The sequence below is a fragment of the Cetobacterium sp. NK01 genome, assembly GCF_024506395.1.
Lineage (GTDB): Bacteria > Fusobacteriota > Fusobacteriia > Fusobacteriales > Fusobacteriaceae > Cetobacterium_A > Cetobacterium_A somerae_A.
Genome location: NZ_JANIBO010000001.1, coordinates 576,256 through 633,926, shown reverse-complemented (window position 1 = coordinate 633,926; position 57,671 = coordinate 576,256). Strand labels below are relative to the sequence as shown.

The window sequence follows — 57,671 nt, the reverse complement described above, 5'->3', positions numbered from 1 at the left end:
TATTTTAGAGAAAACGCCACCAGAACTATCGTCTGATATAAAGAGAAAAGGTATTTATTTAGCAGGGGGTGGAGCTCTGTTGAGAGGAATTGATAAAAGAATAGCTGAAAGTTTAAGTTTAGAAGTTACTGTTGCTGAAGATCCTTTAAATGCTGTTGTTAATGGAATTCAACAACTTTTAAAAGAGTTTGATAAATATAAGAGAGTTTTAATTTCACCTGAAAGCGATTATTAAAAGAGGAAATTATGAAAAAAATAACACTATTATTTATATTTGTATTTTCAATATTAAAGGCAGACTATCTCATCACCAATGGTGAGATAGCTCTTTTTTATGATGGGAAAAATAATATTTTAAAAGATCTACATGTTAAGCAATCTAAAAATGACATATTATCAAATTTACAAATATTATTGATAAAAGATTATAAGATATATAGAGCGAGAAATTATTATACAGAAACAAAATTTATAGATGGAACAAATATTTTCTACCTAAAAAGTAATATAAATGGTGAAATTTTAGAAACGTATGTAATTCCTTCAAATAATGATAGGGATACGCTATATATTTACACAAATTTAGAGAAAATAAGATGGAAAAATCCATATAAGTTAGTATATAAGTTTTCACCTTTAATATTAGAAGGTAATATTGAAAATAAAGATGAGTATTATAAGTATGATATGATTAATATTTCAAAAGATAAAGACTCACAAATTCTTGTGGCAACAGAAAATGACTTTGAAAATTTTAAAGTGAAAGTTTTAGAAAATACTCTACTAAAAGGATTAAATGAGCGATTGTATTTAGTAAAAAACATTTCCCAAGAAAAAAAAAATGATTTTTTAAAAATTGTGTTTAATAAAAAAAGTCCAACTTTAAAAAAATATTCATTTTTAGAGATTTTTAGCATGGAAAAAACATTCTGGAAAAACTTTAATAAAAAATATTATTTTTTAAAAGAAAATGTTGTTGATCAAATAAAAAAATTATACCTCTTATCAATTGGAAATTATGCTCAAAGTATATTAAATATGAACATGAGTAGAGTTAAGTACATGGAACAATTGAAAGTAATATATTTAAATGGTATATTAAATAAAGAAGAGTTAATACCTGAATTTAATTTTTATAGGGATGATAGTGTTCAAAATATATATACATATTATTTTTATATACAGTTATGCGAGTTGAAGAATAAAAAAATAAATCAAGATCAAATAATTATAGGTAATCTTTCGAATTTAAAGGTAGAAATGAAAAAATATTATACAAGTATATTAAATAAAGAAGGTAATTGGTTAGAGAACAGTGTAATATTTTATGATTTATTGTCAAAGTTAGAGGAGCTTCAATTAAATAAAATATATATAGATGATATTGAACTATTAAAAAAAGAATTAAGTTTAAGTATAGGGCACTCTATTTTGAATAGTTCAGGAATAATTAAAAACTATGAATATATTGAATATTTAAAAATACTACCGGAAAATGTAAGAAATAAAAATATAGAGTATCTTTTAAGAAATACTAAAAATAGATTTGGATTACTGCAAGAAAAAGGTATTATAAATAAAATTGCTAATTTAAGATTAGCATTATTATTATATGAAAATAATAATATAGTTGAGAGTGATAAAATATTTTATAATATAGATTACTTCATAAATTCAGACAAAAATTATACGGGAACAGAGTTAGAAGAAACTTACTTATATTTAAGAAATATACAATATAGGGGATTAATATGATAAAAAATGATACAATAGGAATAAAAGAACAAATAGAATCTATACTACTATTAGGTGGAGATGAAATAAAGATAAGAGATTTGAGTAAATTTTTTTCAGTATCTATAGAAAAAATTTTAGAAATTTTAGAAATTTTAAAAAGAGAACGTTTTAATACGGGAATAAATCTTGAGATAGATCAAGAAGTTGTTTATTTAATAACAAATCCTAGATGTGGAGAGATAGTAAATACATATTTTAAACAAGATGTAAAACCTAAAAAACTATCTAATGCAGCTTTGGAAACTCTTTCAATAATAGCTTATCGTCAACCTATAACTAAGAGTGAAATCGAGGCTGTTAGAGGAGTTTCAACCGATAGAGTTATTCAAACTTTAGAAGAGAGAAAGTTTGTTCGTATATGCGGAAAAAAAGAGAGTATAGGAAGACCTAACCTATATGAGATAACAGATAAATTTTTAGGTTATTTAGGAATTTCATCAGTAGAAGAATTACCACAATATGAAGATATGAAGGAGAAATTAAATGGAAGCAATGAGAATAAATAAATATCTTGCTCAAAATGGATATGCATCTAGAAGAGAGATAGATAAGCTTGTTGAGAATGGTGATATAAAAGTAAATGGTTTAGATGTGACACCAGGACAAAAAGTTACGGATAAGGATAAGATCTATATAAAGGGACAGCTATTTGAAAAACCAAAATCAGAAAATAAAGTTTATTTTTTGCTAAATAAACCCAAAGGTGTTTTAAGTGCTTCAAAAGATGATAGAGGAAGAAAGACAGTTACAGATTTAATAGATACTAAAGAAAGATTATATCCAATAGGAAGATTAGATGCTGACACAGAAGGAGCTATAATCTTGACAAATGATGGAGATATCTTTAATAAAGTTATACATCCAAAAGGAGAAGTTTATAAGGAATATTTTGCAATTGTAAAAGGTGAAATAAGAGATAAAGATCTTTCAAAATTAGCAAAAGGTATAAACTTAGAAGATGGGCAAACATTACCTGCTAAGACAAAGATATTAAAGAGAGCTCAAGGAAGAAGTGAAGTTATAATAGCTATAAGAGAGGGAAAAAATCGTCAAGTTAGAAGAATGTTTGATGCTGTTAAACATCCAGTAGTTTATTTAAGAAGAGAAGCTATTGGGAAAATAAATTTAGGAAATTTAGAAATAGGGAAGTATAGAAAATTAACTTCTCAAGAGATAAAGTATTTAAAATCATTATAGAATATAGGAGGAAGATATATGTCTTTAACAAAAGAAGAGGTTCTGAATGTAGCTAAATTGGCAAGATTAGAATTTAATGAAGAGGAAATTACAAGATTCCAAGCAGACCTAAATAATATATTAGAGTATATAGATGTTTTAGGTGAAATAAATACTGATGAGGTTGAACCATTAGTACAAATTCATGAAACTGGAGTTAAGTTAAGAGAAGATATAATAAGAGAGTCTTTAACTGTTCAGGAAGCTATGAAAAATGCACCTGCTTCAGAGGATGGAGCACTAATAGTACCTAAGGTAGTTGGAGAATAAATTTTAAAGGAGGATTTTTCTGTGAAAAAGATATACGAGTTAACAGCTTTTGAAATAAAAGAAAAAATATTAAATAGAGAATTAACATCTGAAGAGGTTGTTAAAGCTATTTTTGATAGAATAGAAGAAACTGATGGTGAGATTGGAAGTTTTGTATCTCTTAGAAAAGAAAAAGCGATAGAAGAAGCAAAAGCCGTTGATTATAAAATACAAAATGGAGAAACTGTAGGAGCTTTAGCAGGAATTCCAGTAGCCATAAAAGATAACATGGTATCAATTGGAGAACCATCACAATCAGCTTCTAAGATATTAGAAGGATATGAAGGAATATATGACGCTACAGTTGTAAAAAAATTAAAAGATGCAGATGCAATAATAATAGGAAAAACAAACATGGACGAATTCGCTATGGGTTCAACAACAACAACATCTGCTTATGAAAAAACAACTAAAAACCCTTGGGATTTAGATAGAGTTCCTGGAGGGAGTAGTGGAGGAGGAGCTACATCAGTTGCTTCAAACCAATGTTATATATCTCTAGGGTCAGATACAGGTGGAAGTATTAGACAACCAGCATCATTTTGTGGAGTAGTTGGATTAAAACCAACTTATGGAAGAATTTCTAGATATGGTCTTATGGCATTTGCCTCATCTCTAGATCAGATTGGTCCATTTGCTAAAACGGTTAAAGATGTAGCTTTAGCTTTAAATACATTAGCAGGAGTAGATGATTATGATTCTACAGTTGAAGAAGTAGAAGTTCCAAATTATTTAGATTATTTAACTGGAGATATAAAAGGAATGAAGATTGGTGTGCCGAAAGAATACTTCATAGAGGGACTAAATCCAGGAGTAAAAAAGGTTGTAGATGAAGCTTTAGAAACTTTTAAATCTTTAGGTGCAGAGATAGTAGAAATATCATTACCACATACAAAATATGCAGCTCCGACATACTATGTATTAGCTCCAGCAGAAGCTAGTTCAAATTTAGCTAGATTCGATGGTGTTAGATATGGACATAGAACAAAAAATGCTTCAAATATAGATGAGTTATATACAAAATCTAGAAGTGAAGGATTTGGAGATGAAGTAAAAAGAAGAATTATGATAGGAACATATGTTTTAAGTGCTGGATTCTTTGATGCATATTTTAAGAAGGCTCAAAAAGTTAGAAGATTAATAAAAAATGACTTTGATAAAGCTTTTGAAAAGGTTGATATTATATTCACTCCAGTAACACCAGGACCTGCTTTTAGATTGGATGCTAAAAAGACTCCAGTAGAGTTATACTTAGAGGATATCTTTACGATACCAGCAAACCTAGCAGGAATACCAGGAATTTCAATACCAGCAGGAATGACTGAAGGATTACCAGTTGGAATACAATTATTAGGAAAAGCATTTGGAGAAAAAGATATCTTAAAAGCAGGAGATGCTTTTGAAAAAGCGATAAAGGAGAGAGTGTAATGGCGAGACAGTGGGAATCGGTAATAGGACTTGAAGTACACCTTCAATTAAAAACAGGAACAAAAGTTTGGTGTGGATGTAGTGCAGACTATGATAATTCACCAACAAATACGCATACATGTCCAATATGTTTAGGACATCCAGGAGCGTTACCAAAGTTAAATAAAAAAGTAGTTGAATATGCTGTAAAAGCGGCATTAGCTTTAAATTGTAAAATCAATAATGTAAGTGGATTTGATAGAAAAAATTATTTCTACCCAGATACTCCTAAAAATTATCAAATTACTCAATTTGAAAAACCATATTGTGAAAAAGGATTTTTAGATGTAAAGTTAAATTCAGGTAGAGAGTTCACTGTTGGAATTACTAGAATACAAATAGAAGAGGATGCAGGAAAATCTATACATGCAGGGTCTGAATCATTAATAAACTTCAATAGAGCATCAATGCCTCTTTTAGAAATAATATCTGAACCAGATTTAAGAAGTTCTGAAGAAGCTTATGAGTATTTAAACCTTTTAAAAAGTACAATAAAATATACTGGAATAAGTGATGTATCAATGGAATTAGGATCTCTAAGATGTGATGCAAATATATCTGTTATGGAAAAAGGAAGTAAAGTTTTTGGTACAAGAGTTGAAGTAAAAAACTTAAACTCATTTAAAGCAGTTGCAAGAGCTATTGACTATGAGATAGGAAGACAGATTGAGGCTATCGAAAACGGTGGAACTATTGATCAAGAAACTAGACTTTGGGATGATGATGCTCAAGTAACAAGAATAATGAGAAGCAAAGAGGATGCAATGGACTATAGATACTTTGCTGAACCAGATCTTCCAAAGCTTGTTATAAAAGATGAAGAAATTGAAAGAGTAAAAGAATTAATGCCTGAATCAAAATCGGAAAAATTAAAAAGATTTATTGAAACTTATGCATTGCCAGAATATGATGCAAATATATTAACAGATGAGATTGAGTTAGCTGACTATTTTGAAAGAGTGGTAAAAGTTACTAATAATGCTAAACTTTCATCAAACTGGATAATGACTGAAGTTTTAAGAGAGCTGAAGGAAAGTGGAAAAACGATTGAAGAGTCTAAAATATCTTCAGAAGATTTAGGAAAGATAATAAATCTAATTCAAAAAGATATAATTTCATCGAAAATAGCTAAGGAATTATTTACTATAAAATTAAATGACAGTAGAGATCCTGAAGTTATTGTAAAAGAAGAAGGTATGGTACAAGTTGTTGACTTAGGAGAAATAGAAGGAATAGTAAACCAAGTTTTATCAGATAATCCTAAGATGGTAGAAGACTTTAAAAACTCAGATGAAGGTAGAAAGCCAAGAGTTTTAAAGGGATTAATAGGACAAGTTATGAAATTATCAAAAGGAAAAGCAAATCCGAAGATAGTTACAGAGCTTATGGAATCAAAATTAAAATAGGTGGGTTATAATGAAAAAAAGCAAATTAATCTCTTTGGGGATTATGGTATTTGGACTTACTTTTTTATCGCAGCCACTTCATGCAGTTACTAAAAAATTAAAAGAAAAGTACGAAAACGTAATACCAATGAGTGTTCACGTAAATATAATGAATAACGAGGCTGAACCAGAATATTTAAACTATGTCTTTATAAAAAGTGTAGATGCTCCTATAAGAGAGGATTCGTCGATATACTCAAAAGAAATTGTAAGATTTCCTTTTAATACAAAACTAAAAGTTATAGAAAAAGTTGAGTCTAATGGAAATGAGTGGTATAAAGTTGAGCTAAAAGACAGAAATGGAAATAAAGTTCAAGGATATATTTCTGCAATGCTAGTTACATTAAGAAGATTCAGATTTGAAGAGATGAACAATAAAGTTCACAAGTTGACACAATTTTTACAATCTGAGTCAGCAAAAGGTAAGGAATTAGTATCTATAAATACATATGTTCCAAATCCAAGTAATCAGAATATGAGTAGAATAAAGGATAAATATGGAGTTTCAGCAGATCAAAATGCAAGAGCGAACTATAACGGAGAAACAATATTTATACCAGATAGATCTTTAATGTCAGTTGAATCAACAAAAGGAAATGATGTTTATGTTAATGCGCTTTCAATTGCTGAAAAACCATTAAAAGTTAGTAAAAATGTCATTACAAGATATCCAGCTGTTAATGCAAACTTTAGAAAAGCTATTGTTATTGATTTAGAAAATGAGAATCAGGGAATATTTCAGAAGAATTCTGAAGGGCAATGGGAGTTAATATCTTATACTTTAAATAAAACTGGAATGGAAAGTACTTTAGGATTTGATACGCCAAGAGGATATTTCATTGTGCCAGTTTTAAAATATGAGATGGGTTATAGAGATGAATATAATAATGCTGCTGGAATGGCTAAATATGCAATACGTTTTTCTGGTGGTGGATATATTCACGGGACTCCAATTAACTTTGAAGAAAATATAAATAGAGACTTTTTCTTAAGAGAGAAAGATGGAACATTAGGAACAGTTGAAGGAACTAGAAAATGTATTAGAAATATGGAATCACATATTAAGTTTCTTTTTGATTGGGTAACTAATGGAAAAGTTAATAGAAAATCTAATGAACAAAGACCAGATGAAAATGTAATGGTTATAGTATTTTAAAAGGGTGAGCGAGAGCTCACCCTTTGTTATAAAAATAGCATAACTTTTTATTCTATGATATAATAAATTTGTTAAATTAATTGAGATAGGTGATAAAAAGAATGTATAAATTTCAGTTTTTTATATTTAAAATTTTTCGGCGTATTTTACTTTTATTTTCAGAAAAAACAAGATTTAAATTTGCTGAAAAGTTAGGAATTATAGGATATTATCTTATAAAAAAAAGAAGATTAATAGCATTGGCAAATTTAAAACTAGCTTTTCCAGATAAGACGTATGATGAGAGAAAAAAAATAGCAAAAGAATCATATAAAATAATGTCAAAAGCATTTCTTTCAACCTTATGGTTTGAAGACTACTTAAAAACAAATGTTGATTTAGAAGATTTTAATAGAGTAGTTTCAATAAAAGAGAGAGGAAATGGTATAGTAGTAGCTCTTATTCATATGGGAAATATGGAAGCTAGTTTAAAAGCGGGAGAAACCTATAGAATTGTAACAGTAGCTAAAGCTCAAAGAAATCCGTATATTGATAAATTTATAACAGAAGCTAGAAAACAACTCAATGTAACTTTATTAAAGAAATCTAAACAAACATCAAGAGAGTTATTGGAACAAATAGAAGAAAAAAATGTAATTGCGTTATTTACAGATCATAGAGATAAAGGATCAACAGTTGAATTTTTTGGAGAGGAAACTGTATCTCCAACAGGAGTTATAAATATAGCTCTAAAACATAACTTTCCTTTAGTTATAGGGTATAATGTAATGCATGAAGATAACACATGCACAACTTATTTTACAAGAGAGTTAGATTTAGTAAGAACTGCCTCTTTTAAAGATGACGTAAAAGAAAATACTCAATTACTGATGAGTACTATTGAAAATATAATAAAAAATTATCCAGATCAATGGATGTGGTTTCACGATAGATGGAAACTTTCAAAAAAAATAGATAAAAATGAGATAAAAAAATAGGAGGAGAAAATGTTATTAGGTATAATAGGTGCAATGAATGAAGAGGTAATTCAATTAAAAGAAGTAATGAATCTATTGGAAACAAAAGAAATTGGTGGATATAATTTCTTTAAAGGGACATTACTTAATAAAGAGGTTGTATTAGTTGAGTGCGGAATAGGAAAAGTAAATGCAGCAATTTGTTCAACATTGTTGATACAAGAATTTAAAGTAGATAAAGTTTTATTTACAGGAGTTGCAGGAGGATTAAATCCAGAAATAAATATAGGAGATATCGTTATCTCTACAGATTTGGTTGAACATGATTTTGATTGTACAGCTTTTGGATATGATTATGGAGTAATTCCTAGAATGGAGAATTCAACTTTTAAAGCTGATGAAACATTAGTTAATTTAGCAAAAAGAGTTGCGGCAAATAATTTTGGTTCAGAGAGAGTTTTTGTAGGAACAATTGTTAGTGGAGATACTTTTGTTGCATCAAATGATAAAATAAAATGGTTAAGAGATACATTTAAAGGTGAGTGTACCGAGATGGAGGGAGCAGCAGTAGCTCATGTTTGTTATGTTTTAGGAAAGCCATTTGTTATAATAAGATCTATTTCTGATAAGGCTAATCATGATGCTAATATGAACTTTGATGAATTTGTTAAATTAGCTGCTCAAAATTCAAAATTAATAATAGAAGGAATGTTAAAAGAGATATAAATAATTAAAGGGGGAATTGTGTGAATATTGAAAAATTATTAGATGAGTTATACTCCTATTCACTTCATGGAATAAAACTAGGTTTAAAAAATATTGAAGATATTTGTAAAGCGATGGATAATCCTCAAAAAAATTATAAAACAATTCATGTGGCAGGAACTAATGGAAAAGGATCAACTTCAACAACAATAGAAACAGTATTAATAGAGCATGAGAAAAAAGTTGGAAAGTATACATCACCACATATTTTAAGATTTAATGAAAGAATATCAGTGAACGGAATTGAAATAACAGATGAGGAAATAGCATATTACTATTCCTATGTAAAAAATATAATAGAAGAGTTAAAAATAACACCAACATTTTTTGAAGTTACTACAGCTATGATGTTTAAATATTTTTCAGATAAAAAAGTAGAATATGCAGTTATAGAAGTTGGAATGGGCGGAAGATATGATGCTACAAATATTATAGATTCAGATATTTGTGTAATAACAAATGTTAGTTTAGACCACACAGAATTTTTAGGAAAAACTATATATGATATAGCCTGTGAAAAAGCAGGGATAATAAAGAAGGATTCCAAAGTTATTGTTGGGAGCTCTGATTTAGAGTTTCTAAAAGGGATTGAGGAGAAAACTAAAGATTATATAAATATAATCGAAAAATATAAAAAAGGAAGATATTTTTTAGACTTTAAAAAATATAAAACTATAGTAGAAGTAGATGAAGATATATATAATTTTTCTTTATTTGGTGATTATCAATATAAAAATTTTTTATGTGCTTTGGAAGTCTTAAAAGAGTTAAAAGTTCCAGTTGATATAATAAAAAAAGGTGTAGAAAAAGTAAAATGGCAGTGTAGATTTGAAATTATACATGCCAAAGATAAGATAATTATTTTAGATGGAGCACATAATGAGGATGGAATGAAGACACTTTGTGATACTTTAAAATTAGGTTTTAAAAAAGATGATATTACAGCAATCGTTTCAATTTTAAAAGATAAAGACTATAAAAAGATTTTAGAAATTTTAGAAAAAACGGTTGGAAAAATAATATTCACATCTTTAGTTGAAAATAAAAGAGGACAAAGTGCTGTTGAACTTTTTAATAACTCTAATAAAAAAGATAAAGATTATAAAGAAAATATAAATGAAGCATATAATTTAGCTAACATAGGGAATACAAAAGCTGTATTATTTTGTGGATCATTTTATTTATTAAGTAAATTTAAAGAGGAAGTATTAGTTAATGAAAAGTAATATTTTTTTTAAAATATTCACTATTATAGTAACATTTATAATAGGATATTTTTTATATGAGCATATTAATATATTAAAAAATGAATATTTAAAAAGAGAAAATCAAAAAAATTTATTTTTAGAAAAAATTGATAAAACTTATAAAGAGAGAGATAAAGAGTTTTATAAAAGCAACTAGAGGAGCTTAAAATGGAAAAAATTATAGCAAGAAAATTTCCAAAAGTTAAAGATTTAGCTAATGTATTAGGACTTGTACCACTTTTAGATGTAAATATGGAGAGAGAGATTAAAACTCAAAGTGTTTATAGAGTTGGATATGAATTAAGCGGTTTTTTTACAGAGGGAGAAGAGCTACATAGTAATGTAAACGTTTTAGGAAGAAAAGAAGTTGGATATCTTTCACATATAGAAAAAAATAAAAGAAAAGAAATTCTTGAAAAATATTTAAGCTATCCATTTCCAACATTAATAGTGACTGTAGAAAACTATATAGTAGATGAAATTGTTGAAATAGCTAAAAAGTATAAAAAACCAGTGTTGAAATCAAATAATAAAACTATTGAATTTATAAGAAATGCAAAATTTTATCTACAAAAAGTTCTAGCAGAAGAAATTATAATTGATAATTGTATATTATTGGATATATATGGTGTTGGAATTTTATTAAAAGGTTATGAAGATGCTAGATTAGGTGCAACAGTAGAGCTTTTAGAAAGAGGTCATAAGTTTATAACAGATACAAGACTAAAGGTTCAAAATATAGCAAATAGATTTATATTAGGATCTAATACAGCAGATAAAGAAAGCGGAGATAGTCATTTTTATCTTTTTGGAAAAGATGGAAATGATATAGATGTGACAACTCATTTTGGAATAAAAAGTACAAGAAAAAAGAAAAAAATTACTTTACTAATTGAACTTGAAAAATGGGATGAGAAAAAATTTTATGATCGTTTAGGATTAGATGAGGTTTATGAGGAATTCCTAGGGTTTAAAATACCTAAAGTGACTTTACCAGTTAGAAAAGGAAGAAATTTAGCAATTATAATAGAAACTGCAGCTATAAATTATAGACTGAAAAAAACAGGAGTAAACTCAGCAGAATATTTTTGGAGAGAATCTAAAAAATTAATTGAAGAAAATAGAGAAAATAAAAAGCGAGGACTAATTGTGAACGATAAAACGAGTATGCCAGTTAGATATATAAAAACAAGATTTAATTTAAATGTATTAAATGGAGAAGAATTTTTAGATAATAAATATATTACAACAACAGGTGTTTATAGACCATCATTAGCTTTAACAGGATATTTTGATATGTATGGAGAAGATGGATATAAAGGTTTACAGTTATTTACGGATACAGAGTTTAAATACTTAGAGAGCATTCCTATTGAAAATAGAGAACGAAATTTAGAAAGATATTTAGATGAAGATTTTCCTGCTATAATAATTTCTGGGGTAAAAAATATTCCAGATTATTTTTTAAATAGAATTATTGAGAAAAAAATAATATTATTAGAAACAAAATTAGATAGACCTAGTCATGTAGTTGCGACATTTAGTGCATATTTAGAGAATTATTTTGCACCTTCAACATCAGTCCATGGAGTTTTTGTAGAGTTATATGGTTTTGGTGTTTTATTAACAGGAAAAAGCGGTATAGGAAAAAGTGAAACAGCATTAGAGCTTATTCATAGAGGTCATAGACTAATAGCAGATGATTCTGTTCGTTTTGAAAAAGGTGTAATAGGAGATATCACAGGTCGAGCTTCAAAATTACCTTATTTTATGGAAATACGTGGATTAGGAATAATAGATGTTAAAGCTTTGTACGGTGTAGGAGCAGTAAGAATAAGTAAAAGGTTAGATATGATAATTGAGCTTCAAGAGTTGAAAAGTGAAGATTATCTAACTGCTATGGATTATCAAGAATCCACAGAAGTTTTATTAGGAAATGAGATTCCTAAAATAAAACTATATATATCTTCAGGAAGAAATGCCGCAGCTATGGTTGAAATAGCAGTTATGAACTTAATGGCTAAAAGAATGGGGTATAATTCAGAAGAGGTTTATTTAAGAGAATTAAAAAATAAAAATTACAATAATTAAGAATCGGGGGATTTAAATTGAAAAGAAAAAAAATTAAGATTTTAGGAGAGTATATATATATTTATATTGGAACTTTAATTGCTTCAATAGCAATCAATGCTTTTTTAGTTCCATCTAATTTAGCTCCAGGTGGTGCGACAGGTCTTTCAATCTTAATAAACTATATGACAGGAATACCTGTAGGAACATTGATATTTGTAATAAATATTCCACTATTTATAATAGGAGTAAAAATTTTTGGGCGATCATATGGAGCTAAAACTTTAGCAGGAATATCTTTTTTATCATTAAATGTGGAATTAATAAAGAAAGTAATACCAGAAATTGATAAAATAATAGATTTTACAAACCCAAGTAATATTTTTTTAGGCACACTTTATGGTGGATTATTAATGGGAATAGGAATAGGAACAGTAATAAAAAATGGTGGAACAACAGGCGGTAGTGATATAGTTTCAGGAATAATAAATAAATTTTTTAAGATTCCAATAGGTCAAGCTTTAATAATAATAGACTCTACGGTAGTTTTATTAGCCGCATATATTTTTGGTGCAGAAAAAGCATTATATGCGTTAATAAATCTATATGCAACAGGAATTGTAATAAACAAATTAATAAACGGTTTAGGAAATGCAAAAATGGTATATATTATAACTTCTGAAATCGAAAAAATTAGAAAAATAATTGTAGAAGATTTAGGAAAAACAGGGAATTATTATCAGGCAGAGGCACTATATTCAAAAAATAGAAGAGATGTTGTAACAACCGTTCTTAGAAATAGAGAGATTTATTTATTAAAGGATCTTATAACTGAAGCTGATAAAGAAGCTTTTGTAGTTGTTTCAGATGTTCATGAAGTATTAGGAAGAGGCTATACTTTTGATATTGAAAGCACTAAAAGTAGAAAGGAAAAATAATGAAAGAAATAAAGGAAAAAATAGAGCAAAGCAATAATATAATTATTGTAGGACATGTAAATCCTGATGGAGATACTGTAGGTTCTGGATTAGCACTTTTATTAGGATTAGAAAAACAATATCCAAATAAAAGAATTGATTTTGTCTTACAAGATGATATTCCAAAAAATATAGCTTTTCTAAAGGGTAGTGAAAAAATAAAAAAAATAGAAGATGTAAGAAATTCAAATTATGATTTATCAATATTTGTTGATTCAGCTACAATAGATAGAGTAGGAAAGGTTATAAAATTAATAGGAGATATATTTAAAATAAATATAGATCATCATATAAGTAACCCAAAATATGGAGACATAAATATAGTAAAAGATATATCTTCAACATCTGAAATAATGTATTCTATTTTAAAGGATTTAGATATAAAAATATCTTTAGAAATGGGTGAAGCGATTTATTTAGGACTAGTTAATGATACTGGAAACTTTGCACATAGTAATGTAACAGATAAAACTTTTTTAGTAGCTTCTGAATTAATGAAAATAGGTGTAAATAATAATAAAATTGTAAATGATTTTTTTAAGACAAAATCTTTTGAAAGAATGAAAGTTTTAGGAAAGGCTTTAAGCGAAATGGTTTTTGTAGAAGAGAAAAAGTTGATGTATTTTTATCTTTCATATGAGGTTTTAAAAAGTTTAAATGCAATAAAAGATGATACTGAAGGGATTGTAGAAGAGTTAGTAAATTATAGTGGAAGTGAAGTTTCATTATTTTTAAGAGAAGAAGAAAATGGAAAAATAAAAGGAAGTTTAAGAAGTAAACATAATATTGATGTTAATAAAATTGCAGGAATATTTGGTGGCGGTGGTCATATAAAAGCTGCTGGATTTACAACAGAACTTTCAGCTGAGGAAATTATAAAAATAGTAGTAGAAAATTTATAAATAGTGTATAATTTTATAAAAAAGGAGGGTGTATAAATGGCAGAGTTTGATATAATTTTTTTAAAACCCACTAGATTTGAAGATTGTATAAAATGTGTTGAACATATAAAATCTGAAAAGATAGTTCATATAAATTTATGTGATTTAGATTCAGAAAAATCACAAAGAATTTTGGACTTTATAAGTGGAGCTGTACATATACAGGAAGGACAAATAATTAATCCAGGAGATAAGATATATTGTTCAATTCCTAAAAATAAAACATATGAATTAGATTATAAAGAATTAACAAATAATATAACAAATCCAAGATTTGATGAAGAGGAAGAAATAATTCCAAGATATCATAGAAGATAAAAAAAGGGACACCAAAGGTCCCTTTTTTACTTTAAGATATTTTTAGTTTTTTTATTTAATCAGCCAATAAAAAAGCTTGGCAACTACCTATCCTCCCAGGGGGCTGCCCCCCAAGTACTTTCGGCGTTTACGGGCTTAACTTCCAGGTTCGAAATGTTACTGGGTGTACCTCCGTAGCTATCGTTGCCAAGCTATATAATAATAACATTTTTTTTATAAAATGTCAATAAAAAAAATGGGCTTTAGCCCATTTTTTCTAAGGAATGATATTAAAGATAATATCATCATCTTTGTAATCAACTTCAACAGTTTCTCTCTCTTTTACATTACCTTTTAAGATAATTTTAGCTATTTCAGTTTCAATATATTTTTGAATATATCTTCTTAACGGTCTTGCTCCAAATTGAGGATCATAAGCAGTTTTAGCTAAAAATTCAGCAGCATTGTCAGTTATTTTAAAGTTAATTTTTCTATCTTTCAATTTATTTTCTAAAGCTTTTAAAAGTTGATGAACAATATTTTTAATTTCTTTAAGTCCAAGACCTCTAAAGATAATAGTTTCATCAATTCTATTTAAAAACTCAGGTCTAAAATTAGAAAGAAGCATTTGATTAATATTAAATCTAGTTTCTTCTTTTAAACTAGGATCTTCTAAAATTAAATGACTTCCAATATTAGATGTCATAATGATTAGAGTATTTTTAAAGTCAACAACTTTACCTTGCCCATCAGTTAATCTTCCGTCATCTAAAACTTGAAGAAGAATATTAAATGTATCAGGATGTGCTTTTTCAATTTCATCAAAAAGAATAACAGAGTATGGTTTTCTTCTAACTGCTTCAGTTAACTGTCCTCCTTCTTCATAACCAACATATCCTGGAGGGGCACCAATTAGTCTAGTAACCGAGAACTTATCCATATATTCACTCATATCTATTCTTATTACATTTTCTTCATCATCAAATAAAAAGTATGCTAATGATTTAGCTAAGTAAGTTTTACCAACACCAGTAGGTCCTAAGAATACGAAAGATCCGATTGGTCTGTTAGGGTCTTTAAGTCCAGCACGAGCTCTTAAAATAGTCTCAGATACAGCTTTAACAGCTTCTTCTTGTCCAATAACTCTAGCATTTAAGTTATCTTCTAATTTTAAAAGTTTCTCCTTTTCACTTTCCATAAGTTTAGAAAGTGGAATACCAGTCCATTTAGAAATAACTTCAGAAATTTCTTCGACTCCAACTTCTTGCTTAACAAGTTTATTAACTGGAACTTCTTCAAGACGCTCTTGTTCTTGTACGAGCTCTTTTTCAAGAGTAGCCAACTTTCCATATTTTAGTTCAGCTAATCTATTTAAATCATATTTTCTTTCAGCTTCTAAAATTTCAAGTTTAACTTTTTCAATCTCAGATTTAATCTCTTTAACTTTATTTAAATCTTGTTTTTCATTTTCCCATTGTGCTTTTAAAAGTGATTTTTGCTCTGTTAAACTAGAAAGTTCCTTTTCTAAAATCTCAAGTCTTTCTTTAGAATATGGATCAGTCTCTTTTTTTAGAGCCTCTTTTTCAATTTCTAATTGCATAACTTTTCTTGTTAATTGATCTAATTCTTCTGGCATAGAATCCATTTCAGTTCTAATCATAGCTGCAGCTTCATCTATAAGGTCGATAGCTTTATCAGGAAGCTGTCTATCAGGAATATATCTGTGACTAAGCACAGCAGCCTCAACAATGGCTCCATCTGTTATTCTAATACCGTGATAAACTTCAAACTTTTCTTTAATACCTCTTAAGATAGATATTGTATCTTCAACAGTTGGTTCATTTACCATAACTACTTGGAAACGTCTTTCTAAAGCAGGGTCTTTTTCAATATACTTTCTATACTCATCTAAGGTTGTAGCTCCAATAACTTTAATTTCTCCTCTAGCTAACATAGGTTTTAATAAATTTCCAGCATCCATTGCACCATCAGATTTTCCAGCTCCAACAATTGTATGTATTTCATCTATAAACAGAATAATTTCACCATTAGAATCTTCTACCTCTTTTAAAACAGCTTTTAAACGTTCTTCAAATTCTCCTCTAAATTTAGCACCAGCTATTAGCGATCCCATATCTAAAGAGAAAACTTTTTTATTTTTTAAAGAATCAGGAACATCACCATTTAAAATTCTTTGGGCAAAACCTTCAGCAATAGCAGTCTTACCTACTCCAGGTTCTCCAATTAAAACGGGATTATTTTTAGTTCTTCTAGAAATTATTTGTATAGTTCTCCTAATTTCACTATCCCTACCAATAATAGGATCAATTTTTCCTTGTCTAGCTAGTTCAACAAGATCTCGACCATATTTTTCTAAAACTTCATACTTGACTTCAGGATTAGGAGAATCTACTTTTTTATTTCCTCTAATTTCTAAAATAGTTTTTTCAAATAGAATGCGATCAATACCTAATTTTGCTAAAAAACTAGTATTGTCTAATAAAGAAAGGAAAATATGCTCCACACTAATGTATGAATCTCCCATCAACTGCATAAGTTTCTGAGCTTCTATTAAAACTTCATTTGTTTTAGAGTCTAGTCCAATTGAAGTATTAGTAGCTCCTTGAATTTTTGGAAGTTTATTGCAAAGATCTTCTAAACTGTTTTGTAAAGAATTTGTATTAACTCCCATTTTTGTTAAAACTCTTACAATTAAACCTTCTTTATGAGCAACTAAAGCCAGTGCCAAAATTTCAGGTTTAATGCTCTGTTGCATATAAGTTTGAGCAATAGTTTGAGCATCAGTTAATGCGAGCATTGAGTTTTCTGTAAAATTATTAGGATTCATAAATATCACCTCTTAATAAAAGATAATTAAATTATTTTAAGCTGATTATTTTGTCCTCTTCTCCAATCTCTTTAAGATGTTCATTTCTAACAATTTCAATGACTTCCATCATTTTTTTTTGTATATGATCGTAACCAACATCTTTTATATGAGGAAGAATGCAATCAGAACAATCTTTAATTCCACCAGCTGTATATTTATACTTACCTCCGCACTCATTTCCTAGCATATAAAGTGGACAATAACAAAATAAACAGTTAAAGTTCTCAGTATTCTCCATTTTATGGCATGGAAAAAATTCACAATTTTTATTTTGATTAAATTTATAGTTCATAATACCTCCCAAATAAATAAAAAATCTATATCTAAAATATACTACTCTTGAATAATTAAATCAAGAAAAATAAACAAAAAAACAGTCTAAATAAAAAATTTAGACTGTTTTTAAATATTTAATATATATTATTAATAAACCTCTATAGCATTTTCAACAGGTTCGTTTAAAACTACTTTAATAGCTACAATAGCTACCTCTAACTGCTGAAGATCAGGTTCTTTTGTTGTTATTCTTTGAAGAGCCATGCCTGGAGCAGCAATCAATTTAACTAACCAATTATCTAAATGATTACTAGTGTATCTTTGAAGTTCATATGATATACCTGCAATTAGAGGCATAAAAAGAACTCTTAAAATAACTTTTGTAAAAAGTTTTGTTACAAAGCTAGTTGGGGGAGGTAGTATAAAGTCAAGACCAGTGAAAACAATAATTGCAATAAACATAACAATTAATAAGAAGCTAGTACCACATCTAGGATGAAGTGTTGTAAATTTCTTTGCATTTTCTGGAGTTAGATCAAGGTGTTGCTCATAAGCATAAATTGATTTATGTTCAGCGCCGTGATATTGGAAAACTCTTTGGATCTCTTTTGAAAAAGATATTAAGAAAATATATAAAACAAAGAAAGAAAGTCTCAACCCAGCTTCTAAAAGATTACTATGAATTTTATTGTCTCTAAATAAAAAACTACTAATAACAGAGGGAAGAACAATAAAAAGACCAATTCCCAAAGCTAAAGAAACAATGGTAGTCATAACAGCCTCTTTTTGAGATAGTTGCTCTTCTTCTACTTCAGCTTGATTAGCTGAAAATGTAAGTTCTTTAACTCCTAAAACTAAAGAGTCAAATAAAGTTATAGCACCTCTGATAAAAGGGATAGTAGAAAGCTTACTTCTACTTTTTGATATTTTTGTTTTTTTATAAACTATATCACCATTGGGTTTTCTAACAGCTGTAGCTAAAAGATCAGCATTTCTCATCATAACGCCCTCTATAACTGCTTGTCCACCTACACTTGAAAATTTTTCTTTACTCATTGTCACCATCCATAAATTTTAATTAGATTGTATTTTTGTCATAAGGTTTTCCTGAAGCACTAGGAGCAACCGCTTTACCAACAACTCCAGCAAGAGCTAGAAGAGTTAATAAATAAGGAATCATCTGGATAAACTGTGGTGGAATAAAAGTTACGTACTGTTGGATAACTGTTTGAGCTGCATCAGCAAAACCAAATAACAAACTAGCAAATAAAACACCTTTAGGTTTCCATTTTCCAAACACAAGAGCAGCAAGAGCTATAAATCCTCTTCCAGCTGACATCTCTTTTGAAAATTGACTAAGAGCTCCAATTGCTAAATATGTTCCTCCAAGCCCAGCAAAAACTCCTGACATAACAACACCAAAGTATCTAACTTTAGCTACACTAATACCAACAGTATCAGCAGCTAAAGGATATTCACCAACAGCTCTCATTCTAAGACCAGTAACTGTTTTGTATAAAAAATAACCAGACCAAATAGCTAAACCATAAATAATATAAATTAATAAAGAGAAGTCAAACAATAATGGAATTCTTGTTGCTGATGGACTATTAGATGCTTGTTCAAATAAAACTCTTAGCATAAAAATTGTGAATCCAGATGCAAAAAGATTTATAGCAACACCAGAAACTGTTTGGTTACCTCTATATTTAATACTTATTATAGCATGAACTAAGGCAATTAATCCACCAGATATAGCACCTGCTAAAATTCCAAGGACCCAACTTCCAGTATAATAAGATACAACAGCTGAAGAAAAGGCCCCAATAAGCATCATTCCTTCAAGACCGATATTAACAACTCCACAAACTTCAGAAAACATTCCACCAATAGCTGTTATAAGAATTGGAGCAGCTTGTCTGATTGTGGCTAAAATTAAACTTATAATAATACTTACCATTACTCAGCTCCTCCTTTTGAACCTTTTTCTAACCAAGATCTAATCATATTTTCAGCAGCGATTAGTAAAATAATAATAGCTTGAATCATAATAACCATTTGGCTAGGGATACTTGTATTAAATTGCATAGCTCTACCACCAACTCTAAGAGCAGCGAATAAAATAGCAGCTAATAAGGCTCCAATAGGATTGTTTTTTCCAAGAAGAGCAACTGCAATTCCATCAAATCCATAAGTAGCAGTTAAACCAGTTTTATAAGCATATTGACCAACTCCACCTAGAACTCTTTCAACTCCACCTAAACCGGCAAGAAATCCAGAAATACCTAGAGTTAAAATAATGATTTTTTTTACATTTATACCATTATTTTCAGCAGCTGTTGGATTATATCCAACGGCTTTAATATGATATCCAAGAACTGTTTTTTCAAGAATAAACCAAACTACGAAAACAGCAACTAAAGCTAGGATAAATCCATAGTTTAAAGGAACTCTTACGTCCAATAATTTCCCTAATCTTGCAGCTTCAACAACTGCAGGAGTTTGAGGATTGAATCCTGGAGCTTTTAAAGGATAATTTAAGCAATATTGTTCAAAGCTAACTGCTATATAATTAAGCATTATTGTAGATATAACTTCGTGCACACCAAGCTTAGCCTTCAGCCAACCAGCAATTCCAGCCCAAAGAAAACCAGCAAAACCACCAATTATTAAAATAACAAATACATTACTAATAAATGCATTTGCAACAAAACCACCGATAGCTGCAGCAGTAAGACCAGCCATAGTCATCTGTCCTTGAGCACCAATATTAAACATTCCACCTTTAAATGCAACTAAAACTCCAAGCCCAGTAAAAATAAGAGGTGTTGCTTCTAAAAGCGTTCTAGCAATAGGAGTTAGTCCATCAAAGGCTCCTGTAAATAAATAATAATAAGCTTTTACAGGATTTTCTCCCATATATAAAATTATACCTGCACCAATTAATAAAGCTAGTAATACTGCTATAATTGGAACAAGAATATTTAAGACTTTTTTGTTTTTAATCAAGTTTACCACCCGCCATAAGTATTCCAATTTTTTCTTCGTTTGCTTCTTCTCTAGAAAGGATTCCCGTTATCTTTCCAGCGCACATAACTGCAATTTTATCTGAAAGATTTAAAATTTCAGATAGCTCAGAGGAAACAACCATAACAGCTTTTCCTTTTGCTTTTTCATTTAATATTAATTTGTGAATTGATTCAATTGCTCCAATATCAACCCCTCTAGTAGGTTGACCTGCAATGATAAGATTATTATTTTTCTTTTCTAGTTCTCTTGCAACAATAATTTTTTGTTGATTTCCACCAGAAAGTCTACCAAATTCAGTATCAACACTTCTAGGTCTAACATCATATTTTTCCATAAACATTTCAGCATCTTTTCTTAGTTTAAAAAAGTTTAATAGACCAAATTTCGAATACTCATCTCTTTCAAGTCCAAGAGCAAAATTTTCCATAACACTAAATTGTGAAACAGCCGCTCTTTTATGTCTATCTTCAGGAATATGAGCCAATCCTAATTGAGATATTTTTCTAGGAGTTTTTTTCTTTAAAATAACATTGTCAAGAATCATCTCTCCAGAAAAGATATCTTTAAGCCCAGTAAGAGCTTCAACAAGTTCAGTTTGTCCACTTCCTTCAACTCCAGCAATACCTAAAACTTCTCCTTTTTTAATATCAAATGTAGCATGATCAACTTTTGTAACACCAAGATGATCTTTAACACTGACATTTTTTACAGATAAAACTACTTCACCAATTTCAACTTCAGGTCTTTCAGTTGTAAAAAGAACAGCTCTTCCAACCATTGCATTTGCAATCTTTTCTTTGGTTGCTTCTTTAGTTGGAAAATTAGCAATATCTTTACCTCTTCTGATAACAGTTATATTGTCAGATATATCCAATACTTCTTGAAGTTTATGAGAAATAAAAATAATAGTCTTTCCTTCCGCAATTAAATTGTCCATGATTTTATAAAGCTCTTTTATTTCTTGTGGAGTTAAAACAGCTGTGGGTTCATCAAAAACAAGTAAATTAGCACCTTTAAAAAGTATTTTTAAAATCTCTACTCTTTGTTGCATACCAATAGATAAGTCAGATATTAAAGCATCTGGATCAATAGCTAAACCGTATTTTTTAGAAACCTCAATAACATCTTGTCTAGCTTTGTTGATGTCTAAAGACGTCCCTTTTTTAGGTTCAACCCCTAAAATCATATTTTCAGCAACAGTTAATGTAGGAACTAACATAAAATGCTGATAAACCATTCCAATTCCTAATTCAGCGGCTTTACTAGGTGAATCTATTTCTACTTCCTTCCCATGGTAAAATATTTTACCAGAAGTAGGAGTATAAAGACCATTTAACATTTTCATAAGTGTTGATTTTCCAGCTCCATTTTCACCAACAATAGCGTGTTTTTCACCTTTTAAGATTTTTAAAGTGATATCGTCATTAGCGATAACTTTTCCATCTAAGAAAGTTTTTCTGATGTGTTGCATTTCTAAGATATAATTATTCACTTAGAATCCTCCCTAAATTTATTTCAAGATTAAATTATAAAAAATAACCTTATAAAATTATATTATGTTATATTAAAGTAGTCAACTTTTTTTATTCATCTCTCTTAATAATAACAAATGTTATGTCGTCATTTTGTTCACAACCATTTTGAAAATTATTAATTTCAGACAATAATTTTTGTTTTATTTCCCTAGAAGAAAGATGATTATTTTCAAGAAGAACATTTTTTAATCTTTCAATACCAAAAAGTTCTTTATTTTTATTTTCAGCTTCACTTATTCCATCGGTATAATAAATGACAATATCCCCAATATTAAGATGAACTTCTCCTTGTTTATAGTTATAGTCATCTAGAAATCCTATGGCTACTCCTTTAACTGAATGAGTTTCAATTTTTTTAGTGACGCTGTTATATACAACTAGTGGGTTATGACCAGCATTGGAGTATGTAATAGTTTTAGTATCGTAATTGTATTTGCTATGCATCATAGTAATAAACATATCTTCTGTTATATCAGGATAAATTAATTTATTAAGCTTTCTAACATTACATCTAGGTTGTTCTCCTTGAAGTTCTAAAGTTTTTAAAACAGATCTTCCCAAAGCCATAAGAAAAGCCGCAGGAACTCCCTTACCACTTACGTCAGCAATAGTAATACTGAAAGTTTTCTCGTCTAAAAGAGAGTAATCGTAATAATCTCCTCCGATTTCTTTTGCAGGTTCAAAAAAAGTTGCTACATCAAGACCAAGAACCTTTTTTATTTTTTTAGGTATAATTCTTTTTTGAATTCTAGATGCTACTTCTAACTCTTGTGACATTCTTTCTTTAACTACTAGATCAGAATATATTTGAGCATTATTAATAGCTATTGCAACTTGAATAGTTAAAGCTGATATAGTTTCTTCATCGCTCTTTATAAGTTTAGATTTATCTTCGATTATAAAAATGACTCCTAATTCTTTTCCTTTTACAGTTAGAGGAGATGCAATAATTTTTTCATCAGGAGTAATAGAAAATCCTTTTAACATTTCACTATAAACTTTTTTATAGTCTTTTTTTGTAAATTGAGACAAAACTTCTTCAGGATAGCTAAGTTCTCCTCTAAAATGTATTTCTCCTTTAATTCTTTTATTGATTAATTTGTTTCCTTCCCATAAATAAAGGGATATTCTTTTAGCTCCAGTTAAAACAAAATAAGCATCAAGAATAGTTGAAATAATTTTATCTAATTCCATTATAGACAAAACAGTTCTAGAAAGAGAATTGATATTTGATAGACTAGCAACTCTTTGCTCAAGAACTTGATTACTATATTCTAATTGTTTGGATTTAGTAAGTAAGGATTCATAAGTAACTTCAAGTTCTTTTTTATATTCTCTTAATTCTTCAATAGAATTATCAAGTTCTAAATCTTGTTTAGTAATAGCGGTAGTTGCTCTTTCATAATCATTTTTTAAATCGTCAGAAATATCGTTTAAAAACTGCTTGCTAACAAAACTTTTTAATATTTTGCTTGTTTCTTCAAAATTCTTTTTTTCTTGTTTTTTTAAAATTAAAAAGAAAATGAAGAAAAGTATGATAAACGAAAAATATGTAATCAATTATTTATCCTCCCATGTAGAGAATTTATTTTCTAAAGTTTCATTATTAGTTATTTTTTTCCAGTCTTTTCTTTTCCAGTTTATTATTTTTGAAACTCCAGTGGAATTTCTTGAGATATCTTTTAAATTATCTAAAGATAAAGGAGAGCTAATAGTAGATATAAATTCATAATCTTTATTGGAATAAATTTTATTGTTATCTCCTATAAATATAACTAGACTTTTTGAAAAAGCTTTAAAACCTGATGTCGTATTAGAATTTTCAAAGATAATAGGATTAGTAGAAAATTTATCTATATTTGAAAAATTTGAGTTTAAATAAATAGGAACATTTTTAATATTAATATTTGAGTCGTAAACAAAGTTTTTTTGTATACTTTTTATATTATCAATTAATGATTTTCTATCAAGTAAAGTATTTTCCATAAGAATACTTTTGTCTAATTCTGTATATAAAAATTCAGGATTATACATATTTTCATTATCAGTAAGTTTTAATAATAAATAATATTGTTTATTTAAAAATTGTTGTAAATCTCCAGCATTTGTAGGAGTAGAAACATTTAAAGTGTTTAAATAATCGATATCATTTTCATTAAGATCTTCAACTACTTTCATGCCTAGAATCTCTTTATCAAACCATCCTGTATTTAAAAGTGAAGTGAAGTCAATATACATATTTTGTGTAATAAGAAGATTAAGATTATTTTTTTGAACTACAGTTAATTCAGAAAGAGTTTTATTTAAATTTTTATAAAAATCGATCTTTTTATTGTAGGATTGAGGATAATCTAAAGAAACTAAAGTAAAAGTATATTTTCCTTGTGGTATAGAACTATTAAAAACAATGTTTTGACTTTGGTCTTTTCTACTAGAGAATTGAGAACATCCAACAAAGGTAACTAAAGAAAAAAGTAAAATAAATTTTTTCATAATATTAAATCAACTCCTTTATTTTTATGGCTAATTGTTTAGGAATAATTTTTTCTAAGTCGCTTAAAGTAGCTTTTTTTATTTGTTTAACAGAACCGAAAGTTTTTAAAAGAAGTTCTTTTCTTTTGGGTCCAACTCCAGGAATACTGTCTAACTCACTAGAAATAACTCTTTTATTTCTAAGAAGTCTATGATACGTAACTCCAAATCTGTGAGCTTCATCTCTAACACGTTGTAAAATTTTTAGTGCTTCGTCACTTTTAGAGAACATATAAGGAAAAGTCTCAGTATACTTATAAATTTCTTCCTCTTTTTTAGCAATACTTAAAAGTTCAGAAATTCCATCTTTACCAAGGTTTTTTAGAATTTCACCAACAGCATTTATTTGTCCAAGACCTCCATCGATTAGTATAACATCTGGAAATTCGTTAGTAGGAAGTTTGCTATATCTTCGTTCAATTACTTCTCTCATCATTTGAAAATCATCTGGGGTATCTTTTGAAGTAATTTTAAACTTACGATAAAGTTTTTTTGCTTTTTTTCCTTCAATAGTAACACTCATTGAAGCAACAGCATCTTTTCCTTGGATATTTGAGATATCAAAGCATTCAATTTTAAATGGAAATCTTTTTAAATTTAGTTTAGTATAAAGATCATTTAATCCTTTTTCTACAACAGATTTTTTATTATAAAAATTTTCAATATCTTTTTGTAAATTTAAAAGCCCCATTTCTAAAAGTTCTCTTCTTCTAGATTTTACCTTAGGGAAGAAAAAAGAAAGTTTTTTATTAAAAACACCTAAGAAAATATCTTCTATTTTTTTTTGCTCACTTATTATACTTTCTTGAAAAATAATATTTTTAGGTATAGGGTATTTTGAGTAGTAAGTTACTAAAATATCTTCTAAAATATCATCATAAAACTTATTCTCTAAGTTTATGTTATGAAAGTTTTTTCCTAAAATTTTTCCATCTCTAATATTTAGAATGCATAAAAAAATTTTATCATCTTCTAGTTTAAATAGAAAGATATCTTCATCAATAGAATTAGTAGCATCACTTATTTGACTTTGTACATTATTTTCAATTTCTTTTTTTTGTTCCCTAAGAAAAATAGCTTTTTCAAACTCTAAATTTTCTGCAGCAAGTAACATATTATTTTGTAGTTTTTGTAAAATTTGTTTTGTATTACCTTTTAAAATTTCTTTAATATCTTTAACATTATCTTGATATTGAGCTAAAATAGATTTATCTATACATGGACCACTACAAAGTTTCATATGAAATTTTAAACAAGGTCTAGAATAGAGCTTAGTCATATCTCTATTACAATCTCTAATTTGATAAAGTTTAGTGAGTACTTTTTTTAGATTCCAAACACCGTAAGGATAAGGACCAAAATATTCACCTAAGCTAAGGTTAAGTTTTTTTGTTGTTCTAATTATAGAGAGTTTAGGAAAATATTCATTAGTTACTAAAAGATAAGGATAAGTTTTTTCATCTTTTAAATTAATATTGTATTTTGGTGAATATTTTTTTATAAGATTGTTTTCTAAAATTAGAGCATCAAGCTCTGTATTACAAATAATGAAATCTAGATCATCAATGTGTTTAACAAGTTCTTTTGTCTTTTCATTTGAGTGTTCTCTATTGAAATAGGAAGAGATTCTTTTTGAAAGATTTTTAGCTTTTCCTACATAAATAATTTTAGAATTATATTTCATTAAATAAACCCCTGGATTTTCAGGAATATCTTTATTAAAAATAGTTATCATAAACTTACCAATTTCCTCTCTCATTTTCTCTATGTATAGAATAAATATTCACTTCGTTGATATTTTTTAAATCTTGTTCAAGTTTTCTAACAAATGAAACAGAGCGATGTTTTCCTCCGCTACATCCTATTCCTATTGTTAGGTGTCTTTTTTCATCTTTTATATATCCTGGGATTAAAAAAACTATTAAATCTAAAATTTTTTCATAAAGAATTTTAGATGTATCAAAACTCATAACATAATTAAAAACATCATCATTTAATCCAGTTTTTTCTCTAAGGTCTTCTAAATAGTAAGGATTAGGTAGTGTTCTAACATCAAAAATCATATCAGCATCAATTGGAATCCCATGTTTAAATCCAAAAGATTGTAGATGGATATTCAAAAGAATGCTTTTAGAAAATGAAGCTACAGCAATTTCGATCTTTCTAGAAAGTTCTTTAGCACTTAAAAAACTAGTATCAATTATTAAGTTGGCTTTATCTTTTATATCCTCCATTAAGAATATTTCATCTTCAATACTTTGGAGTAAAGTATCTTTTGTAAGGGGATGTTTTCTACGAGTTAAATTATATCTATTTAAAATTGATTGAGTAGAAGCTTCTAAAAAAATAATTTTATAATCGACGTTCAAATTATCAATTTCATTAAAAAAGGTATTAAAATCATTTTCATTGATAATTGTTCTAATATCAAGACCTAAAGCGATTCTTTTCACACTGTTATCTTTATTGGAGTTTTTTAAATCTTTTAAAATAGCTCCAGCAAATCTAAAGGGAATATTGTCCATAGTGAAAAACCCTAAATCTTCTAAAGTTTTTAAACCAGTAGATTTTCCCGAGCCGCTAAGTCCAGTTAAAATAATTAGCTCCATAGTATTTTTCCTCCAAATATGTTTTACTTTATTATACAATAATAAAATATAAAATTATATAAAAAAATAAAAAATGGACAGGGTTTTTACCTATCCAAAAATCATTTTATAATAAATTAATTTTAGAAATACTATCTCTAATTAAATTTAAATCTACAAATCTAAACTCTTCTAAAGAAATATCATTTTGTGACTCTTTAGGAGTAAAGTTAACCTTTTTTATAATATCTAGAACTCCAATAATTATTTTTATCGAGTGAGAATTATCTTCAATTTGTTTATCAGTTATTAAAATAGATTTAAAAGGATTATCTTGATTTTCTAAATTATATAAGATTGGATCACTTAAAAGTCTGTGTCCCTCTAAACATTTTTTTTCTATGAAAGTTAAAACTCCTTCAATATTGTGGTTCTCTAAATAAATTACATTATCTGTTTCTTTAAAAAAATTAAAAACTTTATTGTTATTTGTAATAATTTTATAATCCATAAAAAACCTCCCGTTTTATGTGTATGATTTTTCAGTAGTAATATTACAACGTAAACCATAATATATCAAGAGTAAAAAAATAAAAATTGACAACTTTTTAAAATTAGTATATACTCTTTCTCAGAGCAAAAAAAAGGAGGATGGAATATGGTTTTTAAAAATGGCACAAAAATTAAGAAAAAAAAGAAAAACTATTTGTCGTTTTTAAATTTATTTATTTCATTTATTAATAATTTATTTATGTTTTTAAATTTATTAGTTTTTAATTTTAATATTTATATAGATAAGGAATATGATTTTCATATTCCTTTTTTTATGCAAAAAATTTAGGAGGTTTAGATGAAGGGGAAGTTAATTCTTGAAAACGGAATGAGTTTTGATGGAAAAATTTTTGGAGAATTAGGTGAAAGCGTTGGAGAGCTTGTATTTAATACAGGAATGACAGGGTACCAAGAGTTACTTACGGATCCATCATATTATGGTCAAATTGTTGTTATGACTTATCCAATGGTTGGAAACTATGGAATAAACTTAGAGGATATGGAATCTAGCGGAATAAAGTTAAAAGGATTTATAATTAAAGAGGACGCAAAGCTTCCAAATAACTTTAGATGTGAAATGACATTAGATGGATTTTTAAGACAATATAATGTAGTTGGATTTAAAGGTGTAGATACAAGACATTTAACTAAAATAATAAGAGAACAAGGAGCAATGAAAGCTCTAATAACTTCAAAAGATTTAACTCAAAAAGAGATAGACGAGCATTTTGCAAAATTTAATAATAGTGACGCTGTAGAAAAAGTTAGTACAAAAGAGATTTATGAGATTCCTGGACCTGGAAAAAGAATAGGAGTAATAGATTTCGGTGTTAAGAGAAATATATTGAGATCGTTTGAAAAAAGAGGAGTTCATCAAATTGTATTTCCTTGGAATGTAACTGCAGAAGAGTTATTATCACATGATTTAGATGCAGTGTTTTTATCAAATGGACCAGGAGATCCAGCAGAATTAACAGGAGTAATAAACGAAATAAAAAAATTAGTTGGAAAATTACCTATTGTTGGAATATGTTTAGGACATCAGTTATTAGCTTGGGCGCTAGGTGGAACAACAACAAAGTTAAAGTATGGACATAGAGGATGTAATCATCCAGTTAAAGATTTAGAAAAAAATAGAATATTTATAACATCACAAAATCATGGTTATGTTGTAGATAAAGTACCTGAATCAATGAAAGTAACACATATAAATTTAAATGATAACTCTATCGAAGGAATGAGAAGTGAAGAGCATAGAATTTTATGTGTACAGTATCACCCAGAAGCATGGCCAGGACCAGCTGATTCAGAATATCTGTTTGATGATTTTTTAAAAGTAATAGAGGGATAATTTTTGAGGTTATTTAAGTAGAGTTTGTAGGAGGCGTATAATGTTAGATAAATCGATAAAAAAGACACTGGTAATAGGATCGGGACCAATTATAATAGGACAAGCAGCAGAGTTTGATTATTCAGGAACTCAAGCATGTGAAACATTAAAAAAAGAGGGGATAGAAGTTGTATTAATAAACTCTAATCCAGCAACAATAATGACAGATAAGGCAGTTGCAGACAAAATATATATAGAGCCAATTACAGCAGAATTTGTGGAAAAAGTAATTGCAAAAGAAAGACCAGATTCTATTTTAGCTGGAATGGGTGGACAAACAGCTCTAAACATGGCAGTTGAATTAAATGATAAAGGAATACTTGAAAAGTATAATGTAAGAGTAATAGGAACATCTATTGAATCTATAAAAAGAGGAGAAGATAGAGAACTATTTAGAGAGGCTATGGATAAAATTGGAGAGCCTACAATAGAGAGTAAAATAGTTGAAACTTTAGAAGACGGGTTTAAAGTTGCAAGAGAGATTGGATATCCAGTTGTTGTAAGACCAGCGTATACTCTAGGGGGAACAGGAGGGGGAATTGCTGATAACCCTCAAGAATTAGAAGACATTTTATTAAAAGGATTAAAGCTATCAAGAGTTGGACAAGTACTAATTGAAAAATCAATCTTAGGATGGAAAGAGGTTGAATACGAAGTAATCAGGGATAAAGATGGAAACTGTATAACTGTTTGTAATATGGAGAATATAGATCCAGTTGGTATCCATACAGGAGACTCTATAGTTGTTGCACCATCTCAAACACTTTCAGATAGAGAGTATCAAATGCTAAGAACATCAGCATTGAAAATAATAAATGAAATAGGTGTAGTTGGAGGTTGTAACGTTCAGTTCGCTCTTCATCCGAAATCATTTGAATATGCAATTATTGAAATAAATCCAAGAGTTTCTAGATCATCTGCGTTAGCTTCAAAAGCTACAGGATATCCTATAGCAAGAGTTGCAACAAGATTATCTTTAGGATATACATTAGATGAAGTTGTAAATGAAGTAACTGGAAAAACTTTTGCATGTTTTGAACCAGCATTGGATTATATAGTAGTAAAAATTCCAAAGTGGCCATTTGATAAATTTAAGAAAGCTAATAAAAGACTAGGTACGAAAATGATGGCAACTGGAGAGGTTATGGCTATTGGAAATAACTTTGAAGCTGCATTTTTAAAAGGACTAAGATCATTAGAGATTGGAAGATATAATTTAGAGCATCCTGTGGTAGAGAAAATGACTATGGAAGAACTAAAAGAGATAGTTGTAAGACCAGATGATGAAAGAATTTTCGTTGTTGCTGAGATGTTAAGAAGAGGATATGTAAAGGAAAAGTTACAGAAATTAACTGGAATAGATAAGTTCTTTATGGAAAAATTAGAGTGGCTTGTAAAGCAAGAAGAGTTAATGAAAAAGATGGAGCTTAAAGATTTAGATGAAAAATTCTTAAAAAATGCTAAGAAAAAAGGATTCTCAGATAAAGGAATAGCTCAGTTGCTAAATGTAACAGAACAAGATATTGCTAGAAAAAGAAGAGATTATGGAATTAAACCAGTTTATAAAATGGTTGATACATGTGCAGGAGAATTTGCCGCAGATTCATCATACTTTTATTCAACATACGATCAATTTGATGAAGTTGATGTAACAGATAAAAAGAAAGTTATAGTAATAGGATCTGGTCCAATAAGAATAGGGCAAGGAATAGAGTTTGATTACTGTACAGTTCACTCAATAAAAACTTTAAGAAATATGGGAATAGAGAGTATTATTATAAATAACAATCCAGAAACAGTATCTACAGACTTCTCAACTGCAGATAGACTTTACTTTGAACCATTAGTAACAGAGGATGTTATGAATATCATTGATAAGGAAAAACCGGCAGGAGTAATCATTCAATTTGGAGGTCAAACAGCAATAAAATTAGCTAATGACTTGAGAGATAGAGGGGTTACAATACTTGGAACTTCAGCAGAGATGGTTGATGCTGCAGAAGATAGAGAAAAGTTTGAAGATATAATGGAAAAATTAGATATAAAAAGACCAAAAGGTAAAGCTGTATGGGACGTTGAGCTTGGAAAGAAAATAGCAGCAGAAGTACAGTATCCAGTTTTAGTAAGACCTTCATATGTTCTAGGTGGACAAGGAATGGAGATTTGTCACGATGAATACAATCTTGTAAATTATCTAAAAGCTTCATTTGAAAGAGATCCTGAAAATCCAGTTTTAATAGATAAATATTTAAATGGAATTGAAGTAGAAGTAGATGCAATATGTGACGGTGAAGATATTTTAATACCAGGAGTTATGGAGCATTTAGAAAGAGCTGGAATACATTCGGGAGATTCAATAACAATATATCCTCCACAAAATTTATATGAGGGGACAGAAAAGAAAATTGAAGAGATTACAAGAAAAATTGCAAAAGAATTAAAAATAAAAGGTATGATGAATATCCAGTTTATAGCATACGAAAATGAATTATATGTAATTGAGGTAAACCCTAGATCATCAAGAACAGTACCTTATATAGCAAAAATATCTGGAGTTCCAGTAATTGATATAGCAACAAAAGTAATAATGGGAGAAAAACTTCAAAACTTAGGGTTTGGAACTGGTATTTATAAAAAGCCATCTGTAGTTGCAGTTAAAGTTCCGGTATTCTCAACAGAGAAATTATCAGGAGTTGAAGTTTCATTAGGACCTGAGATGAAATCTACAGGAGAAGTTTTAGGAGTTGGACATACAGCAGATGAAGCTATATTTAAAGGTCTTTTAGGTGGTGGAAGAGTTCAAAATGTAAGAAATAGAAAAGTTCTTTTAACAATAAGAGATAAGGACAAAGATGAATTTTTACCAGTTGCAAAATCACTTAAAAGCTTAGGTTGTCAACTGTTTGCAACAGAGGGAACTCAAAAGTATTTAGCAGAAAAAGGAATTGAAGCAACAGCAGTAAGAAAAATCAATGAAGAATCACCAAATATTTTAGATTTATTAAAAAATAGAGAAGTGGATTTATTAATAAATACTCCAACTAAGGCAAATGATGCTCAAAGAGATGGATTTAAAATAAGAAGAACAGCTATTGAATATGGGGTAGAGGTATTAACTTCGATAGATACTTTAAATGCAATAATAAAAGTTCAAGAGTTAAACGTTGATAAGATGGACTTAGATGTATTTGATATAGCACAAATATAAAAAAAGTTGACAAATATAAAAAAAAAGTATAAACTTCATTAAGTTATATTAAAAATAAAGATATACTCAAAGGGAGTAGTCAAAAGTATAGTGTCAACATCTCGATTTGAAAAAATCTGGTACTATACGCCTAAAAAAGGTGACAAGACTTTTAGTGTAGGTTTTAACCTACACTGAAAGTCTTTTTTTATTTTTGAAAAATGAAAATATCTATTAAGTCGGTAAATAATTAAAAATATAAAATTATATGGAGGGAAATCTATGAAGGATTTTTATTCGAAAAGTAAAGAGGAGTTGTTAGGGTATTTTGACACTTCTGAATTAGGATTGAAAAAAGAAAATTTAGAAAAATTAAAGGAGGAGTATGGAGAAAATGTACTAAACAGTAAAGAAAAGAAAACTGCAATAGCGATTTTTTTAGAGCAATTTAAGGATTTTTTAGTAATAATTTTATTAGTTGCAGCAGCAATTTCATTTGTTTCTGGAAATAAAGAAAGTACAATAGTAATTTTAGCAGTAATTATAATGAATTCAATTTTAGGTACTGTTCAACATTTAAAAGCAGAAAAATCGTTGGAAAGCTTAAAGAAAATGTCTTCTCCTAAGGCTAAAGTAATAAGAGATGGTCAAAAACAAGAGATAAACTCATCTGAATTACTTCCTGGAGATATTATTTTAATAGAAGCAGGAGATGTTGTTCCAAGTGACGGGAGAGTTTTAGAGACACATTCTTTAATGGTGAATGAAAGTTCTTTAACAGGGGAATCAGAAAGTGTAGAAAAAATTTCTCAAACTATAGATATATATGATTTAACAGTGGGAGATCAAAAAAATATGGTTTTCTCAGGAAGTTTAGTAACATATGGAAGAGCAAAAGTCTTAGTGACAACAATTGGAATGAAAACAGAATTAGGAAAAATTGCTTCATTATTAGATGCGACTGAAGATGCTATGACACCACTACAAAAATCGTTGGAGAAATTTGGAAAAAAATTATCAATAGCTATAATAATTTTATGTGTTGTTGTATTTTTTATGAGTGTAGCTAGAGGAATAAATATATTAGAATCGTTAATGTTTGCAGTAGCTTTAGCAGTAGCAGCGATTCCAGAAGCGTTAGGATCAATAGTTACAATAGTTTTAGCTATTGGAACACAGAAGATGGCCAAAGAGAATGCTATTATAAAAAAGCTTCATTCAGTAGAATCACTGGGATGTGTTTCAGTAATTTGTTCTGATAAAACTGGAACATTGACTCAAAATAAAATGACAGTTCAGAATCTTTATGTAGATGGGAAAGTAGTAGAATCTGAAAAAATTGATTTAAATTCAAAAATAGAGATGGGACTTTTAAGAAGTGCTATTTTATGTAGCGATGCAGTAAACAATAACGGTCAAGAGATTGGAGATCCAACAGAAGTAGCTTTAGTAAATATAGGGCATAAATATAATTTAGCTGAAGTTGAAATTAGAAATAAGTATCCTAGATTAAAGGAGTTGCCATTTGATTCAGATAGAAAAATGATGAGTACTCTAAATGAAATTGAAGGGAAAAATTATTTAATAACTAAAGGAGCGCCAGATGTTATTATAGAAAAAGCAAAATATATTTTAAGAGAAGGTGGAAGTATTGAAAAAATATTAGAGTCTGATATAGAAAATATAAAAAAAGCAAATATAAATTTTGCAGAGCATGGATTGAGAGTTTTAGCTTTTGCTATGAAAGAAATGGAGAATGTGAGAGATTTAGAATTTGACGATGAAAACAGTTTTATTTTCATAGGTTTAATTAGTATGATTGATCCACCGAGAGAAGAGTCTAAAGAAGCTGTAAAAAATTGTATAAGAGCTGGAATAAAACCAGTTATGATAACAGGAGATTATAAAGTTACAGCTAAGGCTATTGCCAAAGAGATAGGGATATATAAAGATGGTGATGAGACTTTAAATGGTGTTGAAATCGAAAAAATGAGTGATGATGAGCTTATAAAACATGTGGAAAGAATATCGGTTTATGCAAGAGTTTCACCAGAACATAAGATTAGAATTGTTTCAGCATGGCAAAAGTTAGGGAAAATTTGTGCTATGACAGGGGATGGAGTAAATGATGCACCGGCTCTAAAAAAAGCAGATGTAGGAATAGCTATGGGAATAACAGGGACAGAAGTTTCAAAGGATGCAGCATCTATGATATTAACTGATGACAATTTTTCTACAATAATAAAATCAGTTGTAACAGGAAGAAATTTATATGCTAATATAAAGAATTCAATAAGATTTTTATTATCAGGAAATACAGCTGGAATCTTAGCCGTATTTTATGCTTCCTTAATGGGATTACCTGTAATATTTGCACCTGTACATCTTTTATTTATAAACTTACTAACAGATAGTTTACCTGCCATTGCAATAGGAATGGAACCTTCACATGGTGATGTTTTAGATGAAAAACCAAGAGAGGCTAATGCCCCGTTATTAGATAAAAAATTATCTGGAAGAATTTTAATGGAGGGTATGTTAATTGCAATCGTAACAATGGTTGCGTTTTATCTAGGATATTCAAAAGGTGATGCCGGATTAGGAAGTACTATGGCGTTTTCAACTCTATGTTTAGGAAGATTATTTCACGGGTTTAATTGTAGAGGAAATGGTTCTATAATAAAGTTAGGAATAACAAAAAATATGTTTAGTATATATGCATTTTTATTAGGAACAGCTTTATTATATGTGGTTTTATTAGTTCCTTCATTCCATGAAATGTTTGCGGTATCAGATTTGAGTATGACTAATTTTGGAGAAATTACATTATTGGCATTTATTCCAACACTGATAATTCAAATGTTGAAGTATATAAAATATGATAGATAAAAAAAGCTGCTTAAAGCAGCTTTTTTTATTATATCAACTATATAGTAAAAATAAAAAAACACTCTTATTAAGAGTGTAAAATTTCAAATGGTGCCTAGAAAAGGATTCGAACCTTCGACCGCTCGGGTATGAACCGAGTGCTCTAGCCAACTGAGCTATCTAGGCAAATGGTGGAGATAAGCGGAGTCGAACCGCTGACCTACGCAGTGCAAGTGCGTCGCTCTCCCAACTGAGCTATATCCCCAATGGTACCCCGTAGGGGAATCGAACCCCTGTTTATAGAGTGAAAATCTATTGTCCTTACCACTGAACGAACGGGGCAAGTGTACCAAAATATTAAAATGGAGCGGGAGACGAGGGTCGAACTCGCGACATTCAGCTTGGAAGGCTGACGCTCTACCAACTGAGCTACTCCCGCAATCACAAAAACATAGTATCATAATATAAAAAAAATGTCAATGCAAATTTTAAAAAAATAAAAAAATAAAAGAAGTCAAAAATTTTGACTTCTTTTTAATAAAAAATAATTAAATTTCTTTTATTATAAATTTAGAACATTTATTGAATACTTCATCACTAACAGTTGCAATGACTAAAGTTCCGTCAGCTTCATATGACTCATTTTCAATAATAGCATTTCTATGCAAATATGCATTGATTGAACTTTCTGAATAAGGAATTAAAAGTTCTATTTTTTTCATTGTTCTTGGAAGGGAATCAGTTATTTTTTCCATTAATACATCGATATTAATCTCATTTTTAGCACTGATTTCAACAATATCCATATGACTATATAATTCTTTTAATTTTTCAATTTGCTCCTCAGTAGCTACATCACATTTATTTAAAGCAAGTATAGTAGGTTTGTCTATTGCACCTAATTCTGTTAAAACATTTTCAACAGATTTAATCTGTTGAACAACAGTATCGCTTGAAGCATCAACTAAATGAACAAGTAAATCAGAAAAAATAACTTCTTCTAATGTGGATTTAAAAGCTTCAATTAAATCATGAGGAAGTTTTCTAACAAATCCAACAGTATCAGTTAGAGCAGTAACTCTTTTATCTGGAAGAACCATAGTTCTAGTAGTAGCATCTAAAGTTGCAAAAAGCATATTTTCTGCAAAAACAGCTTCTTTTTTAACAGTATTATCACTTGGATACATTTCCACAAGAAGATTTCTAAGTGTTGATTTCCCTACGTTAGTATATCCAACTAAAGAAACTCTAGGAATACCAGAACTTTCTCTTTTAGTTCTTTGAAGAGCTCTAATTTTTTTTATTTTTTCTAATTCTTGTCTAAGAGCAAAGATTTCATCTTTAATTCTTCTTCTATCTATCTCTAACTTTTTTTCTCCAGGTCCCTTAGTTCCAATTCCTCCACCAGTCCTAGACATGATACTACCTAAACCAATAAGTCTTTGACTTCTATACTTAAGTTGTGCTAATTCAACTTGTATTTTAGCTTCCCTAGTTCTAGCTCTTCTAGCGAAAATTTCAAGAATAAGTATTGTTCTATCAATAACTTTACATCCCGTAACAGCTTCTAAGTTTTTAATCTGAACTCCACTTAACTCTTCATCAAAAATTATTAAGTTAGCATTTTTAATCTGTCTTAATAAAGCTAACTCTCTAACTTTTCCACTACCAATATAGAAGATATTATCAATTCTTTTGATCTTTTGAAAAATTCTTCCAGCTACATTAACATCACAAGCTCTTGCTAACTCTTCTAATTCATCTAAACTTTCTTCAGAATCCACACCAACAACTATAGCATATTCACTATCATCTTCAATAACATCACTTTTTCTAAGTTCAGCCTCAATTTCTAAAACTTTATCTAAATAATCTGTAGACATAACTTTATCTAAAGATAAATTTTCGATTTCTTCATAAGTTAGCTCTTGATTTTCTATCTTGCAGTAACCTATATTAACACCTGTTATTTCAGTTTCTCCTACTCCAATAGCTAATATAGCATCCAATTTTAATTTTAATAAAGCTGAAATATCAATCATAGAAAGTTTAGAGTATCCATTGGGATGAGTATGAATAACTTTAACTCCACTTAATTTTTTACTAGAGATTTCCAAAATAGGCAGTTCAACACTATTACTATCTCCAATAGCAACTTCTAATATTTTTCCTTTTCTATCAATTGAAACACTAATTTCACGATTTATAACTCTAGTTATATCAGTTATAAGTGCAACAATTTCAGGGCTAACAAGTTTTCCTTTTTCAACATTCATACTATAAATAGTATCCAATTCTGCTAAAATAGAATCTCTAACTCCTTCAACATTACCTTTTATCATATTTCACATCCTTGACCTTAATATAATTAAGTTTTTATATTAATTTTACTACATATATATAAAAAATACAAATTTAATGATACTTCTATAAAAAATATTTGCAAATCCGAAAAAAATGTAGTATTACATATATTATTGGTTATTTTATAAACAAAGTTAAATACTGGGAGGAGAAAAAATGAAAAAAATAGGTCTTTTACCAAAACTGATTTTAGCGATTATAATTGGTATAGGAGTTGGAATGCTAGGAATGGAGGTACCTATAAGATTATTAGCAACATTTAATGGTATTTTCGGAAATTTTTTAAAGTTTTCAATACCACTTATTATAATAGGATTTGTTGCACCTGGAATTGGTGATTTAGGAACTGGAGCAGGAAAATTACTAGGAGTGACAACAGCTATAGCTTATATCTCAACTGTTTTAGCAGGATCATTTACATATTTTGTAAATACAGCAGTATTTAAAATGATTTTAAAAACAGGTTCTATGTTAGAAACAGCAGATAATCCTGAGCATGCTTTATTATCGGGATATTTAACGATAAATATGCCACCTATAATGGATGTAATGACGGCATTACTTATGGCTTTTATTTTAGGAATTGGAATTGCAATAGTAAAAGGACACGCAATAAAAGATGTAATGAATGAGTTCCAAAAAGTAGTAGAGGGAATTATTAGAAATATAATTATTCCATTCTTACCATTACATATAGCTGGAATCTTTGCAAATATGACTTACGCTGGACAAGTGGCTACAATATTAACAGTATTCTCTAAAGTATTTGCTGTAATTATTTTATTACATATAACAATACTTTTAATACTTTATTTTATAGCTGGAGGAATGGCTGGAGCAAATCCTATTAGATTACTAAAAACAATGTTACCAGCGTACTTTACTGCTATAGGAACACAATCATCAGCAGCAACAATACCAGTAACATTAAATCAAACTAAAGAAAACGGAGTTAATACTGGAATTGCAGAGTTTGTGGTACCACTTTGTGCTACAATTCATTTATCAGGAAGTACTATAACTTTGGTTAGTTGTGCAATGGCTATAATGATGTTAAATGGAATGAGTATAACATTTGGAACAATGTTTGGTTTCATATTAATGTTAGGAGTTACAATGGTCGCTGCGCCAGGGGTTCCAGGAGGAGCAGTTATGGCAGCGTTAGGAATTATAGAAACAATGCTTGGATTCCCACCAACATTAACATCTATAATGATAGCTCTTTACTTAGCACAAGATAGTTTTGGAACTGCTTGTAATGTAACTGGAGATGGAGCAATAGCTATTATTGTAAATAAAATAGCAGGATTTAAACTTGAAAAAAATTCTAAAGAATTCTTTGATAACATATAAAAAGATAGAAAGAATTATCAGTAAAAATAAGCATTAGAAGAGGTGTTGAAAAAAACATCTCTTTTTTTCATATTGTGAAAAAATATTTTAATGTTAAAAACGTGTAAATTTTAAGTTAAAAAATGGTTTTTTATTTTACATTTATTAAAATACGTGTTAGAATTTACCAGATTGACTATTTAACCAAAAAAATTAAAATAAAAAAGTAAAATTTAGGAGGAAAAATGTACTTAGATATCTTTTTTAAGGTTCTAGGAGGACTAGGTCTATTCTTGTATGGAATGGAAAATATGTCTAAAGGAATGCAAAAAATGGCAGGAGAGAGATTGAAAAAAATTCTTGCTATGCTTACAACAAACCGTTTTATGGCAATAGGAATGGGAGTATTTGTAACAGCACTAGTTCAATCTTCATCTGTAAGTACTGTAATGACAATAGGATTTGTTAATGCATCATTATTAACATTAAAACAAGCACTAGGAGTAATACTAGGAGCTAATATAGGAACGACAATAACTGGATGGATATTAGTTTTAAAAATAGGAAAATATGGACTTCCAATGGCTGGAGCGGCAGCTATTTCAACAATGTTCTTTACTAGTGAAAAAGCTAGAACGAGAGCAATGGCAATTATGGGACTAGGACTTATATTCTTTGGATTAGAATTGATGAGTGATGGTTTAAAGCCGTTAAGATCATTACCGGAGTTTGTATCACTTTTCCATGCGTTTACAGCAGATACATATTTTGGAGTATTAAAGGCAGCAGCGGTAGGAGCATTATTAACAGCAGTAGTTCAATCATCTTCAGCAACTTTAGGTATAACTATAACGCTTGCTGTACAAGGGTTAATTGATTATCCCACAGCAGTAGCATTAGTTCTAGGAGAAAATGTTGGAACAACAATAACAGCATTGTTAGCTTCATTAAATGCAACAGCAAATGCGAAGAGAGCAGCTTATGCACATACAATAATCAATATTGCCGGAGTTTTATGGGCAACAACGATATTTAGATTCTATTTAGGATTCTTAGAGCATATTTTAGATCCAGATAACAATTTAACTGCAGCTATAGCAACAGCTCATACAATGTTTAATATAATAAATGTGTGTTTATTTATACCATTTACTGGATATTTAGCTGATTTCTTATGTAAAGTTGTAAAATCAGATTCACCAATTGCAAAGGAAAGAGTAACTCATTTAGATATATTAATGGCAGATACACCATCAGTTGTAGTTGAGCAAACCCAAAAAGAGATTTTAACTATGGGAACTCATATAAAAGAGATTTTTGTAAAGTTAGATAATGTACTAGCTGGAAGAGAAAAAATTGATAGTCAAGTTGGAAAAATAGAAAAGTTAGAAGATACTTTAGATTTATTCCAAAAGGAGATATCAGATGTAAACTTCCATATTCTAAATGGTACTTTAGATAATTCTAATACTGAAGATACAAGAGAAAATTTACAAACTTGTGATGAATATGAAACAGTAAGTGATTACTTATTAAGAATAGCTAAAACATTGAAAAAAATGCAAGATAATGGAATTGAACTAAATGAATATAAAAGAGCTACTTTAAATCAATTACATGTAAATGTTGAGGAATTATTTAGTGATATAAATAGAGCTTATGAATTAAGAGATAAAAATTTATTTATAGCAGCAATAAAAAAATGTAATTTTATAAAAGAAGAGTATAAGAGAGCAAGAGCTGAACACTTAGAACATGTTTCTGAAAATGTAATGCCAGCTATGCTAAGTACAGGATATATGGATATTTTAAATAATTATAGAAGAATTAAGGATCACTTATATAATATAGTTGAAGTTTTTGCAAAAATAAACTAAGATAAAAGAGAGGAGAAATCCTCTCTTTATTATTTTTTAAGAGGAGAAAAGTATGAAGATATATTATTTTGATAACTCAGCCACAAGCTCACCAAAACCAGAATCAATTTATAAAGTTGTTGAAAGTGCAATGAAAGAATTTAATGCAAACCCAGGAAGAGCAGGACATAGAAAAGCTGTAGAGGCTGGAAGAAAAATATACGAAGTAAGAGAGAAGATAGCAAAGTTTTTTAATATAAAAAATAGTTTAAATATAGCATTTACAGCTAATGCAACAGAGTCATTAAATTTTGCAATAAAAGGTGGTATTCCTCAAAATTCACACGTTATAACAACAAATTTTGAGCATAATTCTGTTTTAAGACCATTATTTTATATGCAAGATGAAAAAGATATAAAATTGACTTTTGTTAATACATATGATGAAATTGAAAAAAATATTACTTCAGAAACAAAAGCAGTTGTAATTAATCATATATCTAATGTAAATGGTACTATTCAAAATATAGAAGAGATAGGAAAAATATGTAAAAAACATAATCTTTTGTTTATACTAGATGCTTCACAAAGTGCGGGGTATTCGTATATAGATATGGAAAAACATAACATATCTATATTATGTTTAACAGGGCATAAATCCATTTTTGGAATACAAGGGATAGGAGCGATTTGTATAAAAGATGAAATAAAAATAGAGCCAATATTAGAAGGAGGAACTGGAAGTTTTTCAAAACTTTCAAGACAACCCAAAGAGATGCCAGAAATGTTAGAGGCTGGAACTTTAAATACTCCAGGAATTCTAAGTTTAGGAGCTGGAATAGATTTTATAAATGAAATAGGATTAAAAAATATAAAAAAACATGAGGATATTTTAATAGAAAAATTTATAATTGGACTTAATAAATTAGAGAAAATAAAAGTTTACAAAAGCTTTACAAAAGATCAAGGGCCAGTAGTAAGTTTGAATATAGAAGGGATTGATAGTGGAGATTTAGCTCAAATTTTAGATGAAGAGTTTGGTATTTTAGTAAGACCTGGATTTCATTGTGCCCCGTTAGCTCATAAAGCTATAGGAACTTATGAAATAGGAGCGGTAAGATTTTCATTTGGATATTTTAATACAGAAGAAGAGATAGATTATGCACTAGATGCGTTAAAAAATATTACTTTACAAATTTAAAATGTTATGATATACTTTTCAAAGTGTAAAAAATGAGGAGGGTAAAAAGTGAGAAATTTGTTAAGTATTTTTGAGCTAAAAAAAGAAAAAAAGAAAAAAACAATATTTTCATTATTTTTATCTTTTAATTTTGATTTTAATATATGGAATAGAAGTTACATTAACTTGTAATTTCTATTCCTTTTTTTTTAGCTAAAAATATTAAGGAGGAAAAATGAGAGATTTTATTTCAATGAAAGATTTTACAAAAGGTGATATTTTAGAGGTTTTAAGAGTAGCAAAAGAGTTAGAGAAAAAAAATGAAGAACTTTTGAAAAATAAAATAGTTGGAAGCTTATTTTTCGAACCTTCAACAAGAACAAGATTATCATTTACATCAGCAGCTTATAGATTAGGAGCTAAAGTTTTAGGGTTTGATTCGCCTGATGCCACTTCTTTAAAAAAAGGTGAATCGTTAAGAGATACAATAAAGATGACAGAAGCTTATTCTGATGTAATTGTTATGAGACACAATAGAGATGGAGCGGCTCGTTTTGCAGCAGATATAGCAAAAGTACCAGTAATAAATGCAGGAGATGGTGCTAACGAACATCCAAGCCAAACTCTTTTAGATCTATATACAATTGAAAAAGAGTTTGGAAGTATAGAGGGAAAAAAGGTAGCTTTTGTAGGTGATTTAAAATATGGAAGAACAGTTCATTCATTAACTAAAGCGTTAGAGATGTTTAATTGTGAGTTTTACTTTATAGCACCAGAAGCAATCCAAATACCAGAGTATATTGTAAGAGAGCTTGAGAAAAAAAATATAAAATACCATATATTAAATGACTACAAGGATGTTTTAAAAGAGATAGATGTGTTGTACATGACAAGAATTCAAAAGGAAAGATTTGATAATCAAGAGGATTATGAGAAAGTAGCTGGAGTTTATATTATAGATAAAGAGAGTATTGTGGGTAAATGTAAAGAAAATATGATAATTTTACATCCATTACCTAGAGTAGATGAAATAAAAATAGATTTAGATGAAACAAAGCATGCTAAATATTTTGAACAGGCAGCAAATGGAGTTCCAACAAGAGAAGCTATCTTTTCAATAGCATTAGGATTAATAGAAATACTAAAAGATGAAACTGTAGAAAAAGATATAAAAAAATCAACTAAAATTGTTTGTAGTAATGAAAAGTGTATCACAAAATTTGAGGAAACAGAAAACAAGTATGTTGTAGATAAAGAACATGAATATTGTTACTATTGTAATAGAGATATAAAAAAATAAAATATTTTAAGATAGATTTGGGAGGAAAAAATGTTTTTAGAGGATTGTAAAGTATTAGAAAATTATAAAGTTGGAGAAAACTACTACTTAATGAAAATAGAATCTGAGAAGGCTTCTCAATATTCAAAAGCTGGACAGTTTTTTATGTTAAAACTAAAAAATGAAATAAGAATTTTAAGAAGACCAATCAGTCTTCATTATGTAGATAAAGATAAAAATATTTTAGAGTTTTATTACGAAGTAAAAGGTGGTGGAACGAAGGAGTTTGCTACGCTTGAAGTTGGAGAAATTTTAAATATCCAAGGACCTTTAGGAACAGGATTTACAACAGAAGTAAAAAATAAAAAGTGTGTTGTTGTTGGTGGAGGAATGGGAATTGCGCCAACAAAGCTACTAATAGATGAGTTAAAAAAAGAAAATGAAGTTATATTTATAGCTGGTGGAAGAGGGAAAGAAGCTTTAAATATATTAGAAAATTTAAATTTAGATGGAATAAAAACATATATAACAACAGATGATGGTTCTTTAGGAGAAAAAGGAAATGTAATATCTGTTTTAAGTAGAGTTTTATCTGATGAAAAAATAGATATGGTTCAAACTTGTGGACCTCATAAAATGATGGAAGCAGTAGCAGAAACATCGTTAAAAGCAGATGTGTTTTGTGAAGTATCTTTAGAAGAAAGAATGGCATGTGGAGTTAAGGCATGTGTTGGATGTTCAATAAAAACATTAGATGGGATGAAAAAAGTTTGTCATGATGGACCGGTTTTTGATTCAAAAATAATAGTGGATGTAAATCCTAAAGAAAATACAGGGTGTAGCTGTGGAAACTAAGGGAGTGGAAAAGATGAATAGATTAAAAACAAATTTTTTAGGAAAAGAGTTTAAAAATCCAATGGTAACATCGTCAGGATGTTTTGGTTTTGGATTAGAGTATAAGGATTATTTTGATCCAAATGTTTTGGGAGGAATTGTAGTAAAAGGAATAACAATGGAACCTAGAGATGGTAACTATGGAACTAGAATAGCAGAGACTCCAGGAGGAATGCTAAACTGTGTTGGACTTGAAAATCCAGGGATTGATTACTTTGAAAATGTAATTGTAAAAAATATAAAGTCATCGGGAATTGAGTCTCCAATAATAGTTAACATAAATGGAAAAGTAATAGAGGAGTATGTTGAAATAGCTAAAAGAGTAGAAAATATTCCAGAAGTTGATATGATAGAATTAAATATATCATGTCCAAATGTAAAAGATGGAGGAATGGCATTTGGTGCTAAGCCAGAAGTAGCTGGAGCTGTAACAAAGGCTGTTAGAGAAGTAACAACAAAACCTTTGATTGTGAAGTTATCACCTAACGTAACGGATATAGTTCATATAGCAAAAGTTGTAGAAGAGAATGGTGCAGATGCAGTATCTTTAATAAATACTTTACTAGGAATGGCAATAGATATTAAAAAGAGAAAACCTGTATTAGGAAATACTTTTGGTGGGTTCTCAGGACCTGCAGTGAAACCAGTAGCTTTAAGAATGGTATATCAAGTATATAAAAATGTAAATATACCAATAGTTGGAATGGGAGGAATCTCTTCTACTGAGGATGCAATAGAATTTATGATGGCAGGAGCAACAATGGTTTCATTAGGAACAGGACTATTCTCAAATCCAATTTTACCAGTTGAGATAAAAGATGGATTAGAAAAATTTTGTGAAGAGAATGGATTAGAAAATATACAAGAGATTGTAGGAGCAGCACACAACTAATAGAGAAAAATAACGGAGGAAAAATGAATATTAAAGATAGATTAATAATAGCATTAGATTATTCAAATATGGAGGACGCTAAGAATATAGTTGAAATTTTAGGAGAAACAGTTTCTTTTTATAAAGTGGGATTAGAGTTATTTTTAAACTCAAAGGGAGAGATGGTAGAATATCTTACTCAAAAAGGTAAAAAAGTATTTTTAGATTTAAAATTCCATGATATTCCAAATACAACAACAATGGCATCATTATTTGCAGCTAAACAAGATGTATTCATGTTTAATGTGCATGCAAGTGGTGGAAGAGCTATGATGGAATCAGTTGCAAAAAGAGTAAAAGAGGTAAATCCAGAAATACTATCAATTGCTGTAACAATTTTAACAAGTTTTTCAGAAGAGGGGTTAAAAGAGACTTTTAAAAGTGAATTAACATTAAAAGAGTTAGCTTTAAATTTAGCTAAATTAACAAAAGAAGCTGGAATGGATGGAATTGTATGTTCGCCGTGGGAAGCAAAAGCTATTAAAGAACTATGTGGAGAAAACTTTAAAACAGTATGTCCTGGAGTAAGACCTAAATGGTCAGTTGCTAATGATCAAGAGAGAATAATGACTCCTAAAGATGCAATACTAAATGGATGTGATTATCTAGTTGTAGGAAGACCGGTAACTAAAAATGAAAATCCTGTAGAAGCAGCTAAAAAGGTATTAGCTGAAATAGAGGAGGGAGTAAAAGAGGGAAGTCTATGTTGCTAAAAAACTGTAGAGTTTTATATCACGGAGAAGAAGAGATAAAGGATATTTTAGTAGAAAAAGGAAAGATTGCTAAAATATATAGATGTTCAGAAGTAGAAGAGTTAGACATAGATGAGATTATAGATATGGATGGAAACTGGGTTTTACCTGGAGTAATAGATGTACATACTCATATGAGAGATCCGGGCTTATCTTATAAAGAAGATTTTGAAACAGGAAGTAAAGCATGTGCTAAGGGTGGAGTAACAACATTTATAGATATGCCAAATACAGTTCCAAATACAACAACAAAAGAGATTTTAGATGCTAAAGAGAGCAATTCTAAAAATAGAAGTTATGTAGATTATGGATTTCACTTTGGGGGAAGTAAATTAGATAATAGTGAAGAGATAAGAAAAGTAAGAGATAGAGTAGCTTCAACTAAAATATTTCTGAATATGTCAACAGGTGATATGTTAGTTGAAGAGGAAAAAGTTTTAGAAAATTTATTTAAAGAATCTAAAATAATATCAGTTCATGCAGAGGAAGAGATGGTAGATAAAGCTATAGATTTAGCTAGAAAATTTAGAAAACCACTATATTTGTGCCATCTTTCTAAAAAGAGTGAAGTTGAAAAGTTAAGAGTTGCAAAAAAAGAAGGATTAAAAATATATGGAGAAGTAGCACCACACCACTTATTTTTAGATTCAAGTATGGCAAACTCATTACTTATAATGAAGCCAGAGCTAAAAAGCAAAGAGGATAATGAAGCTCTTTGGTTAGGAATAGAGGATGGGACTATTGATACAATAGGAACTGATCATGCACCACATACTTTAGAGGAAAAAAATTCTAAGACAACATATGGAATACCAGGGGTGGAGAATTCCATAGAGATGATGTTGAAAGAATTAAATAAAAAAATAGACATGAAAACTTTACAGAAAGTTATGTCAGAAAATCCAGCTAAAATATTTGGGATTGCTGGAAAAGGAAAGATAGAAGTTGGGTATGATGCAGATTTAGTTGTAGTAGATTTAAATAATAAAGAGATTATAAAAAATGAAGATGTAATCTCAAAATGCGGATGGACACCTTATAGTGGGATAGTAGGAGGGGGAAAAGTACTATTAACTATGGTAAGAGGTCATATTGTTTATGATGGTAAAAATTTTATAGAAAAAATTGGAGAAGGAGTGAATTATAAAAATGTCTAAAGAAAAAAATATAGCAAAATCATTATTAGGAACAGAGGCAGTTAGATTAAGTGTAAAGGATCCATTTACTTTTGTATCAGGAATAAAAAGTCCAATCTATTGTGACAATAGAAAAATGATAGGATTCCCTAAAGAGAGACAAGTTGTAGTAGATGCTTTTATAGAAGTTTTAAAAGAAAAAGAGTTTGACATTGTAGCAGGAACAGCAACAGCAGGAATTCCATGGGCAGCATTTATAGCTCAAGAGATGAATGTACCAATGGCTTATATCAGAGGAGAAAAGAAGGCTCATGGTGCAGGAAGACAAATTGAAGGAGCTGAATTTGAAGGGAAAAAAGTAATAATAATAGAAGACTTAATATCAACAGGAGGGAGCTCGATAAAAGCTGTAGCAGCTGCAAGAGAAGCAGGAGCTATTGATGTTGAAGTATTAGCAATATTCTCATATGAGTTTGAAAAAGCATATAAGAACTTTGAGCAAGACCATATTCCTTGGACTACACTTTCAAACTTTGCTTCATTAATTAACGTTGCGACAGAAGAGAACTATATAGATTCAGAAGAAGCTGAAATAGCTTTAAAGTGGAATAAAACTCCTGATACTTGGGGGAAATAATAGATAAGAGATGTGAAGCAGATTAACTCTGCTTCTTTTTTTATAAAGGAATAGTTGACTTTATTTAAAAAATATCGTATCATATTTAGAAAATTAAAAAAAATTTTTAAAATAATATATAAATATAAAGCTAGGAGGAACAAAATGAAATTATCAAAAAGAGCATTAGAAATGAATTTTTCACCAATAAGAAAGTTGATTCCTCTGGCCGATGCAGCAGAAGCAAAAGGAATAAAAGTTTATAAATTAAATATAGGACAACCAAATGTAGTGACACCAGATTCATTTTTTGAAGGATTACATAACTATAAAGAGAAAATAGTTAAATACTCTCATTCACAAGGAATACCACAACTATTGGAAAGTTTTGCTAAAAGCTACCAAAAGATGGGAATTAATGTAAAAGAAGAGGATTTATTAATAACTCAAGGTGGTAGTGAGGCTATTATGTTTGTCTTAATGGCTATATGTAATGAGGGAGATAATATATTAATACCAGAGCCTTTTTATTCAAACTATACAAGTTTTTGCCAGTTTGCAGGGGCAGAGGTAGTACCTATTGAAACAACAATAGAAACTAGTTTTCATTTACCGTCAAAGGAAAAAATTGAATCTTTAATAACAGATAAAACAAGAGCCATAATGTTATCAAATCCAGTTAATCCAACAGGAACTGTTTATACAAAAGATGAAATAGAGATGATAGCACAAATAGCTAAAGAAAAAGATATATATATAATAGCAGATGAGGTATATAGACAATTTGTTTATGATGATATTCCTTATACATCTTTTATGCAATTAGATGATGTAAAAGATAGAGTAATATTAGTAGATAGTATATCTAAACACTACAGTGCATGTGGAGCAAGAATAGGTCTGATAGCTAGCAAAAATAAAGAGCTAATGAGCTGTATAATGAAGTTTAGTCAAGCTAGGCTATGTGTTTCAACAATTGAACAACATGCAGCATCAAATTTAATAAATACAATGGATAACTATTTAGAAGATGTAAGAATAAAATATCAGAATAGAAGAGATTTGTTATTTTCATATTTAAATAGAATACCAGGAGTAGTTTGTTATAAACCTCATGGAGCATTTTATGCTTTTGCAAAATTACCAATAGATAATGCAGAAAAATTTGCAAAATGGTTATTGACAGATTACTCATATGAAAATCAAACGCTTTTATTAGCTCCAGGTCCTGGATTTTATCAAAGTGAAGGAAAAGGAGAAAATGAAGTGAGATTTTCTTTCTGTACAAGTGTTGATGATATAGAGAATTCGATGATAATTTTAAGAAGAGCATTAGAAGAATACAATAGAATAGAGAGATAAGAAAAAGGAGTTGATTAAATCAACTCCTCTTTTTTTAAGATATTAGTAACTACTTTTTTAGCATCATTAACAGCAGCAACGACAGTCTTAGGACCAGTAACTACATCACCACAAGAAAATACATTTTCTAAAGTTGTTTCAAAATTGTCATTAACAATTATAGTTCCCCATTTTTCAAGACTAATTCTATCTTCAGAAGAGACAATATTTTTTTTAGGCCCTTGACTAACAGCAACGATAATTGAGCTGTAAGGTATTGCAATATCAGTATCTTCTAAAGTAACAAGTTTTTTTCTTCCATTTTCATCAGTATGCGATTCAGTTCTTAGAAAAATCATAGTATCATCTAGAATCTCTTTTGGAGCATAGTAAAATTTGAAATTTACACCATCTTCTTTTGCTTCAGCTATTTCAACTTTAGTAGCAGGCATATCTTCTTCAGCACGTCTATACATTACTGTTACAGAACTACCCAATCTTTTAGCAACTCTAGCTGCATCCATAGCAACATTACCTCCACCAATAACTAAAACGTTAGGTCCAAGGTTATATGACTCAGGGGAAACAAGGTAGTTAATAGCATAGTGAACATTTCCCTTAGTTTCTCCTTTTATATCCATAGGTTTAGGATTCCAAACACCAGTTGTAATGATAACATACTTAAAGTCATCATTTTTTAAATTTTGAATAGTATGAGTAGGACCAACTAAAGTATTATATTTAATTTTAACACCTAGATTTAAAAGATATTTTTCAAAAGTATTCATTAACTCTCTAGATAGTCTAAATTCAGGAATACCAAATCTTAAGACACCACCCAACTTAGAAAAAGCTTCAAATATAGTAACATTAAAGCCTTCTTTAGCTAAGAGAATAGCAGAAGTAATACCAGCAGGTCCTCCGCCAATAATAGCTATATCTATTTTTTTATTTTCTTTTTTATTTAAAGGTAATTTAGAAAGATATTCAGTAGAAATTTCTTTTTCAATAAGTGGAAACTCAACAGGAGTTTCTTTAATTCCCTTTATACAATGACCTTTACATTGTTCTTCATGAGGACATACAATAGAACAAAATATAGATAAAGGATTATTTGTAAATAAAATTTCTCCAGCTTCATCTATTTTATTTTCTTTAAATAAATTTATAATATTAGGTATGTCTGTGGATATGGGACAATGTATTTTACAAAGTGGTTTTTTGCAATTTAAGCAACGGTTAGCTTCTTGTAATAAATCTATTTTCAAAATAATCACCTCTTTAAAAAATGGCTGAGAAAAACTTCTCAGCCTCTTAAAATATTATAATGCTTTTTCGAGAATTTCTCTACTTATTTCTAAAGATAAATCTCCAGTTTCTGATAAAGAAGTTCGATGGTTTTTTTCTAAAGCTAAAATCAAATCATCTATTTTATCTTTTGTTATACCATAATCTGAAAGATGAGTTTTAACTCCAAGTTCTTCAAAGAATGAACGAGTTTTCTCAATAGCTTGTTTAATTTTTAAATCATTATTAACCTCTTCAATATTCCAAACACGTTCAGCATATTGAATTAATTTCTCTCTTTTTTTCTCTTTTCTAACTTCCCATATAGCTGGTTGAAGTATAGCAAGAGTTTTTCCATGGTCAACACCAAACATAGCAGTAATTTCATGACCAATCATATGTGTCGTCCAGTCTTGAGGAACTCCAGCACCAATCAATCCGTTTAATGCCATAGTAGCACACCAAACAAGGTTAGCACGAGCATCATAGTTAGTTGGTTCTTCAATTGTTGTTTTACCAATTTCAATAAGTGTTTTCAAAATTCCTTCAGCGGTTCTATCTTGAAATCTAGCATCTACAGGATAAGTAACATACTGCTCAACAGTATGAATAAAAGTATCAATAATACCGTTAGCAACTTGATTTTTAGGTAAAGTAAATGTTAACGTAGGGTCAAGTATAGAAAATTTTGGAAAAGTATGCATACTAAAAACAGGAACTTTTAATCCTTTATGACTGATAACAGCTCCATTATTCATTTCAGATCCAGTAGCTGGTAAAGTGACAACAGTTCCTAAAGGAATTGCTGAATCAACTGGAGCTAAATCAAAATCTGGAGTTAGCAGATTTAGGCAATCACCATCATATTTAGAAGCAAGAGCTATAAATTTAGTTCCATCCATAACAGATCCCCCACCAACAGCAAGAAGAAAGTCTATATTTTCTTTTTTAGCAATATCGACAGCTTTCATTAAAGTTTCATATTGAGGATTTGGTTCAATTCCACCAAATTCAAAGATTTTTCTTCCAGGAAGATTTTTAATAACATTTTCTAATGTTCCAAATTTCTTAACAGATCCCCCACCGTAAGTTATTAGCACTTTGGCATTTAAAGGAACTAAAGTATTTAATTGATCTAAAGTATCTTTTCCAAAAACTATATGAGTTGGGTTATAAAAATTAAAATTTAACATGAAATCAACCTCCTATTATTAATTAGTGAGATTATAAACCTTAGAGTTAACTCTAAGTCAAGAGATTTATTTACAAGAAATAGAATTATTCTCATACCAAGCAATTTTTAAATCAAGTTTCTTTAAATTATTATTTAACTCTTCAATTTGTTCTAATATTTTTTTTCTATGTTCTAAAAGAATAGCTAGTCTTTCCTCTTTTGTATGATCTCCTTTTAAACTTAAATCGACAATTGACTTAATGTCTTCAATAGTCATTCCAGTATTTTTAAGACACTTAATTATTTCAATCCAAAATATATCATCTTGAGAAAAGGAACGAATTCCATTTTTATTTCGAGCGATATATGGCATTAAACCACATTTGTCATAATATCTAATTGTATGAGACGAAAGACCGACCATTTCAGAAACAGTTTTAATTGAATACATAAAAATATTCTCCTTATATATGTAAAATTTTCTTAATTATATCGGATCTAAATATAAGACCAACATATTTATTATTTTCAAGAACATAAATTCTTGTAACACCTTTATTCATAAATATATATGATATCTCCATAAGGGAAGCATCTTTATCAATTGTAATTATTCCTTCTGTTCTATACAGATCTTTTATAGTTGTTATTTTTTCATTTACTAAATAATTTTCGAAAGGTTCACCTACGGTAAGAAAACTTAAATCATTTAAAATAGTAGTATGTTTAGGCATACCAAAAGAAATAAGTTCTCGCTCTGTAATTTCTCCCAAAAAGTTATTATGATTATCAACTACTGGGATTCCAGAAACTCTGTCCATAATAATTCTTTTTGCAATATCTTCTAGAGTGTTATTTTCTTTAGCAGGGAGTATAGATGTGGTAAATAAGTCTTCAGCGGTAATATTATGATCTATTTCAATTTTCATTTTATTTAAAATTTCAATTGTTTTTTCAGGAGATTTGTATTTTAAAATCTCTTTGAAAACATCTTTATTTTTAAGGCAAAGTCTAGAAATTCCAGACATAATTTTAAGGATGTTCTTATTTTTTAAAACATCAGCAACAATAAGAACAATGAAATCAACAGGTTCTTCTTCACCCATTACATTTTTCATAGTTACATGTTTTTCAGGAAAAGCGATGGAAACAATGATGTCATCAAAGTATTCAAGTCTAGCATGAGGAATTGCAACACCATTTCCAATATACGTAGAAGCTTCACTTTCTCTTTTTAAAATAGCCTTTTTCATAATCTCTTGTTCTACTTTAACTTGCTTATTTGTTTTAGCAAGTTCTTTAAGTAAATTTGTAATAAGTTCCTCAAAGGTTTCTCCTTTTAGGTTAGATATAATCTTATCTTCTGAAAGATAACTGGACAACTTCATAATTTGTCCCCTCCTTAACATTATTTAGTATATGTGAACACAAAATAATTATATAACGTTTTTGAATAAATTAAAATAAAAATTGAAAAAAAACAGCTAAGAAAATATCTTAGCTGTTAAAAATTACATAGTAATTTGATACTTTTTAATTTTTTCATTTAAATTTTCAAGGTCAACTGCAGGAATAGTAACGTCTTTTCCATTTAATAAAATAGTTATTTCTGTAGTTCCTTTAACTTTTGAGTATCTAGAAAATAGATTTAAAGAAAAATCAATCTCATCTTGTGTCAGATTACCAAATCCAACCATATGAGGTCCAGGAACCTCTTTTCCTCTAATAAATAAAGAGCCGTAATCTTTAAATTCATTTATTTTTAAATTATCTTCTTGTTCTCTTCCAACTATTAAATATTTTCCTTTTTCGAATCTAAAAAATCTTCCAATTTTTAAAAGGTGGAATAGATTAGAGTTTTCATCTTCTAATAGTCCATCTTCTTCTAAGATTCTAAGTCTTTTTGAATAAGCTGGATCAGTAAGAAGACATCCTCCACCAGGAGTTGGATAATCTACAATACCGAATTTATCCATTAGTTCCATTTGAGTTTTTCTACTTCTTCCTTGGATATCTAAAAGCTTACTTCTATCAATCCATCCTAATTTTTCAGGTTCACTTTCTGGCAAAAGCTTTGCTGATAAAGGTCTCACAATAAGATTCTCAAGACCAGGAGAAAGAGCTTTAACTTTTTCTAGAGCTTGATAATTTTGTGACATAGGTCTTTGTCCTAGAACTTCACCAGAGATAATGAATGAAGCTCCATATTTTTTCATAAGATCACCAGCTGTTTTAAACATTAAAGCATGACAATCGATACAAGGGTTCATATTCTTTCCACGTCCATGAACAGGATCTTTTAAAATTTCAGTGTGAACACTACTAAAATTAACATACTCTAATTGAACTCCAAGTTGTTTAGCCATATTTTCAGCTTTTTCATTTTTTCCACCAAAGAAATGTGATACAAAGTTAAGAGCTATAACTTCAATTCCTTGATCTTTTATAATTTTAATTGCCAGAGCACTGTCAAGTCCTCCAGAAAAAAGCGCTAATGCTTTCATTATTAACCTCCATAAATTAATTATTCGTGGTCAATATCTAAAAAAGTATTTTGTTTTAAATCATTTTTTCCATCATATAGGAAGTTGATATTTTTAGGAACAGAAGTAAATACATTTCTACTAATAGGAATCCATTTAGCTTCTTTTATGTTGATTGCACCACTTAAAAAATCAAGAATTCTTTGTGCATCTTTTCCATTTACATTTTCTAGATTTAGTGTAACCACTTTATCATTTTTTATATAATCTGCAATTTTTCTACATTCTGCAAAACTTTTTGGATTGACAAAAATTGTTTGACAATCTTCTTGAATAGTATTGTTGATTGGTGTTTTAATTTCTGCTTTAGGAATAGTGTTATTAAAAGAAGGAATAACATCTTCCTTAGTACTATTATTTAATCCAAATTTAGGAGCAGGAGCAGCTAATTCACTTTCCTCTTGATACTCCTCATAATTTTCTTCATCAGGATCAAAAGTAAGTCCAACACTATCAGTAAAATCTTTAAAAGCATTTTTGAATTTAGTAATTTTCATTGATACCTCCATATTTTATTCGAATATTTTACTACCTACTCTTATAAGAGTTGCTCCCTCTTCAAGAGCTAATTTATAATCATTACTCATTCCCATAGAAAGTTCAGTTAAAGAATCATTGAAATAAAGAATATTTAACTCATCTTTTAACTCTCTTAATTTTTTAAATCCATTTCTAATAAAATCTTCATTATCGGTATACGGCGCCATTGTCATAAGACCTTTAATTTTGATATTTTCAAGGGATAAAAGAGCAGGAATATCATTTAAAAAATCTTGATAATCATAACCCTCTTTGCTATCTTCTTGAAAGAGGTTTATCTCTATTAAAACCTCAATAACTCTATTATGTTCTTTAGCTCTTTTATTAATCTCTTCAGCCAAAGAAAGTTTATTAATAGAGTGAATCATATCAATGAAACGAGCAATATATTTAACTTTATTTTTCTGAAGATTTCCAATAAAGTGCCATTTGTGATTAATAGAATAACTTGAAAGCTCCTCATATTTTTTAGTCAAAACTTGAACTTTATTCTCTCCTAAAATATAGGCACCACCTTTAAGTACCTCTTTTATAGTCTCAATATCAACATATTTAGTGACAGCAACAAGATTTACTTTTTCAGGATATGGAGAGAGTTTTTTTATATCCAATAAGATATCATTAATATTTTCTGAAATTCCCACAATTTCCTCCTAAATAATTAAATAAATTTACTAAAAACATCATTAGCCATGAGAATACCTTTTTTAGATAAAATATATCTAAAATTATTTTTTATTAGAAATCCCTCGTCAACTAAATTATTACAAAGATCTATATATTTTCCTTTAGGAATAATTCCATCAGGAATAATTCGTAAACCAAGAATATATTCATAAATCTCTTTTTCATCAGAATCTACAAATTCTTCTTCTAAAACAGGCTTAATGTTATCAGATATTTTAGCATAATATTCAGGAATTTTTAAGACATTTTTATATCTAACATCTTGATAATACCCAGATGCCCCAATTCCGATTCCAAGATATTCTTCATTTTTCCAGTATTTTGTATTGTGTATAGCTCTTTTTTCTGGAAGGCAGAAATTTGAAATTTCATAATGAATATATCCATTTTTTTGAGCTTCATCGATAATTAGTTCATACATAGATGCTTCTAAGTCATTATCAGTTTCTTTATAAATTCCAGCTTCAAGTTTACTAAAGAAATCAGTACCCTCTTCCCAAATTAAAGAATATATAGAGAAGTGCTCAGGTCTTAATGAGAATAGATGATTTAAGTCAGATTTCAGATCCTTTAGAGTCTGGTTTGGTAGGGAAAACATTAAGTCTAAACTGATATTATCAAATCCAGCTTTTCTAGCAAAATAAAAAGCTTCCTCTCCTTCTGAAGAAGAATGGAGTCTACCTAAAGTTTTAAGTAACTCATTATTAAAGCTTTGTATTCCAATGCTAACTCTGTTTATACCAGCTTTTTTAAAAAGTTTAAATTTCTCAAGTGTAACTGTTTTTGGGTTAACTTCAAGAGTAATTTCAGCATTATTTTTAATATTTAAATTATTTAAAATTCTGCTAACTTGCTCAGGAGTTAATAAAGAGGGAGTACCTCCCCCAAAATAAACAGTTTCAAGTGGAAATTTAGGATACAGATTAATTTCGTTAATAAGTGCAGTAACGTATTTTTCTCTTTCTTCCTCAGTAGATTTAAAAGATAAAAAATCACAATAATTACATTTATTAAGACAAAAAGGAATATGTATATACATTCCGCTTAACATAAGCACCTCCAAGATTTAATCAATAAAAGCTTGGAAATCCTCCATAGTTTTCATTAATTTTTCGTTTGCTTCTATCTCTGTTTTTCCAACGACACAGAAGTAATATTTTATTTTTGGTTCTGTTCCAGAAGGTCTAGCTGTAATATATGTATTATCCTCTAATACAAATTGAATAACATCTGATTTTGGTAACCCTTCATATCCAAGACTAAAATCTCTTTTTGATACGATTGCTTTACCTAGTAAAGAGTTAGAAACATTAGCTCTAAGATTTGACATTATTTTACTAATAGCTTCAACACCATCTTTTCCTTTTTTTGTAACGGCAATTATTCCTTCTCTATAGTAACCAAATTTTTCATATAATTTTTTTAATTCTTTTGGAATTGATGATCCAATGCTATTATAATAGGCTGCCATCTCAGCTATTAATAAAGTAGATACAACTGCATCTTTATCTCTAGCATGTGTTCCTACAAGATAACCATAAGACTCTTCAAATCCCATTAAGAATGTAGCATCATATTTTCCTTCTTCGAACTCTCTGATTTTTTCTCCAATGAATTTAAATCCAGTTAAAGTTCTAAAAATCTTTACTCCTTTTTCTTTAGCAACAATATCTAGCATAGGTGTTGAAACTACAGTAGATACAACTGCTGAATTTTTAGGTATATTTTTTTTGTTTTCTAAAATATAATTCATTAAAAGAAGACCAATCTGGTTTCCATTTGGATAGATCCATTCTCCTTTTTCATCCTTTACTGCTACACCAATTCTATCTGCATCAGGGTCATTTGCCATACATAGTGTGGCTCCAACTTTCTCTGCTAACTCTATGCTTAATTTAAAAACTGCTGGATCCTCTGGATTAGCATATGAACAAGTTGGAAAATTTCCATCAGGTTGTTCTTGCTCAGTTACTATATAGATCGATTTAAATCCAGTTTCATCAAAAACTCTTTTAACTGGTCTTCCACCAGTTCCATGTAATGGTGAATAAACAATTTTAAAATTTTCTTTCCCTGGAATCTCGTTATGAATAATTTGCTTTTTAACAGCCTCAATAAACTTAGTATCCATATCTTCAGAAATATATTCTAAAAGTCCTTCTTGAATAGCAGTTTCTTTAGTTAAAAGTTTAATTTCATCAAATGAATTGATAGCATTAACACTGTTTACAACTCCACTAGCTTGAGG

52 protein-coding genes, 4 tRNA genes and 1 rRNA gene (2 of these 57 only partly in view) are annotated in these 57,671 nt (G+C 29.0%); 31 read left to right on the top strand and 26 right to left on the bottom strand.

Annotated features, from left to right (window positions below):
• The 16 genes from NON08_RS03075 to NON08_RS03000 all read left to right on the top strand — a co-directional run.
• Nucleotides 1-235: the 3' end of a rod shape-determining protein gene (locus NON08_RS03075; RefSeq protein ID WP_256690034.1), read on the top strand. Its footprint begins 812 nt before the window's first position; 235 of the gene's 1,047 nt are visible here — the last part of the coding sequence; its start codon lies off the left edge, out of view; its stop codon occupies nt 233-235.
• Between the two features lie 11 nt (nt 236-246).
• Nucleotides 247-1,755 (top strand): hypothetical protein, encoded by a 1,509-nt coding sequence (locus NON08_RS03070; protein ID WP_256690033.1) that lies wholly within the window; start codon nt 247-249, stop codon nt 1,753-1,755.
• A 14-nt stretch (nt 1,756-1,769) separates the two neighbouring features.
• A complete protein-coding gene (scpB, locus tag NON08_RS03065; RefSeq protein ID WP_256691218.1) occupies nt 1,770-2,303 on the top strand; it encodes an SMC-Scp complex subunit ScpB in 534 nt (177 codons plus the stop codon).
• Complete coding sequence (locus NON08_RS03060; protein ID WP_256691217.1) at nt 2,290-2,994, top strand: pseudouridine synthase; 705 nt, start codon at nt 2,290-2,292, stop codon at nt 2,992-2,994. Before scpB ends, NON08_RS03060 begins: the two co-directional genes overlap by 14 nt.
• Before the next feature lie 18 nt (nt 2,995-3,012).
• Nucleotides 3,013-3,303: an Asp-tRNA(Asn)/Glu-tRNA(Gln) amidotransferase subunit GatC gene (gene gatC, locus NON08_RS03055; RefSeq protein WP_256690032.1), complete on the top strand. Its 291-nt coding sequence runs from the start codon at nt 3,013-3,015 to the stop codon at nt 3,301-3,303.
• 21 nt (nt 3,304-3,324) lie between these two features.
• Nucleotides 3,325-4,770: an Asp-tRNA(Asn)/Glu-tRNA(Gln) amidotransferase subunit GatA gene (gatA, locus tag NON08_RS03050; protein ID WP_023050156.1), complete on the top strand. Its 1,446-nt coding sequence runs from the start codon at nt 3,325-3,327 to the stop codon at nt 4,768-4,770.
• On the top strand, nt 4,770-6,215 hold the full coding sequence (gatB, locus tag NON08_RS03045; protein WP_256690031.1) for an Asp-tRNA(Asn)/Glu-tRNA(Gln) amidotransferase subunit GatB: 1,446 nt from the start codon (nt 4,770-4,772) through the stop codon (nt 6,213-6,215). The genes gatA and gatB overlap by 1 nt, the downstream gene beginning before the upstream one ends.
• Nucleotides 6,216-6,225: 10 nt before the next feature.
• The gene (locus NON08_RS03040; RefSeq protein WP_256690030.1) at nt 6,226-7,410 is read left to right on the top strand and encodes a L,D-transpeptidase family protein; all 1,185 of its coding nucleotides are present in this window, start codon (nt 6,226-6,228) and stop codon (nt 7,408-7,410) included.
• Nucleotides 7,411-7,511: 101 nt separating this feature from the next.
• On the top strand, nt 7,512-8,387 hold the full coding sequence (locus NON08_RS03035; RefSeq protein WP_256690029.1) for a lysophospholipid acyltransferase family protein: 876 nt from the start codon (nt 7,512-7,514) through the stop codon (nt 8,385-8,387).
• A gap of 9 nt (nt 8,388-8,396) precedes the next feature.
• Complete coding sequence (locus NON08_RS03030; RefSeq protein ID WP_256690028.1) at nt 8,397-9,092, top strand: 5'-methylthioadenosine/adenosylhomocysteine nucleosidase; 696 nt, start codon at nt 8,397-8,399, stop codon at nt 9,090-9,092.
• Between the two features lie 20 nt (nt 9,093-9,112).
• Nucleotides 9,113-10,357 carry a bifunctional folylpolyglutamate synthase/dihydrofolate synthase gene (locus NON08_RS03025; RefSeq protein ID WP_256690027.1) on the top strand — a complete coding sequence of 415 codons (1,245 nt, stop codon included), beginning with the start codon at nt 9,113-9,115 and terminating at the stop codon, nt 10,355-10,357.
• Nucleotides 10,347-10,535 (top strand): hypothetical protein, encoded by a 189-nt coding sequence (locus tag NON08_RS03020; protein WP_256690026.1) that lies wholly within the window; start codon nt 10,347-10,349, stop codon nt 10,533-10,535. Before NON08_RS03025 ends, NON08_RS03020 begins: the two co-directional genes overlap by 11 nt.
• 11 nt (nt 10,536-10,546) lie before the next feature.
• Entirely contained in the window at nt 10,547-12,469 is a 1,923-nt protein-coding gene (gene hprK / locus NON08_RS03015; protein WP_256690025.1) for an HPr(Ser) kinase/phosphatase, read from the top strand.
• A 17-nt stretch (nt 12,470-12,486) separates the two neighbouring features.
• Complete coding sequence (locus NON08_RS03010) at nt 12,487-13,386, top strand: YitT family protein (RefSeq protein ID WP_256690024.1); 900 nt, start codon at nt 12,487-12,489, stop codon at nt 13,384-13,386.
• On the top strand, nt 13,386-14,327 hold the full coding sequence (locus NON08_RS03005; protein ID WP_256690023.1) for a DHH family phosphoesterase: 942 nt from the start codon (nt 13,386-13,388) through the stop codon (nt 14,325-14,327). The genes NON08_RS03010 and NON08_RS03005 overlap by 1 nt, the downstream gene beginning before the upstream one ends.
• Before the next feature lie 36 nt (nt 14,328-14,363).
• Nucleotides 14,364-14,684 carry a cell division protein SepF gene (locus NON08_RS03000; protein ID WP_256690022.1) on the top strand — a complete coding sequence of 107 codons (321 nt, stop codon included), beginning with the start codon at nt 14,364-14,366 and terminating at the stop codon, nt 14,682-14,684.
• 74 nt (nt 14,685-14,758) lie between these two features.
• On the opposite strand, the gene rrf is transcribed toward NON08_RS03000, so the two are convergent.
• From rrf to NON08_RS02940, 12 genes are all read right to left on the bottom strand, one after another.
• A 5S ribosomal RNA gene (gene rrf, locus NON08_RS02995) occupies nt 14,759-14,875 on the bottom strand.
• A gap of 65 nt (nt 14,876-14,940) precedes the next feature.
• Nucleotides 14,941-17,511, bottom strand: coding sequence for an ATP-dependent chaperone ClpB (clpB, locus tag NON08_RS02990; RefSeq protein ID WP_256690021.1), 2,571 nt, complete (start codon nt 17,509-17,511; stop codon nt 14,941-14,943).
• Nucleotides 17,512-17,542: 31 nt separating this feature from the next.
• Nucleotides 17,543-17,848, bottom strand: coding sequence for a cysteine-rich small domain-containing protein (locus NON08_RS02985; protein ID WP_040406662.1), 306 nt, complete (start codon nt 17,846-17,848; stop codon nt 17,543-17,545).
• 128 nt (nt 17,849-17,976) lie between these two features.
• A complete protein-coding gene (locus NON08_RS02980; protein WP_256690020.1) occupies nt 17,977-18,885 on the bottom strand; it encodes a DUF1385 domain-containing protein in 909 nt (302 codons plus the stop codon).
• 22 nt (nt 18,886-18,907) lie between these two features.
• Nucleotides 18,908-19,789, bottom strand: coding sequence for an ABC transporter permease (locus tag NON08_RS02975; RefSeq protein ID WP_023050170.1), 882 nt, complete (start codon nt 19,787-19,789; stop codon nt 18,908-18,910).
• Nucleotides 19,789-20,838: an ABC transporter permease gene (locus NON08_RS02970; RefSeq protein ID WP_256690019.1), complete on the bottom strand. Its 1,050-nt coding sequence runs from the start codon at nt 20,836-20,838 to the stop codon at nt 19,789-19,791. The genes NON08_RS02975 and NON08_RS02970 overlap by 1 nt, the downstream gene beginning before the upstream one ends.
• On the bottom strand, nt 20,831-22,351 hold the full coding sequence (locus NON08_RS02965; RefSeq protein WP_413774015.1) for an ABC transporter ATP-binding protein: 1,521 nt from the start codon (nt 22,349-22,351) through the stop codon (nt 20,831-20,833). Before NON08_RS02965 ends, NON08_RS02970 begins: the two co-directional genes overlap by 8 nt.
• A 91-nt stretch (nt 22,352-22,442) precedes the next feature.
• Entirely contained in the window at nt 22,443-23,954 is a 1,512-nt protein-coding gene (locus NON08_RS02960) for a PP2C family protein-serine/threonine phosphatase (protein WP_256690018.1), read from the bottom strand.
• Nucleotides 23,955-24,887 (bottom strand): hypothetical protein, encoded by a 933-nt coding sequence (locus NON08_RS02955; RefSeq protein WP_256690017.1) that lies wholly within the window; start codon nt 24,885-24,887, stop codon nt 23,955-23,957. It abuts the gene before it with no gap.
• Nucleotides 24,888-24,891: 4 nt separating this feature from the next.
• Nucleotides 24,892-26,685 carry an excinuclease ABC subunit UvrC gene (gene uvrC / locus NON08_RS02950; RefSeq protein WP_256690016.1) on the bottom strand — a complete coding sequence of 598 codons (1,794 nt, stop codon included), beginning with the start codon at nt 26,683-26,685 and terminating at the stop codon, nt 24,892-24,894.
• Complete coding sequence (rapZ, locus tag NON08_RS02945; RefSeq protein WP_256690015.1) at nt 26,666-27,535, bottom strand: RNase adapter RapZ; 870 nt, start codon at nt 27,533-27,535, stop codon at nt 26,666-26,668. Before rapZ ends, uvrC begins: the two co-directional genes overlap by 20 nt.
• A gap of 106 nt (nt 27,536-27,641) precedes the next feature.
• Nucleotides 27,642-28,025, bottom strand: coding sequence for a GrdX family protein (locus tag NON08_RS02940; RefSeq protein ID WP_256690014.1), 384 nt, complete (start codon nt 28,023-28,025; stop codon nt 27,642-27,644).
• Nucleotides 28,026-28,172: 147 nt separating this feature from the next.
• On the opposite strand from NON08_RS02940, the gene NON08_RS02935 reads away from it, so the two are divergent.
• The 4 genes from NON08_RS02935 (at nt 28,173) to NON08_RS02920 (ending at nt 35,532) form a co-directional block, all read left to right on the top strand.
• The gene (locus NON08_RS02935) at nt 28,173-28,355 is read left to right on the top strand and encodes a hypothetical protein (protein WP_023050178.1); all 183 of its coding nucleotides are present in this window, start codon (nt 28,173-28,175) and stop codon (nt 28,353-28,355) included.
• Between the two features lie 9 nt (nt 28,356-28,364).
• Nucleotides 28,365-29,417, top strand: a complete 1,053-nt coding sequence (locus NON08_RS02930; RefSeq protein WP_023050179.1) for a carbamoyl phosphate synthase small subunit — start codon at nt 28,365-28,367, stop codon at nt 29,415-29,417.
• Nucleotides 29,418-29,457: 40 nt separating this feature from the next.
• Nucleotides 29,458-32,664, top strand: coding sequence for a carbamoyl-phosphate synthase large subunit (carB, locus tag NON08_RS02925; protein WP_023050180.1), 3,207 nt, complete (start codon nt 29,458-29,460; stop codon nt 32,662-32,664).
• 261 nt (nt 32,665-32,925) lie between these two features.
• A complete protein-coding gene (locus tag NON08_RS02920; protein ID WP_256690013.1) occupies nt 32,926-35,532 on the top strand; it encodes a cation-translocating P-type ATPase in 2,607 nt (868 codons plus the stop codon).
• Nucleotides 35,533-35,620: 88 nt separating this feature from the next.
• On the opposite strand, the gene NON08_RS02915 is transcribed toward NON08_RS02920, so the two are convergent.
• The 5 genes from NON08_RS02915 to hflX all read right to left on the bottom strand — a co-directional run bounded on the left by NON08_RS02915 (nt 35,621) and on the right by hflX (nt 37,853).
• Nucleotides 35,621-35,697, bottom strand: a tRNA-Met gene (locus NON08_RS02915).
• Between the two features lie 3 nt (nt 35,698-35,700).
• Nucleotides 35,701-35,776: transfer RNA gene (locus tag NON08_RS02910), tRNA-Ala, on the bottom strand.
• Nucleotides 35,777-35,778: 2 nt separating this feature from the next.
• Nucleotides 35,779-35,853 (bottom strand) — tRNA-Glu (locus NON08_RS02905).
• 21 nt (nt 35,854-35,874) lie between these two features.
• Nucleotides 35,875-35,950 (bottom strand) — tRNA-Gly (locus tag NON08_RS02900).
• 109 nt (nt 35,951-36,059) lie between these two features.
• A complete protein-coding gene (gene hflX, locus NON08_RS02895) occupies nt 36,060-37,853 on the bottom strand; it encodes a GTPase HflX (RefSeq protein ID WP_256690012.1) in 1,794 nt (597 codons plus the stop codon).
• Between the two features lie 178 nt (nt 37,854-38,031).
• On the opposite strand from hflX, the gene NON08_RS02890 reads away from it, so the two are divergent.
• From NON08_RS02890 to NON08_RS02840, 11 genes are all read left to right on the top strand, one after another.
• A complete protein-coding gene (locus tag NON08_RS02890) occupies nt 38,032-39,228 on the top strand; it encodes a dicarboxylate/amino acid:cation symporter (protein WP_240218814.1) in 1,197 nt (398 codons plus the stop codon).
• A 224-nt stretch (nt 39,229-39,452) separates the two neighbouring features.
• On the top strand, nt 39,453-41,084 hold the full coding sequence (locus NON08_RS02885; RefSeq protein ID WP_256690011.1) for a Na/Pi cotransporter family protein: 1,632 nt from the start codon (nt 39,453-39,455) through the stop codon (nt 41,082-41,084).
• Between the two features lie 52 nt (nt 41,085-41,136).
• The gene (locus NON08_RS02880; RefSeq protein ID WP_256690010.1) at nt 41,137-42,264 is read left to right on the top strand and encodes an aminotransferase class V-fold PLP-dependent enzyme; all 1,128 of its coding nucleotides are present in this window, start codon (nt 41,137-41,139) and stop codon (nt 42,262-42,264) included.
• Between the two features lie 48 nt (nt 42,265-42,312).
• Nucleotides 42,313-42,435, top strand: coding sequence for a hypothetical protein (locus NON08_RS02875; RefSeq protein ID WP_256690009.1), 123 nt, complete (start codon nt 42,313-42,315; stop codon nt 42,433-42,435).
• 43 nt (nt 42,436-42,478) lie between these two features.
• The gene (gene pyrB, locus NON08_RS02870; protein ID WP_256690008.1) at nt 42,479-43,543 is read left to right on the top strand and encodes an aspartate carbamoyltransferase; all 1,065 of its coding nucleotides are present in this window, start codon (nt 42,479-42,481) and stop codon (nt 43,541-43,543) included.
• 30 nt (nt 43,544-43,573) lie between these two features.
• On the top strand, nt 43,574-44,377 hold the full coding sequence (locus NON08_RS02865) for a dihydroorotate dehydrogenase electron transfer subunit (RefSeq protein ID WP_256690007.1): 804 nt from the start codon (nt 43,574-43,576) through the stop codon (nt 44,375-44,377).
• Between the two features lie 13 nt (nt 44,378-44,390).
• Nucleotides 44,391-45,308 carry a dihydroorotate dehydrogenase gene (locus NON08_RS02860; RefSeq protein ID WP_040406266.1) on the top strand — a complete coding sequence of 306 codons (918 nt, stop codon included), beginning with the start codon at nt 44,391-44,393 and terminating at the stop codon, nt 45,306-45,308.
• Between the two features lie 23 nt (nt 45,309-45,331).
• Nucleotides 45,332-46,060 carry an orotidine-5'-phosphate decarboxylase gene (pyrF, locus tag NON08_RS02855; RefSeq protein WP_240218810.1) on the top strand — a complete coding sequence of 243 codons (729 nt, stop codon included), beginning with the start codon at nt 45,332-45,334 and terminating at the stop codon, nt 46,058-46,060.
• Entirely contained in the window at nt 46,051-47,256 is a 1,206-nt protein-coding gene (locus tag NON08_RS02850) for a dihydroorotase (RefSeq protein WP_256690006.1), read from the top strand. The genes pyrF and NON08_RS02850 overlap by 10 nt, the downstream gene beginning before the upstream one ends.
• Nucleotides 47,249-47,872, top strand: coding sequence for an orotate phosphoribosyltransferase (gene pyrE / locus NON08_RS02845; protein WP_256690005.1), 624 nt, complete (start codon nt 47,249-47,251; stop codon nt 47,870-47,872). The genes NON08_RS02850 and pyrE overlap by 8 nt, the downstream gene beginning before the upstream one ends.
• A 144-nt stretch (nt 47,873-48,016) precedes the next feature.
• Complete coding sequence (locus NON08_RS02840) at nt 48,017-49,213, top strand: pyridoxal phosphate-dependent aminotransferase (protein WP_023052013.1); 1,197 nt, start codon at nt 48,017-48,019, stop codon at nt 49,211-49,213.
• A gap of 14 nt (nt 49,214-49,227) precedes the next feature.
• On the opposite strand, the gene NON08_RS02835 is transcribed toward NON08_RS02840, so the two are convergent.
• The 9 genes from NON08_RS02835 to NON08_RS02795 all read right to left on the bottom strand — a co-directional run.
• A complete protein-coding gene (locus NON08_RS02835) occupies nt 49,228-50,460 on the bottom strand; it encodes an NAD(P)-dependent oxidoreductase (RefSeq protein WP_256690004.1) in 1,233 nt (410 codons plus the stop codon).
• Nucleotides 50,461-50,514: 54 nt separating this feature from the next.
• The gene (locus NON08_RS02830) at nt 50,515-51,672 is read right to left on the bottom strand and encodes an iron-containing alcohol dehydrogenase (RefSeq protein ID WP_256690003.1); all 1,158 of its coding nucleotides are present in this window, start codon (nt 51,670-51,672) and stop codon (nt 50,515-50,517) included.
• 66 nt (nt 51,673-51,738) lie between these two features.
• A complete protein-coding gene (locus NON08_RS02825) occupies nt 51,739-52,104 on the bottom strand; it encodes a MerR family transcriptional regulator (protein WP_185891155.1) in 366 nt (121 codons plus the stop codon).
• A 13-nt stretch (nt 52,105-52,117) separates the two neighbouring features.
• Nucleotides 52,118-53,041, bottom strand: a complete 924-nt coding sequence (locus tag NON08_RS02820; RefSeq protein ID WP_256690002.1) for a PTS sugar transporter subunit IIA — start codon at nt 53,039-53,041, stop codon at nt 52,118-52,120.
• Nucleotides 53,042-53,164: 123 nt separating this feature from the next.
• Complete coding sequence (locus tag NON08_RS02815) at nt 53,165-54,157, bottom strand: 7-cyano-7-deazaguanine synthase (RefSeq protein ID WP_023052008.1); 993 nt, start codon at nt 54,155-54,157, stop codon at nt 53,165-53,167.
• A gap of 20 nt (nt 54,158-54,177) precedes the next feature.
• Nucleotides 54,178-54,693: a cell division protein SepF gene (locus NON08_RS02810; RefSeq protein ID WP_256690001.1), complete on the bottom strand. Its 516-nt coding sequence runs from the start codon at nt 54,691-54,693 to the stop codon at nt 54,178-54,180.
• A 15-nt stretch (nt 54,694-54,708) separates the two neighbouring features.
• Nucleotides 54,709-55,380, bottom strand: coding sequence for a YggS family pyridoxal phosphate-dependent enzyme (locus tag NON08_RS02805; protein WP_256690000.1), 672 nt, complete (start codon nt 55,378-55,380; stop codon nt 54,709-54,711).
• Nucleotides 55,381-55,397: 17 nt separating this feature from the next.
• Nucleotides 55,398-56,480 carry a radical SAM family heme chaperone HemW gene (hemW, locus tag NON08_RS02800; RefSeq protein ID WP_413774013.1) on the bottom strand — a complete coding sequence of 361 codons (1,083 nt, stop codon included), beginning with the start codon at nt 56,478-56,480 and terminating at the stop codon, nt 55,398-55,400.
• 9 nt (nt 56,481-56,489) lie between these two features.
• Nucleotides 56,490-57,671: the 3' portion of a phospho-sugar mutase gene (locus tag NON08_RS02795; RefSeq protein WP_256689998.1), read on the bottom strand. Its footprint extends 510 nt past the window's final position; the window shows 1,182 of its 1,692 coding nt (coding positions 511-1,692); its start codon lies beyond the right edge, outside the window; it ends in the stop codon at nt 56,490-56,492.

What these genes read in the sequence shown, in the direction of transcription:
- rapZ (WP_256690015.1), bottom strand. Translation starts at nt 27,535, where the DNA reads ATGGAGCTAATTATTTTAACTGGACTTAGCGGCTCGGGAAAATCTACT.
- hprK (WP_256690025.1), top strand. Translation starts at nt 10,547, where the DNA reads ATGGAAAAAATTATAGCAAGAAAATTTCCAAAAGTTAAAGATTTAGCT.
- NON08_RS02920 (WP_256690013.1), top strand. Translation starts at nt 32,926, where the DNA reads ATGAAGGATTTTTATTCGAAAAGTAAAGAGGAGTTGTTAGGGTATTTT.
- uvrC (WP_256690016.1), bottom strand. Translation starts at nt 26,685, where the DNA reads ATGAGAGAGGAAATTGGTAAGTTTATGATAACTATTTTTAATAAAGAT.
- gatC (WP_256690032.1), top strand. Translation starts at nt 3,013, where the DNA reads ATGTCTTTAACAAAAGAAGAGGTTCTGAATGTAGCTAAATTGGCAAGA.
- NON08_RS02830 (WP_256690003.1), bottom strand. Translation starts at nt 51,672, where the DNA reads ATGTTAAATTTTAATTTTTATAACCCAACTCATATAGTTTTTGGAAAA.
- NON08_RS02860 (WP_040406266.1), top strand. Translation starts at nt 44,391, where the DNA reads ATGAATAGATTAAAAACAAATTTTTTAGGAAAAGAGTTTAAAAATCCA.
- NON08_RS03000 (WP_256690022.1), top strand. Translation starts at nt 14,364, where the DNA reads ATGGCAGAGTTTGATATAATTTTTTTAAAACCCACTAGATTTGAAGAT.
- hflX (WP_256690012.1), bottom strand. Translation starts at nt 37,853, where the DNA reads ATGATAAAAGGTAATGTTGAAGGAGTTAGAGATTCTATTTTAGCAGAA.
- NON08_RS02820 (WP_256690002.1), bottom strand. Translation starts at nt 53,041, where the DNA reads ATGAAGTTGTCCAGTTATCTTTCAGAAGATAAGATTATATCTAACCTA.
- NON08_RS02935 (WP_023050178.1), top strand. Translation starts at nt 28,173, where the DNA reads ATGGTTTTTAAAAATGGCACAAAAATTAAGAAAAAAAAGAAAAACTAT.
- NON08_RS02880 (WP_256690010.1), top strand. Translation starts at nt 41,137, where the DNA reads ATGAAGATATATTATTTTGATAACTCAGCCACAAGCTCACCAAAACCA.
- clpB (WP_256690021.1), bottom strand. Translation starts at nt 17,511, where the DNA reads ATGAATCCTAATAATTTTACAGAAAACTCAATGCTCGCATTAACTGAT.
- NON08_RS03040 (WP_256690030.1), top strand. Translation starts at nt 6,226, where the DNA reads ATGAAAAAAAGCAAATTAATCTCTTTGGGGATTATGGTATTTGGACTT.
- NON08_RS03030 (WP_256690028.1), top strand. Translation starts at nt 8,397, where the DNA reads ATGTTATTAGGTATAATAGGTGCAATGAATGAAGAGGTAATTCAATTA.
- gatB (WP_256690031.1), top strand. Translation starts at nt 4,770, where the DNA reads ATGGCGAGACAGTGGGAATCGGTAATAGGACTTGAAGTACACCTTCAA.
- NON08_RS02840 (WP_023052013.1), top strand. Translation starts at nt 48,017, where the DNA reads ATGAAATTATCAAAAAGAGCATTAGAAATGAATTTTTCACCAATAAGA.
- NON08_RS03005 (WP_256690023.1), top strand. Translation starts at nt 13,386, where the DNA reads ATGAAAGAAATAAAGGAAAAAATAGAGCAAAGCAATAATATAATTATT.
- NON08_RS02955 (WP_256690017.1), bottom strand. Translation starts at nt 24,887, where the DNA reads ATGAAAAAATTTATTTTACTTTTTTCTTTAGTTACCTTTGTTGGATGT.
- NON08_RS03020 (WP_256690026.1), top strand. Translation starts at nt 10,347, where the DNA reads ATGAAAAGTAATATTTTTTTTAAAATATTCACTATTATAGTAACATTT.
- NON08_RS02810 (WP_256690001.1), bottom strand. Translation starts at nt 54,693, where the DNA reads ATGAAAATTACTAAATTCAAAAATGCTTTTAAAGATTTTACTGATAGT.
- NON08_RS03035 (WP_256690029.1), top strand. Translation starts at nt 7,512, where the DNA reads ATGTATAAATTTCAGTTTTTTATATTTAAAATTTTTCGGCGTATTTTA.
- pyrE (WP_256690005.1), top strand. Translation starts at nt 47,249, where the DNA reads ATGTCTAAAGAAAAAAATATAGCAAAATCATTATTAGGAACAGAGGCA.
- NON08_RS02825 (WP_185891155.1), bottom strand. Translation starts at nt 52,104, where the DNA reads ATGTATTCAATTAAAACTGTTTCTGAAATGGTCGGTCTTTCGTCTCAT.
- NON08_RS02890 (WP_240218814.1), top strand. Translation starts at nt 38,032, where the DNA reads ATGAAAAAAATAGGTCTTTTACCAAAACTGATTTTAGCGATTATAATT.
- pyrF (WP_240218810.1), top strand. Translation starts at nt 45,332, where the DNA reads ATGAATATTAAAGATAGATTAATAATAGCATTAGATTATTCAAATATG.
- pyrB (WP_256690008.1), top strand. Translation starts at nt 42,479, where the DNA reads ATGAGAGATTTTATTTCAATGAAAGATTTTACAAAAGGTGATATTTTA.
- NON08_RS02980 (WP_256690020.1), bottom strand. Translation starts at nt 18,885, where the DNA reads ATGAGTAAAGAAAAATTTTCAAGTGTAGGTGGACAAGCAGTTATAGAG.
- NON08_RS02885 (WP_256690011.1), top strand. Translation starts at nt 39,453, where the DNA reads ATGTACTTAGATATCTTTTTTAAGGTTCTAGGAGGACTAGGTCTATTC.
- NON08_RS03060 (WP_256691217.1), top strand. Translation starts at nt 2,290, where the DNA reads ATGAGAATAAATAAATATCTTGCTCAAAATGGATATGCATCTAGAAGA.
- NON08_RS02850 (WP_256690006.1), top strand. Translation starts at nt 46,051, where the DNA reads ATGTTGCTAAAAAACTGTAGAGTTTTATATCACGGAGAAGAAGAGATA.
- NON08_RS02930 (WP_023050179.1), top strand. Translation starts at nt 28,365, where the DNA reads ATGAAGGGGAAGTTAATTCTTGAAAACGGAATGAGTTTTGATGGAAAA.
- carB (WP_023050180.1), top strand. Translation starts at nt 29,458, where the DNA reads ATGTTAGATAAATCGATAAAAAAGACACTGGTAATAGGATCGGGACCA.
- NON08_RS02865 (WP_256690007.1), top strand. Translation starts at nt 43,574, where the DNA reads ATGTTTTTAGAGGATTGTAAAGTATTAGAAAATTATAAAGTTGGAGAA.
- NON08_RS02940 (WP_256690014.1), bottom strand. Translation starts at nt 28,025, where the DNA reads ATGGATTATAAAATTATTACAAATAACAATAAAGTTTTTAATTTTTTT.
- NON08_RS03070 (WP_256690033.1), top strand. Translation starts at nt 247, where the DNA reads ATGAAAAAAATAACACTATTATTTATATTTGTATTTTCAATATTAAAG.
- NON08_RS02975 (WP_023050170.1), bottom strand. Translation starts at nt 19,789, where the DNA reads ATGGTAAGTATTATTATAAGTTTAATTTTAGCCACAATCAGACAAGCT.
- NON08_RS02815 (WP_023052008.1), bottom strand. Translation starts at nt 54,157, where the DNA reads ATGAAAGCATTAGCGCTTTTTTCTGGAGGACTTGACAGTGCTCTGGCA.